The sequence below is a fragment of the Spirochaetota bacterium genome (genome assembly GCA_004297825.1).
Lineage (GTDB): Bacteria > Spirochaetota > UBA4802 > UBA4802 > UBA5368 > FW300-bin19.
This window is the reverse complement of record SCSX01000010.1, coordinates 1-57,671: the sequence shown is the minus strand read 5'-3', so window position 1 is coordinate 57,671 and position 57,671 is coordinate 1. Positions and strand designations below refer to the sequence as shown.

Sequence of the window (57,671 nt, the reverse complement as noted above, 5' to 3'; positions counted from 1 at the left end):
GAAATTTCCTCGGAGGCCAAACAGGCGGCCGAGCTGTCCAAATACACCCAGATCGTCAAGGAAACGCCCGACATACGCACCGAGAGGGTGAGGGAAATCAAGGCCCGTATCCAGGACGGCACCTACGACAAGTTCAACGACGACCAGGTGCTCAAAATGGTAGCGGACCGGATCGCCACCTACCTGTTGCGCAAGTAAAGGGAGCAGGTACATCATGATGAGGAAAAAGCGGAGGAAACCATCCGCTTTTTTTATCCCTGCAGAAAATGGCCACCGCGATTAAATCCATCACCGTCCCCGATTTCTATATCCCGACCGAGGTCTACCTCAAGCAGGACGTCGTATCCGAGCTCGGGGGCATCGTGAGCGCGATCGGGTCGCGCGCGCTCATAATCACCACCCCGCGCGATCTCCAGAAATTTTCGGAGGCGCTCGACCGCGTCTCCCACAGCCTTCACGGTTCCGAGGTCTCTCTCATCGTGTACGATGACCTTGTGGATTCCCCCAATACCGAGTACGTCGATTCCGCCACCTATTTCGCCAAGAAGTCCCATTGCGACGTGATCCTCGGGTTCGGGGGGATCGATTCAATAAATGTCGCAAAGGCGGTCTCCCTGCTCGCGACCAACTTCCTGTTCTGCGACGATCTCTTCGAGAACCCGCACGTGAATGCGCCGCTGCCGCTGGTGACCATACCCACGCAACCCGTGTTCGGGTTCGAGATTTTACCGCAGCTCTATATCAACGAAATCAAGAACCATTTCAAGCAGGTATACGCCCACAGGTATCTCTACCCGCGCGCCACGGTGATCGATCCCTCCTTCTCGACGGTGATCGACGACGAATCCACCGCGTACGCGAGCATTTCGGCGCTGTCCCTGGCCACGGAATCGGTCATTTCCAAAACCACCAACCAGATGGTGAATACCTACGCGCTCAAGGCGATCGACCTTACCTTCAAGTTCCTGCCCCTGGCATACCGGGAACCGGCGAACATCACGGCGCGCGCGAACCTGGCGATGGCGTCCGTGATGTCCGGCATCGCGTTTACCGTCTGCAACCTGTCGGTAAGCATGGCGATCGCGCTCGCCCTGTCATCAAGGACCGACGTCACGGTCCCCCAGGCGATGGCCCTCCTTCTCCCGCATGTCATGGAATACAATCTCACCTCCTCCCCCGGCAAGTACGTGCAGATGTCCAAGGTCATGGACGAGGACGTGCGGGAAATCACGGTCATCGAGGCCGCCATTAAGGCGGTCGAGGGCGTCCGGAAGCTCGAGATCGACACAGACATACCCCAACGCCTGTCCCACTTCGACCTGCCCAAGACCGAATTTTCGCGCATCGCGGAAATCGCGCTCTCCTATCCCTTCCTGGAAAACGCGCCCCGACCGCTCTCCCGGGACGAAATCGAAACTATATTAATCGCGGCATACTGACCCCCATGCGAGAATCGCAGCTCAAGGAAATGCTTGCCCGTTTCAAGCGGGGCGATATCGAGGAGCGGGAAGTCGTATCGGCGCTCGCGTCGCTCCAGTTTGAAGATCTCTCGTTCGCGAAAATCGATCATCACCGGGAGCTGCGCTGGGGATTCCCGGAGGTGATCTTCTGCGAGGGGAAGACCCCCGCACAGTCCGCGGCCATCGCCGGAAAGATCGTCGCCAGGGGCTCCAACCTGCTCGCGACCCGCGCCAACAGGGAGACCAGCGACGCGATCAAGGCCGCGATTCCCGCCGCGGTTTACCACGAAACCGCCCGAACCGTCACGGCGCTCGTCCACGAGCCCGAAAAAATCAGGGGAAAAGTGCTTATCGTCACCGCCGGCACCTCCGACCTTCCCGTCGCGGGCGAGGCGGAGGAAACCGCACGCATGCTCGGGCTGGATGCCGCCACGCAGGGCGACATCGGCGTCGCCGGCATACACCGCCTCATGCATTACCGGGAGCAGATCGAGTCGGCATCCGTCGTGATCGTGGTCGCGGGTATGGAGGGCGCCCTTGCCTCGGTCGTGGCCGGGCTCGTCCAGGCACCGGTGATCGCGGTTCCCACCTCGGTGGGATACGGGGCCTCGTTCCAGGGACTCGCGCCCCTCCTGGGGATGCTCAATTCGTGCGTCCCGGGCGTCGCCGTGATGAATATCGACAACGGTTTTGGCGCCGCCTTTCTCGCCTTCAAGATACTCCGCGCCGCAGCGAAGCTTGCGGAGCCGGCCCCGTGAAGGCGGTCATCTTCGACATCCAACTGGGCGCTTCGGGGGACATGCTGCTCGCCGCGCTGCTGGACCTGGGACTGGACCCGGACGCACTGCGTACGCGCCTCCAGGGCCTCGGGCTTTCAGGCTGGGAGCTGCGCCCGGACCGCATAATCAAGCACCACATCCGGGGAATGCGTGCCGGCGTATCGGCGCGCGAAGAGACCCGCGAACGGCACCTTTCGGATATCCGCGCGATCATGGAGGCCGCGAATCTGGAGCGCGGCGAAAAGGACGACATCATGAAGGTCTTCACCACCCTCGCCCGCGCCGAGGCAGCGGTTCATGGCTCCGAAATCGAACACGTGCATTTTCACGAGGTGGGAGCGCTGGACAGCATCGTCGACATCGCCGCTTTTTGCCTGGGCGTGCGGATGCTCGGTATCGGCACAATACTCTTCACCGATTTCTGTTTCGGCTCCGGCACGGTCGTCACCCGGCACGGCGAAATGCCCGAGCCCGTTCCCGCGGTGCTCGAGCTCAGCCGGGGCTTTCGCATCCGCATCACGCCCCGCACCGGGGAAATGATCACCCCCACCGCCGCTGCCATTCTCGTCGCGCTCGGGGCGCAGATACAAGGGACGGCCGGGTACGTTACGCTCGGGTCGGGCGTGGGATTCGGCACCAGGGATTACGGCGTCCCCTCGTACACGAGGGCGATCCTGGTCGAAGCCGGCGAACCCGCTCAAAGCCTCCTCCAGATCGAGTTCACCATCGACGACATGAATCCGCAGATATATCCCCACCTTATCGCCCGGGCGATCGAGCTTGGGGCACGTGACGCGTACATCGCCCCGGTTATCATGAAAAAGGGCCGGCCGGGAACGCTGGTGACCGTGCTTGCTCCGGAAGGACTGCGCGGCCGCCTGGGGGAGATGATCTTCAGGGAGACGACGACGCTGGGTATTCGATCGTTCCCCGTGGACCGGGAAATCCTCGAACGCAAGTTCGAGTCCGTCACGATCGCCGGCAGGGAGATTCGAATAAAGACGGGCTATTACAGGGGCGAGCTTGTCAACGTTCAGCCGGAATACGAGGATTGCCAGGCATGCGCGCGGGAATCGGGGATTGCGCTCAAGGAAATAATGGCCGATGCGACCAGGAAATTCCGGGAGGCGAAGGGCTTAGACCGCTAACTCTTCCATGGTGAAAATCTGTTCGATATCCAGCACTATTACGAACCCGTCTTCGAGTTTTGCGATGCCCACGATGTAGCGTCCCGATATGCCCTTGACCACGGGGGGCGGCGGCTCGATATCCTTCGACTCGACCTTAACCACGTGGCTCACGGAATCGATCGCGAGTCCTACCTTTTTCCCGCGGATGTCCACCACGATCGCGCGCTTGTCCGAACGGTCGCCGCTCTCCTCGATCCGGAAACGCCTGCTCAGGTTGATTATGGGAATCACCTTCCCGCGCAGATCGATGACGCCCAGTATATGATCCGCCGACTTGGGAAGCAGGGTGACTTTCGGGAGCTTCAATATCTCCTGGACCTTCAGGATGTCGATACCGTACTCTTCCTTGCCAATCTTGAAACAAACGATTTGCAGGGAGGTAGAGGTTTTATCTGTCTTTTCCATCGTGGCAAGTCCTCCGGCCGAATGTCGTCGCCTGGAAGTATCCTAGCGACGCCCGTTGCACATTTCAAGAACAAATTCCGGGGTAGGGAAAAAATGAGGCCGGCGGGATCAGAAGTAATAGTACCCGTAGACGTATGAGGTCAGGCCGGCCGCCAGGAAAAGGATTACCTTGATCACCGACGGCTCCCTGCCGCGGACAAGCATGTCGAAGGCTCCTATGCCCATCCCGAAAACACCGGCGGTTATACCCACGATTACGAAGTCGCGGTTATAAAAATACAAGCCCATACAGATCGCGAGCCCCAGGATCACGTCGATCAGTTCCTTGAAAAGTCTTGGGGCCTCCCGGCGAATAGACGGTTCGCCGGTTTCGAATCCCTGGGCGTCCTCTTCCTTAAAGTACCGGCGCCGGGTGCGCTCCAGGAGCTCCTGCCTGCCTTCTTTTTTATCGGTTACTTCGGCCGATTTCGCGCTGGGCTTCCGCTGCTGGTCCAGAACCGCGCGAACGGCATTGCGCACGTCGCGCGGGGGCAGGGTGTTGAAGTATTCCGCCCTCTCTACCAGCCTGTCCATCACCCCCGATTCCCTGCCGGTGGTGACGTTTTTTTCGGTCATGACCTTGCCGTTGGTTACAACCGCGTAATAGGGGTTCCCCCCTTCGTTCGCGTCCTCGATGAAGAGGCGTATCCGCTTTTCCTTGAGGTTGAAGTCCACACGGAGGTAATCCCCGGACGCCGTCGTCATAAAATACGCCATCTGGTAGCCGCGCATCTCGGAGGCACGCCTCTTCCATCCGGATTCCTTGGAATCTTTTTGCGAGGGGCTCTTTTTGATTTTCCGTGCCGTCATGTCCCTTCTACCGGTTCCGCGGTACACCTCGCGAGGCGCATACACAAAGGAGATTGGCCGGCGCATTGCACATCAACCAATCTCCCCTGGCGCTCGCGATTCCGTTATGCGTCTATTTTTTCTTATGACGATTCTGTCTTCTTCTCTTCTTCCGTTTATGGTTCGCGATCTTCTTTCTCTTTTTCTTTCTACCGCAAGGCATAGCCCTCTCCTTCTGGTCAAATAATAAAATATCCGTTCACCATGCGACTAGCGCAGGTTATCGACTTCGGTTTTCCTGGGTTCTTTCTCGGCCGGCTGTTCCAAGCCAAGTCCCAGCGGCATCCCGCTTTTTTCGGGTGCAATGATCACTTTCACATTGTCCCCCAGCCTGTCAATATAAATATATTTCAGGAGGTCCGGATTCGATTTGATGAGGCGGGCTATCTCGGAGAGCTTTTCTATGAACTCCTTCCTCGCCAGCTTCTCGCGTTCCAGTCCTGCATTGAGCGCGATCATCTCCTTGCGGTTGTTCTTTTCAAGAACCCGAAGCTCATCCAGGTAGCGGAGGCCCTCGTAATAGGTCCCATACCCCGGCACGATCAGCGCGCCCGACCTATCCAGCGCAATGATGCGCAGTCCCTGGCGCTCCGCATACACGGCGAGCTTCTCATGCGCCGATTTGAACATGGCGTCCATCGCCGCTATCAAGGCGTCCCTGTTGAAATCGGGCGCCAGGTAGGGCGAGAATTCCTTCATAAAGAAACCTTCGAGCGCCCTTTTGCACAGGGCGATCACCGCGTGTCTGTCCTTCACGAGACGAACCGGATCGACAAGAAGCCGGGCCGGATCGGCTTCGACTGCAAGGGTGATCGGCATGCGTATCGAGTAATACTCGCTGTTAAGCTCGTCAAGGGGCGGAATGGGAAGCCGGATCTCCACCAGCTCGGACACCCTGCACGGAAACCGGGTGAGGGAGACCCTCCCCGGAATGAGGGCGTGCGGCAGGAAATTGTAGCCCGGCGCCAGGAGCAGGCATTCGCCGTTCTGCTGGTTTTCCGAAACCGCATACTCGTCCGGCGCGATTTTGATCACCGCGGTAAAATACGCATACCCGATGAAAAGCAGCAGGATCAGCGCGACCCAGATTCCATATGGTCGTCTCATTTCACGCCCCGAACCGTTATATCTCCTCTTCGCGGTATTGCAGCGGCTTTATCGGAACGATCGTGGATACGGCATGCTTGTAAATCAGGTTCTGCCGCTTGTCAACCTCCACGAGGATGGTGAAATTATCAAAGCTCAGTACTTTCCCCTTGATCGGCACGCCGTTCATGAGATAGATGGTCATGTCCACCCTCTCCTTGCGGGCGAGATTGAGATAATTGTCCTGCAGATTCTTTGTTTGTTTTAACATCTGTACATCCCCGTAGTAAAATTTTTGACAGACGGCCGGAGAACGGTTCCTTTATATTTTAATTTCCAACCATGAGTATATCAGGGACTTTATTTTTGCAAGATCAAATTCCTCGAACCAGCGCACCTCCCGGTTCTTCCTGAACCACGTCATCTGGCGTTTCGCGTACCGCCTGGTTTCGAGCTTAATCTTCTCGACGGTCTCCGGAAACCCCGGCCCCCCGTCCAGGTGGGAATTCAGCTCCGCGTAGCCGATGGACTTCATGGACTTGAGCCCCGGGCCGTATCCCCTGCCCCTGAGCGCCTTTACCTCGTCCAGGAAGCCCCGCTCCATCATGCGGTCCACCCGCGCGTCGATGCGCCGATACAAAAGCCCCCGGTCGGGATTGAGCCCTATATACAGGACTTCCGGCGAATCGGCCCCCGCGGTTCCTTTGAACCATTCGCTGAGCGGGATGCCCGTTCCCCTGAACACCTCCAGTCCCCTTAGAACGCGCTGGCGATCATTGGGATGTATTCTCGCCGCGAAGGGGGCGTCGATATCCCCGAGCTCTTCGTACAGCGCCGGGAGACCCCGCACCTCCATCTCCATGGAAAGCCCCTCCTTGACGAGGCCGTCGATACGCGGTATCTCCGCCAGGCCCTTGAAGAAGGCGTCTATGTAAAGACCGGTGCCGCCCACGAAAAGCGGTATTTTGCCCCGCTCCTCGATGACCAGCATCGCTTCCCGCGCCGCGCGGCAGTAATCTCCCGCGGTAAAGGGGAAATCGGGGTCCACGATATCCACCAGATGATGAACGACGGATTCCCGCTGCGCGGGGGCCGGCTTTCCGCTTCCGATATCGAGAAGCCGGTAAACCTGGACGGAATCCGCCGATACTATCTCGAAATGCCCGCCGCCGATCATGAGGGAGAGGTCCGTTTTCCCGGATGCGGTCGGTCCAACGACTGCAACAGCTTTTATCTTGCTATTTTCCTTATAAACGGAGCGCGTACGCCCCGGATTTATTCTTCCACGCCCAGCTTAAACTTGATAGTCTCGTTCAACGCCAGAAGCAGGATATTGGGCACAACCTTCCAGTTCGTGTCTTCCTCGGGGTACTCCTTGATGTTCCCGATTTTATCCACCATCACCATCGTTGCGCGCGAGAAGATATATCTGTTCTGGTTATACGCTATCAGCTTTTCCAAAGGAATTATCACGTGCGACCTCCCACTCCCTGATAAATGGCTCCATCCGGCGCGTCCTGCATCGTTCGGCCTGGATGATAGCCCTGAAATCATTTACGGCACGCCCGACATCGTCATTGATCACAATATAGTCAAAATTTCCGTATTCCTGCAACTCGGTGACCATTGTGCGCATTCGGACCCTGAGCGTATCTTCCGTTTCCGTATTTCTGTCACGCAGGCGTTTTTGTAGAACCGACGGTGAAGGGGGTACGACAAACACGAATACCCCGTTCTCCAGCCGTGCTTTGAGGCCGCGGGCACCCTGTACATCCACGTCGAATATGGGGATTTTTCCCATGCGGTGTATCCTGTCAACCTCTTTTTTAGAGGTAGCATATTTGTTGTTGTGAACTATCGCCCATTCCAGGAACTCATCGTGCCTCTTCATATCCTCGAAATCCCCTTCCGATACGAAGTGGTAATCCACCCCTTCCTTCTCGTCCGGGCGCGGCGGGCGTGTCGTAGTCGAAATTGAGAATTCCAGCCCCGTCTCCAATTTAAGGAGGGCGCGGATTATGGTGCTCTTGCCGGCTCCCGAGGGGGCGGAGACGACGATCGATAGGCGGCTATTCGGCATCGCTCGATAGTCGGTTGGAAAGGGTCTCGGGCTGCATGGCGGACAGGACTATGTGACCGCTGTCCATGATTATTATGGCCCTGGTCTTCCGGCCATGGGTGGCGTCGATAAGCAGTTTGTTATCCTTGGCCTCTTCCCGAATGCGCTTCCCGGAAGCGGACTGCGGGGTGATCACGCCGATGACGCGCCCGGCTACAACGGCGTTGCCAAATCCGATATTAATGAGGGTTGTCTTCATCCTGCACACCCTATACGATATTTCTGCATTGCTCGCGTATCTTGTCGATATGATTCTTCATGTCGACCACGAGGTGCGCTATCTCGGAGCTGTTCGCCTTGGAGCCTATCGTGTTGATCTCGCGAAACATCTCCTGGGCAAGGAAGTCCAGCTTCTTGCCCACCTGCTCGTTCTCCTTCATCACCTGGCGAAACTTCACCATGTGGTCTTTCAGCCGCATGATCTCCTCGTTGACATCGTGCTTGTCGGCGAGTATCGCGACTTCCGTGTACAGCCTTGTGTCCTCGATCTTCGCGCCCGCTATTGCCTCGATGCTTTTCGTGAGCTTCTCGTAGAGGCCGCGCGCCATCTCGCCCGAGCGTTTTTCGATCGTCTTCACCCGGCCCGCGATCTCGTCCAGCGATTTCTTCAAATCGCGGGCTGTGGACGCCCCTTCCCTCCGGCGCATCCTGATTGCCATTTCCATGGCCGCCTCGACCGCCTTGAAGACCTCATTCCGGCTCTTCTCCTGGAGAACCGATTTCTCGCGGCTGATCACCCCTTCCATTCCCAGCAGCACGTCGACGCTCACCGGGTTTTTTATCTTGAGCTCATCGACTGCCCGGGTAACCTCCCGGTAGTACTTTTTTAAAAGCTCGCGATCCACCGATACCGCCCGCGTCTCGGCCCAGTCGTAAATCTCGATGGAAAGCTGCACCTTCCCGCGCCCAAAGCCTTTCTTTAATACGCTCTCGAGCTCGCTCTCGTCGTTCCGCATGATGCGGGGAAGGTTCACCTCGATCTCCAGGTACTTGGAGTTGAGCGATCGAATTTCCGTCGAGAAAGAGAACTGCGGGGCCGTCCGCTCCGCGAATCCGTAACCTGTCATGCTTTCCATGGGCGCCTCAAAGGATTTTTTCGGAACGACCGAGCGACCGTATCTTGAGCTGCCCGTTCTCGGCGTAAAAATCGATGGTCCTGCCGTAGTCGCCCCCCACGTCCTCGGCGACGATGCCGATCCCCTGGGCCTGGAGCACCTCCCGGACCTTCTTCACGTTGTTCCGGCCGATCTCGCTCATCATGCTGCTCTCGGAAATTTTGAACATCATGGCCCCGCCCACGATCTTCGCCTGGATATTCGACCTTTTCGCCCCCGATTCCTCCATCCTGGTGATGAGCAGGGGGATGGCCGTATCGGCGTATTTCTTCTCGTTGGAGTTCGAATCGGAATGCTCGGGCAGCATGATATGCGAAAGCCCGGCGACCCTTGACGACGGGTCGTGAAGGCATATCCCCACGCAGGAACCCAGAATGGTCCTCAGGATATCGGGCGTCATGGCGACGCCGATATCGGCGATGCCCACGTTGACGAGTTTAAAATTCATTCGCGCGCTCCTTGGGAACATACACCGGCGAGTCCAGGAGTTTCACATAGACGAAATCCTCGGAGATGGAATGAAGCGTCTCTGAATGGCCGATATAAAGGTATCCTGTTTTCGCGAGCACCTTCGCGAATCCCCCCACGAGCTGCCGCTGGTGCTCCCGGTCGAAATATATCATCACGTTGCGGCAGAAGATCACGTCCATGTCCTTGGGATACTGGTTCTTGAACAGGTTGAGGTAGTAGAATTTCACCAGCTTCTTCGCGCTTTCGCTTATCGCGAACACCTCGGGATACTGCTTATCCTGGATGAAATATTTTTTCATGATTTCGGGCGGCACCTTCTCTATCCTGCGGCCCGAGTACTCCCCCTTGCGCGCGAAATCGAGCACGGAGGGCGCTATGTCGGTGGCGATGATCTCGATCTGCCATCCCTGGAACAGGTTTAGGTTTTCAAGCACGCAGATCGCGAGGGTGTACGGTTCCTCCCCCGTGGAGCAGCCAGCGCTCCAGATGCGAAGCCGCTTATCGGTCTTCTTTTTCGATATGTCCGGAAACGAGTGCTTTATGAGGGCTTCGAATTGGCGCTCGTTCCGGAAAAAATAGGTCTCGTTCGTCGACACCACGTCGATAAGCTCTTCGATTTCCTTGGACTTGTCGGGGAGTTTCTGAATGTAGTCGAAATAGTCGGTGAATGAATCGAGCTTGAGCGCCTGGAGACGCTTGCGCAGCCTGTTGGAGAGCAGGGTGATCTTGGTGTCCTTCATGAAAATCCCGCTCTCATCATAGATGAGCCTCGCGAATTTCCTGAATTCCTCTTCGGTGAGACGCTTGATCATACTGAAGTCAATCAACTGGTTATACCTCTTCCATTCATACGAAGGCCTCGTCACCCCGGGGCGACGGGTCACACGCGACCAGTATATCACCTTTCCGGAAATCCGTACGATTTCACAACGATTTATTAAGATTGAGCACGAGCCTGATTTCACCCGGCGGAATGGATGAACTGCGGGAAAGCATTTCAAGCGAATAGCCCTGCCTGTACAACTCCGCCGCCAGCCCGTACTTGTCATCGGAATCCTGGAACATCTCGGCAAGCTCGTCCTCGCTCAGATCCGGCTCGCCCGCGTCGGCTTCCCTTTCCGCTGCCATCGGCTTTGCGTTCTGCAATTCGCGCTCGATCAGGCCCCCGCCTTCCCCAGTATGCACGAAAACGCCGCCTTGTAAAGCGCTTTTCCGGACGGGAGCGTCGGGTTTACCCGCGGCGGACTCGTCGCGGGTAAGCCGGGCATAGACGAATTCCAGGAGCGAGTTCCTCAGCTTGAGGGCCCTCTCGCCAAGCATCCGCATTGTCATGGATACGTGGAAGGCGAGACCGGGCTCCCCGGGTGCGGACATAGTGCCGTTCCCGGTCTCCCTTGTACGAAACGAAGGGGCGGGATCGGGCCTTTCGACCTCGGCGATCCAGTCGGGTTCGGGCGTTGTGCGGCGGGCGTTCCCGGCCGGTTCGCGCGGGGCGGAAACGTCGTCGTCCATGAGGCTGATATCGACGCTGCGGAGCGCTCCCGTGTTCGCGAGTATCTTTTTCATGATCGCGATCCTGTTCTCGAGTATCGAGATGTTGCGCTCCGCGGTTTCGTTGAACTCCCGGATCACTTCGTCCATTTCCCGCCTGAACCGCTTCTCGCGGAATTCCGTGGCCGACCGCTCCAGTTTCAGGCTGATCACCAGGTAAAACAGCGCCCAGAGAATAATATTAATAAATATCAAAACGGCGAATTGCATACGCTTCCATCCTTTGCCATGAAGCAGGATTATTTCTTAATATCGACAATGCGTCCGAGCTTTTCGTCCTCGAGGGGCGGGGCCTTTTCGTCGGGACTGCCATGCCCTTTCCCCTCGCCGCGATCGCCATGCCCTTCACCCCGCTTCTGGTTTCGCTCCTCCCGCATTATGATGCCCTTCTCCGCCTTCTTGTTCTCTTCCAGCCGGGAGTTCACCAGGTTGCCCTTGTCCACCGATTCCTTATCGAGAACATGCTGCTGCTCGACCAGTGCCTCCGCTCTCACGTGGGTGGTACGGGCGACCTCGTGCATCTGGCCTACGTTCGACTGCATGTCTATCGGCTTGATTGACATATACCGCTCCTGTACGGTACGAACTGCGCTTCGCGCCTTCCCGCGGCGTGCGGGTCAGCGCCTTTTGCGTATCCGCGCGATCCTGCTTACCTCCTCGCTGATCTCGGGCTTCTCGTATTCCGAAAGCTTGATTTCCCCGCCCTCGAGCGAAAACTTGATATGGTTGTACGGGTCCTTGGCTGCGAAACGCTTGTCCTTGATATAAATCTCCACCCCGGGGTAGACCACCTTTTCGGCGCACACCTTTCCCTTCTGCTCGAGCATGCCCAGGTATTCCTTGAGCTCTTCGAGCTCCATCTTGAGCTCTTCGACCCTGGTCTGTCCCTTTTCCTTCTGCTGGGTAAGCTTCTGCAGCATTTCCAGCTTGTCGGGGGGAAGCTTTCCGCCGGAAACGAGCTTCTGGGAATTCAGGGTGGTTATATCCTTGTTGAGCTTCTCGAGATCCTCCTCGACCTGCTTTTTCACGTTTTCCATGTCGGATATCTGCTGAAGCACCTTAGGATTGATCCCCACGCGCACCTCAGTCTTGGTGAAGGAGTCCGCCCCGATCACGCTCGCGTTCACCTCGTCCCCGGCGCGGATGACGCCGCCCACAACCCGGGCGCGCTTGCCATGGCAGAGCACGCGATTGACCGCGTCGACGTGCGAATGCAGGATGCCCTCGGACGCGATCACGTCCTTTTCCGCGTAGACATGGCACGACTGTATGAAATTCGCGTACACCGATCCGCCGGTAGATTCTATCTTCGCCTCTTCGCGTCCCATCATGCCCTGGCGAACGATGATGTCTCCCTCGGCCTCGAGGAACGCTTTCCCCACGGATCCCTTCACCTCGATGTTGCCGGCGGCCTTCACCACGAAATTGTCCTGCACGTTCCCGCCTATGACCACCGAACCCAGGAATACCACGTTTCCGGTTTCGAGCGAGACGTCGCCCTTGACTACGTACACAGGCTCCACGCTGATCTTCCCGTTGAGAAAAACCACCTGCCCGTTTATCTCGGCGCTCAGCTCGGTTCCGTCCTCGGAGAGTATGGTGCCCTTGCCGTACCTGAACGGGGTGTCCTTCCCGGAGCGCGCGGGAAGTATCCTGTTCGCGATGGACCTCCCCGGAATGCCCTGCTGCGCCGGGACCTTGACGGCGAGTATCTGCCCCACGACCACATTTTCGAGCAGGTCGAGGTTCTTGAAATCGACCTGTCCCTTTTCGTCCTCGGAGAAGCTCACGTTGTTTTTATTGACGCGAACCTTGTAATCGACAAAGGCATCCTTTCCGTGGCGGGGCGGCATTCCCTCCGCGGCAAGGAGCGGACGGCTGTAATCCATTTGATCGAGGTAATCGCGGATCCTCTGCTCCTGGATGCCGGACAGCACGCCTGCGCGCTTGAGGGCGGAGACGACATCGTCAACCTCGAGGTGGCTGCCCGAGAACCGGGGAGGCACGAAATGAACGAATACCTTCATTTCGTCTTCCGATACCTCCACGGTAAGGGAGCCGTCGTATTCGGGATTGGGGATCCAGTCGCCAACCTTCACCGGCTTGCTGGAGGGTGACCGGACTTCCTTTTCGATCTTGCGCAGATCGGCGTTGGTGACGCGCATCGCGAGCAGCCTGTTCTGTATATCGGCGGACTCCACCGCTTTTCTTCCCGGCGAGGCGGGGGTAACGGTGAGCCATATCCCGGTGCGCGTGACGCGGACCTTGAACTTGCCTTCCTGGGTCTTCTCGACGTGCTTGAATTCGATATCGGTTTCAACCGTCCGCGAGAGCTTCTGATCGAGCTCTTCCAGGTCGCCGTATTTGTCTTCGTGCTCAACCTTCAGCTGGCGGACAAGCACCCTGTAGGGCTGCCGTCCCATGCCCAGTACGCCCTTGGTGCCTTTTACCAGTATATCGTAGTCGAGGGAGGAAATTTCCACGCCCAGGTCCTTCGATGCGAGTTCCAGGGCCTGTTTTACCGAGTCGGCGAAGACCTCGATTTCATTTTCGGGGCTTTCATCTTCATCGTCGATAGCGGCCAGTAGATCCTTCAGCTTGCTCATCAAGCTATCCAATAATATTTGACTTAATGCGGCCGAGCCTCCCCCGCAGCCTCATGATCGCCTTCGTGTGCAACTGCGAGACACGGCTCTCGGTCACATCGAGCACGTCCCCGATCTCCTTGAGGGTGAGGTCCTCGTAATAGTAAAGGACTATCACCTTCTTTTCCTTGTCCGGGAGCTTCTTGATCGCATCAATAATATAATCGCGGATCTCTTCCTTTTCAATCAGGACGTCGGGGTTCATATTCTCGGGTGCTTCGAGCGTCTCGAGTATGGAAAGCTCGTCGCTGTCGTCACCCATGTACCAGATGTCGTTGAGCGAGAGCATGGATGTGCCCGAGAGCTTGTTCAGGAGCGTCTGGAACTCGTCCATGGAGATGCCCAGCTCCGACGCGATTTCGTCGTCTTCCACTGTGCGGCCCAGCTTGTTTTCGAGTTCCGATATTACCTGTTCGATCTGTTTCGCCTTCTGGCGGATCGACCGCGGGATCCAGTCGATGGACCTGAGCTCGTCGAAAATCGCGCCGCGTATGCGCGTCATCGCGTATGTCTTGAATTTGATTCCGCGGTTGGGGTCGAATTTGGAGATGGCATCGATCAGCCCGAAGATCCCATATGACACGAGGTCGTCGAATTCGATGCTCTGGGGCATTCCCATCGACACCTTACCCGCCACGTACTTGACGAGGGGGGCATACTTTATGACAAAGTAGTCCCTGAGTTCCTGCTCCCTGGATTTTGCGAATTTCTTCCAGAGATCATCCTCGTTGATGGCGTCAAGTTCCTTGATCCTCTTGTTGTTCATACACGATCCTTTTTCCGGATGTATTATTCCTTATCCCGGCTTATCATCGTTCGTATCGCCTCTGCTATGATCTTGGGCTCGTAACGTATTTTCTTCTCCTCGAGAATATGCTTGCCGAGCTTTCCCTCCTGTGCCTGCGCTCCCACGCGTGCGAAGTCTTTTTCCTTTAGAGGTACGAACGCGGCGGACGTGTCCGCCTTTTGCGCTTCCACAGGCTGCGGCCCGGGATAAGACTCTCCCGCGGCTTCCTCGGGGTCCGATTCGACGGCCGCGGATGAAACACGCTCTACCGCGGGTTCCGATGCTTCCGCGTTTTCCTTCCCCTCCAGGCTTACCGCTACCATCTCTTCCGGGGCGCCTTGCCTGGATAGTCCAAGGCCCGACAGCGCTTCGTAAAGCTCGGGGACGAACCGCCTGAGCACCTCGATTACCCCGAATCCAATCCCCGCAAAAACGGCCGCGAGTACCAGGGACATCACGGCCGCATGGGCGAACCTGTTACCCGCGAGGAGGCTTGTTATAAAGGAAAACACCAAGGCCAGCACGCCAAAGACCGCGCCCACCTTGTGCTCCGGCTTAATACCGCTCAGCTGCACCGATACCGTCCCAGACCGCGCAATATGACATAACAATTACCCCTATCATATGGGCGCTTTTAATCAAGCTATTTTTAACTATTCGGCTTCTTCCTCCTCCTCCGGCTTGAAGAACTGCTTGAAGAAATTCGCGAGACCCGAGCCCCTCCTTTCATCCACCTCCTTGTTCGATATCCGGTCGGCTATTATCTGAACGCATATTGAGGCCTTCGACTTGGGATACGAAACGATAAAGGGCTTCTGGTTACGAATGGACTTGGGAACATACATGTCGTCGAACACGAAACCGAGATTTTCGACCTTAATGTTCAGGAATTGCCCCGCAATGTTAATTACCCTCTGCGCCACGCGTTTGCCCTCGGAAACCGTCATTACGCGGTTCACGATGAGGCGTACGGGCTTATCCGGCGTCTGGGCCGCGATCGATTTTATTATCCCGTAGGCGTCCGTGATCGCGGTCGGCTCGGGGGTGGTCACGACGACCGCCTCGTCCGCGGCGCTTACGAAGGAAAGCACGTTCTGCGAGATGCCGGCACCCGTGTCGATGATCATATAATCGTCCTCGCCCAGGTCGGCCACAGCCTCGATGAACTCGGCGCGCTGCTTGACGTCCAGGTTCGCGAGCTGGTGAAAACCCGATGCGCCCGCGATGATCTTGATGCCTTCAGGCACCTCTATCACGATGTCTTTCAGCTTCTTTTTCCCTTTGATCACGTGATAGAGGTTGAACTTCGGGATGATCCCCAGGATCACGTTTACGTTCGCGAGCCCAAGGTCCGCGTCCAGGAGCGTCACGCTGGATCCGTCCTTTGCAAGCGCTATCGCGAGCGCCACCGCCAGGCTGGTCTTGCCGACGCCCCCCTTGCCGCTTGTAATCGCTATGGTTTTGGTCCTTTTTACCGCCCTGGTCTCGACTACCAGCCTCCTGAGATTCGCAGCCTGATCCACTTCCCTACCCCCTGGATTCAAATTACCGCGCCCATAATCATCCCCGCCACCTTGTCCGCATCGGCCACGTCGATGTCGTTGGGCACCTCCTGGCCGGTCGTGATGTACGAGATGGGCTTTTTATACTTATCGGCAATATCGATGACATTTCCGATATAAGAGGTCTCGTCCACCTTGGTAATTATCACGCTGTCGAAGCTTATCTTGTCGAACGACTTGAAGACGTTTGCCAGATCGGCCTTCTTGGTACAGGCGCTCACGCACAGCACCTTTTCGAAGTCGTATTCCACCATGTCCGCGTAGCTCTTGATTTCCGATATCTTGAGGTCGTTTCGATGGCTGCGCCCGGAGGTATCCACCATGATGATCTCGGCCTTTTCGTGGTCGATTATCTCCTTGAAGGTTTTCTGGTCGTTTACCACGTGAATCGGGATCTTCATGATCTCGGCGTATTTCTTGAGCTGCTCGGTCGCGGCGATGCGGTAGTTGTCGATGGTGATGAAGGCGACCTTGCATTCTTCCCGCAGCGCGAAAATGGCGCCCAGTTTCGCCATTGTGGTCGTTTTCCCGACGCCCGTGGGGCCGATAAACATGATGATTTTCTTCTTGTGCCCCCTCTTGATGGGGCCGCTGGTGATGATCCTGCTTTTCAAGAGCTCCTTCAGGGTTTTTTCTATCTTGAACTTGTCCCTGAGGTCCTCGCGGCTCACGGAGTTGCGAACCTCGTCTATCATCGATTCGCAATCCTTCCGGTCGAAATCGTTTGTCAGGAGCATATCCATGTAGGGTTTGATCGCCATGTCCTCTTCTGAGGTGCAATCCTTATCCCTGTCCAGGCGGCCGGACTGCGTTTCCAGTATCCGGTTGAGCGTGTCCTTCACCTCGCCGAACTCGCGCTCGAGTTTGCGGATCGATCCCGGATCGGCCGGACGCGCCGCGGTCTCCTGCGGTTCCGGGGCGGTGCGGGGCTCCGCTGCGGGGGGCGGCACTATGATCGTGGCCGGGCGCGTGGCGAATTCGGACTTTTTTTCCACGGGCTCGGGGGAGCGCGGCGGAATATACTCGGGCGTCACCGCCTTCTGGGGCGAGGGCCTCAAGGGCTCGCTGTCACCCACCGTGAAATCGATGGTGCTTTTCTTTTCGGGCTTCGCCTTGGGCGCGCCCTTGCGCTCGGGGATGGCCGCGGTGAGCTCGACCAGGTCCTTCGCGAAAAGGCCGGAATTGAAGAGGCCGCCCTCTTTTATGTATTTATGGCTGATCGGGATCGCATCGTCGCCGTGCTCCATCTTGAGCTTCATCATTGCCTCATTGTAGTTCTTGGCCTTGATCTTAACGTACCTCATAGCGACTCTCCTTCTCTAGTGTGTTCACGCGGCCGACGCCAGCACCGCGGATGATATTACATTAACCTTAACCGTAGGGGCAATTTCATTATAGGACAGCACGACGGGATCGTGCACCTCCCGCTGCAGCAGCGCGAAGGTGACGCTCCGTATCTGCGGCGAAACCAGGAATACGGGCGCGAACCCCTGCTGCTTCACCTTTACGTAGGCGTCCGTGAGCGAATTGATTATCGCGGAATGGGTGTCGGGATCGAGCCCGACCACGCGCCCCTCGATGGGATCCTCGTGGATGGAATTCCTGATGATGTTTTCAATCTCCGGGTCCACGGTGACGGCCGCGAGCGTGTTCTGCTTGTCCACGTAGTCCTTGCAGATCTGCCGGTTGAGCGCCACGCGCACGTACTCGGTAAGGAGGCCCACGTCCTTGGTGAAGTCCGAGTAGCTCGCGAGCGTCTCGAGGACGGTGACCATATTGCGGATGGACACGCGCTCGCGCAGCAGGTTCTGGAGCACCTTCTGCACCTCCCCCACGGTCATCTTCTTCTCGGTGATGAGCTCGTTCACCACCGCGGGGTAATCGGTTTTGATATTGTCGATGAGCTGCTGCACCTCCTGGCGGCCGAGTATCTCGTCCGCGGAGTGCCGGATGATTTCGGTCAGGTGCGTGGCGATGATCGTGGGGCAATCCACCACCGTGTAGCCCTTGCGCTCCGCGCCGTCGCGCAGCTCCGGGTCGATCCAGATCGCCTTGAGACCGAACGCCGGCTCGGTAAATTCCGTGCCCTCGATCTTCTCGGTCACCTCTCCCGAGTCCATGGCCATGAGCTTCCCCACGCGCAGGATCCCCCTCCCCACCTCGACCCCCTTGATAAGGATCGAGTACGAATCGGATTCGAGCTCCATGTTGTCACGAATGCGTATCGGAGGGACGATGAGCCCCATCTCGAGCGCCGAACGTCGCCGTATGTTGGTGATGCGCTCGAGCAGCGTCCCCCCCTGGTCGGGATCGACGAGCGGGATGAGGCTGTACCCTATCTCCACCTCGAGCGGGTCAACCTGGATGAGCGAGATCACGGACTCCGGCTTGTGTTCCTTGAGGGCGGCCTGCTTTTCCTCGACCTTGGACTTCTCGACCTCCTCCTCCTTCGCCTGGTTCAGTATGTAACCCAGGGCGCCCAGTCCCAAGGAGAGAATCAGGATCGATATTTTCGGAAACCCGGGGATGAGAATCGAAAGTCCCAGCGCCCCGGCGGTCATCATGAGCGCGCGCGGCTGCTGACCGATCTGGTTCGCGAGATCGTCGCCCAGGTTTTCGTCCGATACAGCCCTGGTGACGATGATACCGGTCGCCGTCGTAACCATGAGCGAGGGTATCTGCGCCACCAGGCCGTCGCCTATGGACAGCAGCGTGTAGGTCTTGAGCGCTACATCGAAGGTCTCGTTCCTCATCACCATCCCTATGATGAATCCGCCGATGATGTTGATGATGGTAATCACGATCCCCACCTTGACGTCGCCCTGTACGAATTTCGAGGCACCGTCCATGGCCCCGTAGAAATCGGCCTCGCGGCGTATTTCGGCGCGCCTGCGTCTCGCCTCCTCCTCGGTGATGACCCCGTTCGATAAATCCGAGTCAATGGACATCTGCTTCCCGGGCATCGCGTCCAGGGTGAACCGGGCCGCCACCTCGGCCGTGCGGGTCGCGCCCTTCGTGATCACGATGAACTGCACCGCGGTGAGGATGATGAAAATGAGGAAGCCCACCACGTAGTTTCCCCCCACCACGAACTCCCCGAACGTGCGAATGATCTTTCCGTCGAAGGCCGCGCCCTGCAGGAGGATGAGCCTGGTCGACGACACGTTGAGCGCGAGCCGGAAGACGGTCGACACGAGCAGGAGGGAGGGGAACACGGAAAAATCGTACGACCGGCGCACGAACATGACCACTAGCAGGATGAGCATTCCCACCATGATGCTCACCGCGAGAAGGAAGTCGAGCAGGAAGGTGGGGAGCGGAATGACGAGCATCGCCACGACCGCGACGACGCCTATCCCCATCAGGATGTCGGTCTTCTGCATCCAGGCGAGGTTGTCCGTGAAGAGAGATAACCGGTTCTTATCCGCCATGTCGTGTTCCATCCCCTGCCGTCATATCGCCCTTCGCTGGCCCTTCTTCTTATAGAGTTCCGCGTACACCAGCGAAACGGCGTAAAAAAGATCTTCCGGTATAATTTCCCCCACGTCCAGGCGCTTATACATCTCCTGGGCCAGCGGGCGGTTTTCGATGATGGGGATCGCGTTTTCCCTGGCGATCTGTCGGATGCGCAGGGCCATATTGTCCTCGCCCTTCGCGATCACGGTGGGCGCGGGCATGGTGTTGCGGTCATAGCGCAACGCTATCGAAAAGTGCGTGGGGTTGGTGACCACCACGTCCGCCTTGGGCACCTCCCGTATCATGTTCTTCATCACGATTTCCCGCTGCATCTCGCGCAGGCGCGCGCGTATGTGGGGGTCGCCCACCGTCTCCTTCAATTCTTCCTTGAGTTCCTCCTTGGTCATCTTGAGGGACTCGACAAACTCGCGCTTCTGGAAGAAATAGTCCGGGATGGCGAGAACAAGCAGGACCGCCGCGGACCAGAGTATGATCTTAAGCGCCATCTGGGTGATCGTCTTCACCGCGAGCGCGACGGAGATATCGGGCGTTTTCAGTATACTCTCGTAATCGTTCAGGATGATGAGGTACGCGATAAACCCTATGATGACGACCTTGAATACCGATTTCGCCAGGTTCATGAATATCTGCTTGGAGAAGAACACCTTGCGGAACATCGTTGCAGGGTCGAACTTGATCTTCGAAAGATCGAACTTGAGCGGGTGCGTTGAAAACTGGAACCCCACCTGCACCGCGTCGCCCAGGAAGGCGGCTATCATCGCCGCGAGAAAAATGGGCCCCAGTATCTTGGCCGATTCGATGGAGACGCGGAAGAATTCCTGCATCACGCTTTTCTCTGTAAGCGTGAAGCGCGAGAAGGAGGTCATATAATGCTTTGTCATGGAGGCCATCGAGCTGTATATCCACGATCCAAGGAAAAAGATCGCCATGAAGCCGAAAATCATCACGATGGCCTGGGCAAGCTCCTGGGTCTTCGCGACCTGTCCCTTCTCGCGCGCGTCGCGAAGCTTTTTCTCGGTCGGGTCCTCGGTGCGCCCCTCGTCCTCGGCGGCGAAGAGCTGCAGGTCGAAGCGAAACCCCGGCATGTCGTTCGCGCATGCCGGAACCGGGAAAAGTGTTTTTATATCATCGAGCATATTCATTGCAATTCGTTCTATCGGCGCGGGATCGTAATGATAAATCCCAGCGACCGGGTCCTCACATGGGCCAGTAGATAAGCGCCTTTGAAATAAACCTGAACGTCCTGTCCAGGGAGACCGACATCACCCGCACGATAAGCGGGCTCACCAGGAGTATCACCCCGAACGCGACCATGATCTTCAGCGGGAAACCCAGCATCATGATGTTCATCTGCGGCGCCGCCTTCGAGAGTATCCCCATGCTCACCGAGATAAGGAACACCGTGGCGACTATGGGCAGGGCGATCTTGAGCGCGATCACGAACATCCCGCTGAACGCGTACTGCATGTACTTGAGCAGGCCGCCGGTCGCGTTCTGGCTCAGGCTCATAAGCGGCGCAAGTTCATATGACCGATACACCGCCATGATGAGGAAGTGGTGCCCGTTAATGGCCATGAACACCAGCAGCCCGATCAGGTTCTTTAACTGCCCCACCAGCGGGATGGAGACCTGCGCCAGGGGGTCTATGACCTCGTTGATACCGAAGCCTATCTGCACCGAGAAAAATTCGCCCGCGAGCTGGAACGAGGCGAAGATCACCGAAACCAGGAAACCGATAAACACGCCTATGGACACTTCCTGGATCACGAGTACCGCGTATTGCCCCATATCCCCGGTGAGCCTGTAGGTCTTTTCCGCGACCACCGGGAAGATAATCATCGAAATAAAGAAAGAAAGTATCGCCTTGATCCTAAAAGGGATCACCCCACTCGAATAAAATGGGGCAATTACCATCATTGAGCTCATCCGAATCATGATGAGCAGGAATACCTGGAAGTGATATACGAAGTATTCCATGCGTTAGCCGGCCCCGATCTTTCCGATGAGCATGAAAATATTCTTGGTATAATTAACCAGCGTATGGATGATCCACGCCGCGAAAATGACGAACGTGAGAAAGATCGCCACGATCTTCGGGACGAAGGTGAGCGTCTGCTCCTGGATGGAGGTCGTGGTCTGGAAGATGGAGATGATAAGACCCACGAACATCCCCACGCCCAGCAGCGGGGCCGATACGATGAGGATCGTCATCATCGCTTCCCGCAGGAGTTTTATTATCACCGCATCGTTCATGGCTTCACCTGAATGACTTCACTAATTCGTAGACGAGGAGATTCCACCCGTCCACGAGGATAAACAGCACGAGCTTGAAAGGCAGCGAGATCATGACCGGCGGCAGCATGATCATACCCATGGCCATGAGCGCGCTGGCCACGATCATATCTATCACGATGAACGGGATGAAGAGATACACCCCTATCTCGAAGGCCTTCTTGAGTTCGCTGATCATGAAGGCCGGTATAAGGCAGTACGTGGGCACCTCGTTTTCCGTTTTCGGCTTCTCGATTTTCGCAAGTTCGATGAAAAGGGCGATATCGCGCGTGCGGGTATTCCTGAGCATGAATTTCCGGAGTGGCTCCATGCCCTGGTCGTAAAACTGCTCGTTGTTGATCTTTCCCTTCAGGTAGGGCTGCAGCGCCTTGTCGTTTATCTCGGTGAAGGTGGGCGCCATGATGAATATGGTCAGGAATATCGCCAGTCCCACGATCACCTGGGTAGGCGGCATCTGCTGCAGGCTGAGCGCGCGCTTCACGAAATCGAGCACGATCACGACGCGCGTGAACGCGGTCATCATCATGATGATCGCGGGGGCGAGCGTGAGTATGGTGAGGAGGAAGAGCACCTGCATGGAGAGCGCGACGTCCTTGGGCGTCGCCGCTTCCTTGATGTCGAAGGTGATCTTGGGGATGGGCATGCGCACCCCTTCCTGCGCGAGAAGCGTCCCGGCCGGAATGAGTATCGCGATCGCGACAGCCAGAAGTATGATAGTGCGCCTATTCATGATCGGACCCGTTCAGTTTTTTCAACCGCTCCTTCTGCACCGACAGGTAGTTGAGCCGGTCGACCTCGCTTTCCTGCCCCTCGAAATGGAATTTCGCTCCCCCCTTCGGGCCGCCCCCGCCGCCCGGAGTCTTTTTGAGAATTTTAGCGATCTGCCCGGTAAGGAATTCCTGGAAGGAGAAGGTGGTCGCGGCAATCGCCCGGGACCCCGCGATACGTATGCGGTCTATCTCGTCCTTTTCCTTGATCTCCATGATGAGGTTGATGCTGCCGTCGGTGACGCCCAGCACCAGGACCTTGCCCGCAAGGTCCACGACCTGGAGAAACTTGTTCTGCCCCAGCGGGACCACCGACAATGTCTGCGCCACGTCGCCGCCGGGCATGGAAATGCCCGCCTTCTTCGTCACAAAGCGGAAGAAGTAATAAAACCCGCCGACCAGTATCCCCAGGATGAAAAGGGTCTTGATGATCACCCAGGCGTAGGACTCCTCGTCGACCTCGGGCTTGTCGAAACGGTAAAGCTCCTCGCCGGCCGCCTCCCGTTTCTCGTCCCTGGTGCGCTCGTCGCGGCCGTTCTCGCGGGACTCTTTTGAATCCGTATCGGCCTTCGCCGCCACGGGTTTCTTGTCGGCCGCGGCCGCCGTACGCGTCTTCTCCTTCTCGGGGGCGGCATAGATGGGACATAATCCCAAACCGAGCGAAAAAAAGAGGGCCACGGCTCCCGTCGCCGCGCGTTGTATCAGACTGAATGTATTCGAATGTTTCATGATGCCTTATTATGTCTCGTTATCGGGCGGACCACCGCCCCGGTTCCGCATTACGATTACGTCATTTTGCTCAGCCGCTCGTCCTTGCTTACGATGTCGGTCACGCGGACGCCAAAATTTTCATCGATGACCACCACCTCGCCCCGTGCAATCAGCTTGCCGTTTACGAGCAGGTCGACCGGTTCGCCCGCGAGCTTGTCGAGCTCTATGATGGAACCCTCGCCCAGCCCCAGGATATCCTTGACGAGCTGGCGCGTGCGGCCCAGCTCCACGGTGAGCGTCATGGGCACGTCGAGCAGCAGGCTTATGTTCCCGCTCACGCCCGAGGGAATGCCTTCCCCCAGCGGCGGAAACTTGACCGGCGCGATGCCCACCTGCTGCATCCCCTGCTGCATCATCTGCTGCTGGGGCTGGTAGGACGGCTGCATGGACGGCCCCATCTGGGGCTGAAGACCCTTCACGATGCTGGAAGACAGCGGCATTTCCATGATCTGGTAAAACCGCGAATTTACAATCCCCTCGATGCTCACGTTGAACGTGATCTTCGCCATCTCGCCCGCGCCCGGAAATTTGAGCTCACCGGGGCCGTTCACGACGGAAAGTATGGGGGCCGATGTATTCACCGGCTTTCCAAGACGCTCGGCGAACTGCGTCGCCGCCGACGAAAGCATCTGTCCTACGAACTCCTGGATGGTGCTCTGGTGCGCCTCGGTGAGTTCGGCGGGTGGGGCGCCGGTCTCGTCGCCCATCATGAGCGACGATATCACCTCCGCGTCGTTCATGCTGAAAAGGATGAGGCTCTTCCCGTTTATCCCCCCCTGGAAGCCCATGCCCACCTGGATGTATTGCTTGTTGAACTCGGCGCGAAGCGCCTCGGCGGTCTTTATCTCTACCATCGCGTTCGCGATCTTGACGTTCTTGCCAAGGTACGCGGAGAGCGAGGGGGCCGCGACGCCCATCGCGCGGTCCATGGACTCGGCGAGCGTATCCCTTTCGACGGGCGAGAGAGCGCCCCCGGACTGCGACGACTCCATGGTCGCCGAGAGCCCGGGTGACGATATCATGTCATCGGCGCCTTGTAACAGGGCATCTATTTCGTCTTGTGATAATGAGCCGTCACCCATCGTCCCCTCCTCGTACCAGGATCGCTTCCGGCGACCTAGTTGACGATAAACTCCTTGAAATACACTTCCTTGATCTTGCCCGCGATGAGTATCGTGTTCACGTGAGCCTTGATCTCCTCAGCGAGGCTCAGTATGTCCTCCACCGAATCAAACTCCTCGTACCCCTTGCTCCGAAGGATGATATTGATCATGTGCTGCATCTGCACGAGCCGCTTGCCGAGTTCTATCGAAAGCGCCTGGTTGTCGTCGTATCCAAGGGACAGCGAGACCTTCGCGAAATGCGGATCGGCGTCCCTGGTCGTGACCGAGAATGTCGGGATATCGTAGTAATTGAGCGGCGCGGGCGGCGGCGCGGTCACGATATCGACCGTCTTCTCGTAACGTCTCTCCTCGAGGTACCGATTCACCAGGTAGGAAATACCGACCATGAGAAATACGGCGAGCACGGCCCCGGCGACGTAAAGCAGGATCTTGACTATTCTGGAGGCGTCGGCCCGCACACCGGCCGCGGCCTCCGGCTTGGCGGCCTCCTGGTCTTCGCCGGCCACCTCGTCGACATTTACCCTTTCTTCATCGCCCATGCGCGTCCCCTCTGCAGAGCCGGGCCCGATATCCCGGCCGCCTGTGATTGTAATATACTTAATTCCACCGCGGAAGCGTTCACGAATATATGCCCATGAATGGACGGTTTGCTGACACTCTAATAAATTAATTGAAAAATGTCAATTAATTTCTAATTATGTCGCCAAAGCCTCCCAAACATTTATCACCAAAAGTTCACTTTTTTCCGGCCCCGAACACCGATCGCTGGTACCCGGCGATTATGCCCGCGATCTCGGCGACCGATTCCTTCACGAGATACTTGCGCTCGTTAAGGAGCGTAACCACGGTGTCCGGCCTGGCCTCGAGGGTCTCGATAAGATTCTCGTTCAGCATGAATTCCTCTCCGCTCAATTTATGCAGCGTCACCATCACCGCCCCCCAATAACCCCGATCAACTCGAGGTACTCCCCGCATTTCAACTTCCGCGCCGCCGAGGGGCTCACCCCCGGTACGCTACTATCATATATCGGCACACTGGCCGACTTGAATAACTCTTCAAACCAGTACCGAGCGGAAAGGAACTGGTTATTGGTATGATACACGGCCCCCTGGCGCGTGATCGCGAAGGCCCGGTTCGCGCGTATGACGCCGAATTCGGCGCTTTCCGGGGGGAGAATCCTGGTAGACGTCCTCACGAACCTTTCGGCGGCCCGCGTCCCATGCGCGTAATATGATTTCCCGTAGGCCAGGTCGTTTCCCACCAGGAGGAGCGATTTCACCGCGCACCCGAGCACTATCGAAACCGCCTGGCTCAGGACGACGCTGCCCGTGGCCACGAATCCCAGGTCTTCCCCTGCCGTGCGCCAGAGCTCTTCATACATGTCGCCCTTGATCATCCAGTTATAGAAGGAAATATCCCCCTCCCACTGTGCCAGGTTATGGGGTGATATGCAACTGAACGCGAGCAGGTGAAGGTCGCCCGTCAATATCCCTCGAAAATAGGGGGTGGGCGTCGATTCGCAGGATATCACGAAATCGGGCCTCACCCCCGCGGCACGCAGGGGAAGGAGGGCCATGTCCGCGGCGATCAGGCATATTTCCGGATTTCCGGCACAGGCTTGCAGACCGGAAAGGGACGCGTCCAGGGAAGGACCGGCGCCGATAACTACCGCATGCCTGCCCGCGATCGTGGTAACCACACGCCCCAGGCCCCCGAATTTCCGGATCGCTGAAAGGTTCCGCGCACAATTTCGCTTGAACGCGCGCGCCCGTTCATTCACTACTGCATTATTTATTCCTGAATATATCCCGGCTTTATTCATAACGAAGCGTATCGGCGCCCGTCCCCCTGGCGGCTGTCACGGGGAGTATGCGCGCCCGGGGCTGTCCGCCCCTGAGCAGTCCCGTCACCGTGGTTAATACGTACCCCCTTGCGCGAAGCCCGTCGACTATCGCGGGGAGGGCCTCGATCGTTCCGGTGCTGTCCCCCCTCATATGCATCAGTACGATGGAGCCGTTTGTCGCCCCGTCGAGCACCACGCGGGCTATCTGCCCCCCGGGCAGATTCTGATAGTCCTGGGGAGAGACATCCCACATGACCAGAATCATCCCCAGGGAGCGCGCGATCCCGACTACCGTATCGTTGAACTCGCCATAGGGGGGACGGAACAGGACCGCGTGATATCCCGTAAGCCGCAGGAGCGAATCCTGCACCCGGCCTATTTCAGCTTTCACTGAATCGGCCTTTTGCTTCGAGAGGTTCGGGTGGCTGTGGGAGTGGTTGCCTATCTCGAAAAGGGGCGTTGCGGCAATTTTCGCCGATATATCCGGATGCATTTCAATGAATTCACCCGTCAGGAAGAACGTCGCCGGAACACGCATATCGGACAGGTAATCGACCAGGCGGTTATAGTACGCGCTGTTTCCGCCCGTGTTCCCCGCGTCGAAGGTCAGGGCGATCTTCATATAATCGCGAGACCCGTGATACACGATATCCCCGGGCCTGGATGCAGGGAGCGTTTCATCTTCTCCCGCCAGGGTGAGCTTGAGATTGCGGTAGCGATCCCCGATCGAACGGATTATCGGCTTCTCGGATTCCACCGGCGCCCTGGACGTCTTCTCCCGTGCGATCGTGGATCGGGTTGTATCGGTCCCCGGCCGGTCAATCTGGCCCTGCCCTCCCTCTTCCTTCTCCGCGGAGGGGGCTTTTTTGATCCGTCCCGCGACATTATCCCTCTGTAATAGAATCGCCTCCCGGTACAGGGAAAATATCCGCGTTACGAAGGGCTCGAGCCGTTCGCGCATGGTCCTGCCCATGTTTTCCGTAAGCATTCCACGCTGGTACGCGAGGACCGCGACCGCGATTACGGCCAGGAGTATCGCCAGGCCGGCGTGTTTTTTTATAAGGGATATAAGCCTGTCTGCCATATGGCAAGGATACCTCGAACCTTGCGCCCCTTCAACGGGTGCGTCCTTCTTCCATATAATCGGTCAATTCCACGCCGCGCACAAGATCATCATCGATTTTTCGTGATTTGCTTGACCATCCCCGCGTGCTATACTATATGCGGCCATCGGTTGGAAGGAGGGACTTTATGCAGGCTTTGGAAGCGATTTTATCAAGGCGGAGCATTCGCAAATTTTCAAGCGAGCCGGTGGACGAAGGCACGATCGAGGAGATACTCAAGGCAGCCATGAGCGCCCCTTCCGCGGGAAACCAGCAGCCCTGGCACTTCGTGGTGATACGGGACAGGGCCCTTCTTGACCGGGTGCCGCAGATACATCCCCATTCCCTCATGATCCGCGAGGTACCCGTCGCGATCCTCGTCTGTGCCGATCCCACGCTCGAGACCCACAAGGGCTATTGGGTTCAGGATTGCGCCGCCGCGACCGAAAACATACTCATCGCGGTGCAATCGCTGGGGCTCGGGGCCGTCTGGCTCGGGGTATTCCCCCGCGAGGAAAGGGTTACGGGGCTCAGGGATCTGCTCGGCATCCCGCCTCATGTAATACCGTTTTCGCTCGTTCCCATCGGACACCCGGCCGAACAAAAACCGCCCTCACAGCGTTTCACCCGTGAAAAGATACACCTTAATGGATGGATATAGGAGGGGGGCCGATACGCTTCAGGCGCCGTCATCCTCGATCTCTTCGGTGAACACTTTTATCCTGCGCTTCACCATGGTTACGATGACCAGTACGATGACGATGACCAGCATTATCGCAAGGAACGCAAGCTGGCTTCTGGACATCCATTCCATGAGCCATTCCTTCCTGCTCGCCCCGAAGTAGCCCAGGTATACCCAGACGGGAACGCTGATCACGGCCGCCGAACCATCGATCAGGATGAAAACGGGATACGAAACGAACCGCGTGATCCCCGCCGTCAGGAAAACGCCCGCCCTGAGTCCCGGCATAAAGCGGGCCGCGAAGAGGAGCCAGCGTCCGTATTTGAAAAGCCAGTTGCGTATGCCCTCGAAGCGTTCCGGGGTGAGAACGCGCCTCACCCATCCGACCGCAAGGAACCGTTCGCCAAAATGCCTGCCCAGGTTAAACATGACCGAATCGCCTATGAGTACGCCCGCCAGGCCCACCGCCACCATGAAATGCACATTGGCGAATCCAAGGCCCGCGATGATACCGCCGGAAACCAGGGAAATATCCTCGGGGACGGGCAGTCCAAACCCGCACAGGAGGAGAATGCCGAAGACCGCCGCGTAGCCATAGGTCTCGAAAAAGGGAACAAACGTCTGCAGATCAATCACCTGTGCACCTCGCGTGCGGCATATGGACGGCTTTGCATCAAAGCTGTAGGAGAATCCCGGCTTTACGGCTTGTCAAGACCAATAATGGACCACTGCCCCGGGAAAAAATAGAAATCGCTCCGTTCGGGGTTAAATCCATTCGGTTCGAAAAATCGTCTTTACATATCGAATCATTCGACCGATCATTCCCCGAAATTAAATCGGACGCGCTAATAGAAATCAGGGATATCAATGAATAGATCGGCCATCGCGATATGCGCACTTTTGCTCGTACTCTCAATTATCCCCTCCATTGCCGCCGCGCAAGGGACCGGGACGTCCCTCACCACAACCGGCATCGACGGCGCGCGGGCGGCCGGCGCGGAGATTCGGTCGCACGACGGGAACCGGGATCTCGGATCGATGCTCCCGCTCTGGTCCGTGATTCCTTTCATAGGGATTCTGCTCTCGATCGCGCTGTTCCCGCTGCTCGCTCCCCATTTCTGGGAGCGCCACTTCGCGAAGGTTTCCGCCTTCTGGGCTCTCATTTTCGCCGCGCCGTTCCTGGCGGCCTACGGGCTCCCGGCTCTCGATAAAATCATTCACATCTACGTGATCGATTACATACCTTTCATCGTCCTGCTTTGGTCGCTGTACACGATCGCGGGCGGTATTCACGTGAAGGGAAGCCTGAAGGGGAGTCCCGCGGTCAACTCTGTAATATTGCTCGCGGGCGCGCTGCTCGCCTCGTGGATCGGCACGACCGGCGCTTCGATGCTCCTCATTCGACCTTTATTAAGATCGAACGCGTGGCGAAAACACAGGGCCCACACCGTCGTTTTCTTCATCTTCCTTGTAGGCAATATCGGCGGCTCGCTGACACCCCTCGGAGACCCGCCCCTGTTCCTGGGCTTCCTGCACGGGGTGCCCTTCTTCTGGACCCTCAAGCTGCTCCCCCACGCAGCCCTTGCAACCGGGCTGGTGCTCGCCGTCTATTATGCCCTCGATACCTTCTACTATCGAAAGGAAGATACTCTGCGATCGGCGGAAAAGGAGCGGGAGCCGCTTGCCGTTGAAGGTGCCCATAATTTCATTTTCCTGGGAGGGGTCGTGGGCGCGGTGTTATTCAGCGGCATGTTCCAGGAACAGATGGGAAGCGTATCGGTCTTCCCCGGCGCGGTCAGCCAGTCCTGGGCGAATCTCGTCAGGGACGCCGCCCTGGTGCTCTTCGGATGCTTGTCGATCCTGACCACGAACAGGGAGATCAGGCGGCGGAACGAGTTCAGCTGGGGCCCCATGACGGAGGTCGCCTGGCTCTTCGCGGGCATTTTCATGACCATTATTCCGGCCATCGCGATCCTCCTGGCAGGCGAGCATGGTGCGCTTGCGTTTCTCATCAAGTCGGTCGACACGCCGGCGCACTATTTCTGGGCCGCGGGAGGGCTCTCGAGCTTCCTGGACAATGCCCCCACCTACCTGACCTTTTACAATACCGCCCTGGGCAAATTCTACGCGGGGATGCCCGAGCCCCAGGCCGTCACGCTCCTCATTGCGGAAAAGGCACAGTACCTGGCCGCAATCTCCGCGGGTGCGGTATTCATGGGGGCGAATACGTATATCGGCAACGCCCCGAATTTCATGGTTAAATCGATCGCCGAGAGCGCCGGAGTCAGGATGCCGAGCTTTTTCGGCTACATGTTCAAGTATTCAATCCCCGTACTCGTGGTTGTATTTATCATAATTACCATTATCTTCTTTTAGAAGGCGCGCAAGCGCTTGCGCGCCTTCGATTATCGATTCCCGCCCCCTCTCAGGGTAATAATTGACCCGGGCCCAGAAAATCACTTGCAAAAAAGGTATCGCTTTATTGTAGTGGGCGAAAGAAGGCATTTTGAACAGCCTTATGCGAACAAAGAAACCAGCATCGATATCGTCCGGACTCGCGATTTTTCCCAGCGGGACCATAGATATTGTCCGATACGACCGTTCTGATATGGTACGCACGATTATATATAGAATTTCACCGAATACCAGGAGCACGGTTACAATTCCAATGAGCCATCGCGCCAGTCAAGTTCCGCACTCGAAGCAATGCGCTTGAAGCACGGGGGCCCCATGGCATCGTTTTCACGCATTACAAACGTCAGGCCCCGGAGGGTTTTACAATGCACCTCATGGTACCGATGAAGAATTTGTTTATCTGCCCCCTTACGAAGGCGGAGAAAACCGGTAAGACGCCCCCGGTCAAACAAGAAGTCTCCAACACAAAACCAGGATAATCAGAACTCAAGCGATAGTATCGGCATACGCCGCACCGGCTTTTTTATTATAAAAGTTTAGAGGTAAAGGTTACTATGAAGAGTTTAAAACGGATCGTGTTGACGTTGGGCATGGTCCTGCTTCCCGCTGCCGCAGTACTGGCCAGCGAGGCAGACCTTGCCATACCCGACTTGCACAAGGGCGCTCCCTATAACTTGTTGGGTGGCATCAAACCCTGGGACCTGCTTTTCTGGGGCGCCATGGTGATTGCCGGTACGCTCGGCATCAGCTTATTCTTACGGCATCAGATTAAAAAGGTTAGATCCCATGAATCCATGCTGAAGGTCGCGGAGATCATTTTCCAGACCTGCAAGACGTACCTCATCCAGCAGGGAAAGTTCCTCCTCATGCTGTTCGCCTTTATCGCCGCCGCAATGACCTTCTATTTCATCGTGTTGAAGGGAGAATCCGTTCCCACATTGCTGCTGGTCCTCCTGTTCTCGGTCGTCGGTATGGGCGGTTCGTACGCGGTTGCGTGGTACGGCATCCGCATCAACACCTTTGCCAACGCCCGCACGGCATTCGCCTCTCTCGCCGGCAAGCCTTGGGACGTGGTGAACATTCCGCTCCGCGCCGGTATGAGCGTGGGCCTGTTCCTCATCTCTCTCGAGCTTATCATGATGGTCATCATTCTCCTGTTCGTACCCCGTGACGTGGTCGGATACTGCTTCCTCGGCTTCGCCATAGGCGAGTCCCTGGGCGCGTCCGCCCTTCGTATCGCAGGGGGTATCTTCACGAAGATCGCCGACATCGGATCCGACCTCATGAAGATCGTCTTCAAGGTCAAGGAAGACGATCCGCGCAACCCCGGTGTTATCGCCGACTGTACCGGTGACAACGCGGGCGACAGCGTAGGACCCACGGCCGACGGTTTCGAAACCTACGGCGTGACCGGCGTTGCCCTCATCTCCTTCATCACCCTCGCCGTTGTAGGTGATGTCGAGGCGAAGGAAGCCATCCAGGGCAAGCTCATCGTCTGGATTTTCGCCATGCGCTTTATCATGGACTTCTGCTCCGGCCTGGCATACTTCATCAACCAGGGGATTTCGGCAGCCAAGTACAAAGGAAAGAAGGAATTCGATTTCGAAGAGCCGCTCATGCGCCTCATCTGGATCGCAGCCATCCTTTGCATCAGCATATCGTTTTTGGGCAGCTACCTGCTTATCAGCGACCTCACCATCAAGGGCATTGACGCATCCCATGTGTGGTGGCAGCTCGCCCTCATCATAAGCTGCGGTACGCTCGCCGCGGTGCTCATACCCGAGTTCACCAAGGTGTTCACCAGCGCGAAATCGAAGCACGTCAATGAAATCGTGACGGCTTCCCGCGAAGGCGGCGCCTCGCTGACCATCCTTTCCGGTATCGTCGCAGGTAACTTCAGCGCCTTCTACATGGGCATGTTGATAGTGGGCCTCATGGCCGGCGCTTATTCGGTCAGCCTTTACATTCCCTGGGAAGTCATCAACTACCCGTCCATCTTCGCCTTCGGCCTTGTGGCCTTCGGATTCCTGTGCATGGGTCCGGTTAACATCGCGGTCGACAGCTACGGCCCCGTAACCGACAACGCGCAGTCGATCTTCGAGCTTTCGCAGATCGAGTCGATCCCCGGCATCAAGGAAGACATCAAGAAGAATTTCGGTTTCGAGCCCGACTTCGAGCTCGGCAAGTTCTACCTCGAGTCCAATGACGGCGCGGGCAACACCTTTAAAGCGACCGCGAAGCCGGTTCTTATCGGAACGGCAGTCGTGGGAGCCACGACCATGATTTTCTCGATCATCCTGCTCCTCAAGAGCAAGGGCATGCTCCAGGTCAGCCTTACCGACGCCCCCGTTCTTCTCGGCCTCATCTGCGGCGGCGCGGTGGTATACTGGTTCTGTGGCGCATCCATGCAGGCGGTCACCACCGGCGCCTACAGCGCGGTCGAGTTCATCAAGAAAAATTTCGACCTGAACAAGAAGGAAGCGGACATCGAGGACTCCAAGATGGTCGTCAAGATCTGCACCCAGTACGCTCAGAAGGGCATGTGGAACATCTTCATAGCCCTCATGTCGTTCACCCTTGCCTTCGCGTTCCTGGATCCCAATTTCTTCGTATCCTATCTCATTTCCATAGCATGCTTCGGCCTCTTCCAGGCCATCTATATGGCGAATGCCGGCGGCTCATGGGACAACGCGAAGAAGGTCGTCGAGGTTGACCTGAAAGCCAAGAACACCTCGCTTCACGAAGCCGCGGTTATCGGCGACACGGTGGGCGATCCCTTCAAGGACACTTCATCGGTTTCCCTTAACCCGATCATCAAGTTCTCGACCCTGTTTGGCCTTTTAGCCACGGAGATCGCGATCGAGATGGCGGTGCATGCGAAGGAAGCAGGTACCACCAATTATGGTCCCTATATCTCGATACCCATGTTCATCCTTGCCGTAGTCTTCGTATGGCGTTCGTTCTACATGATGAGGATCCCCGAGAAATAGGATCGCTCAGTAAAGGCGGCCGGATTACAGTGCCGATCATTTTATTGCAGACGTTATAAATCCGGCTTCCGAAAGAACTGCAAAAAACCCGCTTCACCAAGGTGAAGCGGGTTTTTTGTGCCGCTAAAAACGATTTGACGCTTATGGTGTGCTAAATTACCTTCTCCACTATCTGCCGCCGGGATACAATGTCGTCGTAATCGAGTGCGGTCTTATAGCCGTACCCGAATTTCTTGCACGTAAGGGGACTTACATGAATTCATCCGAGATATTCTCACGTGCAAGGAAACTCCTCATGGGAGCTTCCCGAAACGTTTCCGATCCTTCAATTTTTCACAAGTTGTCGCTGATAGCGTTTTTCGCCTGGGTAGGCCTGGGGGCCGATGGTCTTACCTCGTCCTGCTACGGCCCGGAGGAGGCATTTCTCGCGCTGGGGAAACACACACACCTGGCCGTTTTTGTCGCGCTGGGAACGGTTATTACCATCTTCATCATCAGCGCGAGCTATCACCAGATCATCGAGCTTTTCCCGACGGGGGGCGGCGGCTACCTGGTCGCGAGCAAGCTTCTCACGCCCACCGTGGGCATGGTTTCGGGAAGCGCGCTGCTGATCGACTACCTGCTCACTATCACCCTGTCGGTCGCAAGCGGCGCCGATGCGCTCTTCAGCTTTCTTCCCCCCGAATGGCTCTCCTACAAACTCACCATCGCGGTAGCGGGCGTTATAATTCTCATCTGGCTCAACCTGCGGGGCGTCAAGGAATCGGTAGTGCCGCTGGTGCCTATATTTATCATGTTTCTCTTCACGCATGCATTCGCCATTATCTACTCCATCGTCTCTCATGCCGGCACGATACCCGAGGTCGCACGCGCCACCGTCGCCGAAGTCCAGAGCACGAGCTCCGAACTGGGCACGATCGGAATGATCTTTCTCATCCTGCGTGCCTACAGCATGGGGGCGGGCACCTTTACCGGCATCGAGGCGGTCTCCAACGGCATCCCCATCCTGAGGGATCCCAAGGTAAAAACCGCCACCCGCACCATGCACTACATGGCGGTATCCCTCGCCGTTACCGTCGCCGGCCTCATGGTGGCTTACCTTCTTTTTCACGTCGAACACACCCCCGGAAAAACCCTCAACGCCATTCTCTTTGAACGAATGGCCGCGGATTGGCCCGCGTCATGGGGATACGCCTTCGTGCTCCTGACGCTTCTGTCCGAGGCAACCCTTCTTTTCGTCGCAGCACAGACCGGATTTCTCGACGGTCCACGGGTCCTTTCGAATATGGCCCTCGACCGGTGGGCACCCACCCGTTTTGCTTCGCTCAACGACCGCCTTGTCACCCAGAACGGGATCCTTATCATGGGCGTCGCGGCGATCATACTCATGCTTTATTCCGGCGGTTCGGTGAGACTGCTTGTCATATTCTACAGCATCAATGTATTCATCACCTTTTCGCTTTCCCAACTGGGCATGGTGCGGCACTGGTGGCAGGTGAGGGGAAAGGAAAGCGGGTGGAAGAAAAAGCTTACAATCAACGGGATCGGTCTGATACTTACCTCGTTCATATTAACGTCGGTGGTGATATTAAAATTCAACGAGGGCGGATGGCTCACCATTTTCATCACGGGCACCGTGGTGGGGATCGCCGTATTCATCAAAAAGCATTATAATCGAACCTTCAAGCTGCTGGGACGCCTGAGCGGCCTCGTCGAGGTCGCGGAAGCCGACGAGGCGCGCTTCGCCGAAACCGGTGAATCCCCCGTATGCAATCCCAAGGAAAAAACGGCGGTTCTTTTCGTGAACGGGTTCTCGGGCACGGGCCTTCACACGCTTTTCACCATCATCAGGCTGTTCGGCAAGATGTACCGGAATTTCGTGTTCGTCCAGATCGGCGTAATCGATTCTGGAGTCTTCAAGGGTAACGAGGAAATAGAGCAGCTCAAGGGCCATATCCAGGAACAGGGCGAGCGCTATGTCCGGTACATGAAAAAACACGGCTATTACGCCGAGGCCTTCACGTCCATCGCGGTGGACGTAGTCGAGGAAGCCTGCACCGTCGCGCCGGGGATACTCGAAAAATTTCCACAGGCGATCTTCTTCGCCGGACAGCTGGTATTTCCCGAGGACTCCTTCTTTACGCGCTGGCTCCACAACTATTCCGCCTTCGCGATTCAGCGGCGCTTTTATCACCGGGGGCTTCCCATTGTAATACTGCCCATTCGCGTGTGATCCGGATCGCCGGTCCTCCAAATATTGTCTTGACATGACCATGTCCTCTTTCATCATCGGGGGACCACGAGGCGCATAGCGGGCACCCATGAAAAAAAGATTGAGAGAGCATCTCGCCAGGAAACCGATCGAGGAACTGATCAGCGATTCGCACCTTGACCAGGCGCACAGCCTGAAGCGTGTGCTCGGGCCCGTTCACCTGGTTCTGCTGGGAATCGGCGTAATCGTCGGGGCGGGCATTTTCGTGGTTACCGGCCAGGCGGCGGCCCAGTACTCCGGACCGGCGATCATACTCTCCTTCGTTATATCGGCCCTCGCGTGCGCCTTTGCAGGCCTGTGCTACGCCGAGTTCGCGTCCATGATACCGGTCGCCGGCAGCGCCTACACCTATGCGTACGCGACGCTCGGCAAGCTCTTCGCATGGATCATCGGCTGGGACCTCATACTCGAATACCTGTTCGGCGCCTCCTCCGTGGCGGTGGGATGGTCGGGCTACATGACAAGCTTTTTTGGGGACTTCGGCATAATCATACCATCGTATTTATCAAGCGCGCCCCTGGTGCACGACCCCGCGCTGGGATGGCAGACAACGGGCGCGATCATGAACCTCCCCGCCATGCTGATCATTGGTGCCTGCACGCTGCTCCTGGTGATAGGCATCAGGGAATCGGCGCGCTTCAACAACGCCATCGTTATCATTAAGATCGCGGTAATCCTGCTTTTCATAGGCTTCGGATTCTCGTTCATCAACATGGATAACTACGTCCCGTTCATTCCACAAAACACGGGCGAATTCGGCCACTTCGGCTGGAGCGGCATCTTGCGCGGCGCCGGGTTTATCTTCTTCGCCTATATCGGCTTCGATACAATCTCGACGGCCGCGCAGGAAGTCAAGAACCCACAGCGCGACATGCCCATCGGGATCCTCGGCTCGCTCGCCGTCGCCACGATCCTCTACATATTGGTCGCCTTCGTCCTTACCGGCATGGTCAACTACTCGCAGCTCGCAGTCCCGAACCCCATCGCCATAGGCATCGACAGCGCCGGGGAATCGCTTTTCTGGCTGAGGCCCTTCATCAAGGTGGGTGCAATCGCGGGACTGAGCTCGGTGGTGCTCGTTCTCCTTTACGGTCAATCCAGGATATTTTTTACTATGTCCCGGGATAAATTGCTCCCCAGGATATTCTCGCGCGTGCACACGCGGTTCCGCACCCCCTATATCATCACTATTATCATCGGGCTTGCTGCGATGTTCTTCGCCGGGCTTTTTCCTATAGGTATTCTCGCGGAAATGGTCAACATCGGAACGCTCCTCGCCTTCGTTATTGTGTGCGTGAGCGTGCCCGTACTCAGGAAAACGCACCCGAGAATGAAACGTCCTTTTAGAACACCGTTCGTCCCGCTCGTCCCGGTGCTCGGCGCGCTGCTTTCGCTTGCCCAAATGGCCTCGCTCCCTTACGACACCTGGCTCCGTCTCATCGTGTGGATGCTTATCGGGTTCGTTATCTATTACGTCTACGGCAAGTCGCATGCGAAGAAACATCCCAGGCCGACCAGCGATGAACCGATAACCGGCATCATCAAGAACGATTGATCGATCGTACGCATACTATATATTTTTCTTCCAGCCGCTATCAGAGAAAAAGCCGGAGGTCGTTATGATACTGAGGCACGTCGCCCCGAAAACGCTGCCTACCGCGCTCCTGGCCGCCTGGATCCTATTGCTTTCGACCGGATGTTCCCTCACCGGGGAGCGTGACGAGGCGCTCAAGGAATCGGCGCGCTGGTTCGAGCTCGTCGGCCAGGGAAAATACGATGAATCCTCCCATCTGCTGCATCCCGGGTTCCTCGAATCCACCTCCAAGGATAATTATACTTCCATGCTGAAGAATTTCGGCAAGGCGTATGGCAATCCCGTATCGCATTCGCTCACATCGTGGAGCGCGCAGACCGGCGGCGCGCGGGCGCTCGTGGTGCTCGTCTTCGATGTCAAGTCCGCGAAAGGCGTATCCGTGATCAAGCTGACCTTTACGCGAACGGGCGACGATGAACGCCCGCGCATCCTGCTCATGAGCATCGAGGGGGCGATCGAGGGCACGCCGGTACCGGAGCGCGCGCCTGCCCAGAGGCCGGAAGGGATAATGATCTGATGCGCGTACGGGACGATCGCGCTGAAGGGCGATTGTCCACGCTTAAACGGGAGCGCGTATTATTACCCGGCGTATCCCGTGGGGCCTGCGGCGTATCGGCGGCTTAAACCGGCGCTATTTGAGGTCGCCGCAGCGAATATCGTCCCCCGTGAGGTCCGATACCGAGACCGAGAGGCATAGAAAACCGAGCTTCTTTATCGGCACGAAGAAAACCAGCTTATCCTCGCTGCCAAGCTTCTGCCTGGCGCATCCGCGCCCGCGTTCATGAATCGCCTTATAGAGCGAATTTTCCCGGAAACCGAAACCCAGGAGGGCCTTTTGCGGATGACTGATAATACGCCCATTTTCGTCCAGCACGTAGTAATATCCGCTTGCTCCCACCTTCTCGCCCTGGATGACGCTGAAATCCCCCGGGGCGGAGGCCAAACGCCCGGCGAGCCGGTCCATTTCGCGTAACACGGAGCCCGGTGTCAGGATGCTCATGCGTGCGCATCCCGCGGCAAGCGCAAGCACGAATAGAAGCGCTCCCTGACGGGCAAGAAATCTCTTTCGGCCGGTCCCGTTCAACATTTTTAAACTAAATAATGCCAAATATCTATTGACAACAAAAAAATCGTTAGTAACATCACCCCTATTAAGTCCGGGACACGAATTTTATCGTATCACACCGCCCGTCCGGGGCTGATATACAAGTACATGAATGTACTATAAATTATGCGAATAAACATCAATGAGGGAGGTTTTCCTATGCTTAAAAGGTTTTTGAGCGTATGCGTGTGTTTTTCTTTCGCTATTTTCATTACTTCCATAACCGTCGCCCAGGACAAGGTTGAACCGGCGAAAGATGCCGCCAAACCGGCCGAAGAAAAAAAGGCCGACGCAAAAGAAGAAAAGAAGGCCGATGTCAAGGAAGAGAAAAAGGCCGAGGACATGGCCGGTGACGAGAAGATCGAAACGGTCGAAGTCCCCAAGGACGAGAACGTGAAGGCGGGCACCGTCACCCTTCAGGCGAAAGCCTTCTATGACGGGCTTAACACCTATGCCAACTCCAAGGTCAGCTTCAAGCTGAACACGAGCGACAACATCCTCCTCGACAAGACCGAGTACAAGGTAAACGGCGGCGAGGCCGTGACGTACGACAAGCCGTTCGCCCTCGACCAGGAAGGCAAGTACACGATTACCTATTTCGCGACCGACAAGCTGGGCAACCGCGAGGACGAAAAGATGTTCCGCGTCATCATTGACAACACGGCCCCGGACGTCGTCATCACGTCGAACAGGCCGATCATGAAGATTGGGGACAAGTATTTCGGAGCCAGGACCATGGCGTTTACGGTAACGGCGAAGGATGCGGGCGCCGGCGTCAGCCGGACCGATTATTCGGTCAACGGCAAGGAGTATTCCGAGTACGTGACCAGCTTCAGCATATTGACCGACGGCGATATCGAGCTCAAGGCAAAGTCGATGGACAACGTCACCAACCTTACGGAAAACTTTACGCTCAAGCTTGTTGACGATGCCGGGAAGGATATCGAGATAAAGAACGGCGCGATCAAGATCTTCATGGACAACGTAGCGCCTTCGATCGAGCTCAAGGCCGACAAGGAATTCGTGAACAAGGACGGGAAAAATATAGCGTCCACCGAATACAAGTACAGCGTTGCCGGGACGGACAACGAATCCGGCATCGCCGCGATTCTCGTTCGCGTAGACGGCAAGGGCGATTTCGAAGCCTACAAGGGCGAGATAGCCTTCGCGAACAACGGTGAGCACCTGATTGAAGCAAAGGCGCTGGATAAGATGGGCAACGTTTCAAATACCGCCATCCTGTCCGTGTTCGTAGACGTTCTGCCGCCGCAGACCACCATCGAGACTGTAACCGAGTAATCTAATAAAAAAAGGGCGCGGATGAAATCCGCGCCCTTTTTTTATTCCGCGCTCTCCTGCAGGAACTTGGCGTAAAATATCTTTACCTGGTAACCAAGCCCCAGGTAGTCGTAGATCGACGCGATGTTGTAGAGCGCCTCGACCATCCCCGGATCGTAATCGTATGCGCGCTGGAAGGAATGTACGGACTTCTCGTAATTCCTCTGGAACATGAATGCAAGCCCCAGGTAAAAATGCGCAGAGGCCATTCTCGCATCGAGCTCCACGGAGCGCCGGAGATGGCGCACCGCATCCCCGAGCCGCCCTTCCCTGGTCAGGTATGCCTTTCCCAGGCCGTAATGGGCCTTCGAGTAATACGGATTGAGCTCAAGGGACCGTTTAAAGCTGGCGATGGCATCGTCGATTTTACCCTGCAACGCGAGGTTTGCTCCCTGCTCGTAAAGGCCGGTGGAATTTTCCCGGGAAAAAGCCGCGCTTCCCTGGAATACAAGGCATGGTAACAAGATAAGCACCGCACAAAGCCTTGAAGCGAATCGGACCCCCGAATACTTATGAAGGGCGGGCATTCACATCCCCGTATTCTTCCCGGATCACGCTTTCAGCGCGCATCGGGAATGAATTCTTTCAGCTTTTCATAGAAGAAACTGTCGATGCCCTTTTCATAGTATACGTAGGCCACGAAAAGTATCCACAGTGCCAGGGTGAGGATGCACATGAACCGGAGGAGCCGCTCCGCGCCGATATCGTCCGACTTGTAGAAAAGTATTATCAGCGAGAGGGGCCAGAAGAGGAAGAGGTTGACGAACACGAGCGCGATCGTTTCCTTGATGAAATCGACAATCACCGTGTACCAGTTCTGCAAAAACAGCGCGTATCCGCTGTTGAGGTTTTCCCAGAAAAACCACAGGTAAAACAGGAAGATGAGCGTGGCGATCACCTTCCAGAAAGCCTCGATCCGGGGTCGGAACCACATGAATGCAATGGTAAATCCCCAGAGGGACATGAACAGGAAAACCGATTTTATGAGAAGCGTTTTGTCCATCGCCGGTATAGAACCTGACCACATGGTGTATATGAATACATTGAGACCCCGGCCCGAAGCGGGCAAGAGAAAAAATCTTTACATAGTTATATATCGGCCCCCAAAATACCGCACTGAACTATTAAATCAATGCGGCCCCTGCAGACACCCTGTTGTTCCGGCGCCATGCGCCGTAGTCTCGTGAACCGGCGCATACGGGCGGCGCTTATGGCTTTCTCAATCGTGGCGGCGCTTGCCTGTACGCGGCATGGTCCCGCCGTGCTTGAAGGTCCACGCATCTCCGTAAGGTTTGCGCATGAAACGGCGTCGGTGCCCGGGCTCGGGGAGGCCCTCACGGGATGCCTGGAGGGAAAGATCACCCTGGGGGAGCATTCCCGGCTCGATCTGGTCATTATCGATATCGCGCCCCCCGGGGAGGTGTTCGCCTATTCAGATGAATCCCACCAGGAGATTCGCCGGTACCCGTCACACGCGCGCCTGAAACTGCTCGTGAAGGTCCGCGGTGTCGGCACCGCGCTGCACACGGTACACACCGTGGCCGCCGAAGGTGATTCCATCGATGCAGCCGCCGCCGATGCATGCGCGCGAATCGTCGCGCTCATCTCGCGATGAACCGGGCGACGATCAGCTTCCCGACCCCCTTCTGCCGGTCTCCAGTTTAAAACCCAGCCGGATTGCGCTCACCATGCTCGTATAGCTCGCACGTCCCTTCCCCGCGATATCGAAGGCCGTGCCGTGATCGACGGAGGTCCTGGTCATGGAGAGCCCCAGGGTGACGTTTACCCCGGTCTCGAACGCAAGCATCTTAAAGGGGATAAGGCCTTGGTCGTGGTAGTGCGCGATCGCGAGGTTGTAACGCTTCCACCGTGCGGGGACAAACAGCGCATCTGCCGATATCGGACCTTCGATATCCACCCCCTCCTCGCGCGCGGCGGCGACCGCCGCCGCCGTCACCCGCGTGTCAAAATCGCCTATAGCGCCGTCATCCCCGCAATGGGGATCAAGACCCGCGATCGCGAGCTTTCCCTTCCGGCCGTCTATAGCCAGGATCGCCTTGTGGCCGGTGCGAATCGTCTGCAGGATGGATTGGACGGTTATCATCCCCGTAACGCGATCCAGCGGGGCGTGCGTGGTGACCAGGAGCACACGGAAATCCTCCGAGTGCATCATCATGTACGGGGCGCGCTCCCCGAGCGCGTCCGCGAGGTATTCGGTGTGCCCGGTGAACGGGAAACCGGCTTTCCCGATCAATCCCTTGCTGACGGGGCCGGTGACAATATAATCGATTTTTTTCTTTTTCCACAAATCGAGTGCGGCATCGATATAGCGCATGGATTCCAGTCCGGTAAGCACGCTTCCCTGTCCAGGCGCCGGCACCGGATCGCCCGAGGGCACGTCGTAGAGGTAGTTTTTGCCGGGAAGAACCGATGCGAACTCTTGCTCATTTGAAAGTACGCGGTAGTTCGAGAAAAGCCCGGGATGGTTCCCGGCGAGCACGTCTTGCCGGCCGATAAGAACGCAATTTATAGAATCATCGTTAAGCGAATTTACGGCAGCGAGGGCCACCTCGGGGCCGATTCCAGCGGGATCACCGAGCGTGATCCCCGCGACCAGTCTACTGCCGTGCAAGAAACTCCTCGGGAATAAGCTTGTTCTTGTCGTATTCCAGTTCGATAAGATCCTTCGCGGATGATTTTAAATCGTTCGCAATGGTGCAGCGCCCCTCGAGGATCACACCGTTCTGTATGATGAGTTCCGGCGTCTTGATGTCGCCGTATATCTTCGCCGTGGGCATGAGCAGGACGCGGCTTGATGCGTTGATATTGCCGATCACCAATCCTTCAACGATGACGGAGACCGCGTTGATGTTCGTCTTTATTTTGCCCGTGGTCCCGATATAAAGCTGGTCCGCCTGCAGGTACTTGCCCTCGAACCTGCCGTCTATTTTAAGCGACCCGTTTATCAGGAATCTGCCCGTAAAATAAGAATTTTCGCCGATTATATTGCTCGCGACATCTCCGCCTATCTTGGTAAGGGCCATCACAACCTCTGGAACTGTTATTTTAAACGCTATGCTGAGCCGGTTTTAAAATATGTCAATATGAAAACACGCCGCCTGCCGATTTTGGAAAAGTCAGCGATCGGCCTTTTTAATATCGGGAACGTTAATGACCTGAAGGGCCTCACCCAGGAAATCCTTCATGTATTTGAGGGCCTCCAGCACGGTCTTGCCCTCGAAGAAGTGGTTTTCCTCGTACTGCGCGTATTCTATCGTATCATCGGGATTGAGCACCATGGTCCCGCCGAATTCGGCGTCCGAAATCAAGCTGGTTATGAGCGTCTTCGCCGCTTTAAAAAACTCGCTCAATTCGAAAAGGAAAATACGCGCCTGCTTGATCCGCATTTGGGTGAGCTGGCCGCTGTATTCCGTTGACTTCGTCTTCTCGATATCCGAGATGGTGAGCTGGAACTGGTTGAGTCCCCTCCCGCATTGATCGAGTTTTCGGTAGAGTCCGTCCCGAACCCCGGAATTCGAATAATCGAGCTTCGTGTGCTGCTCGGTGATAATTCCCCATATATTCTGTTCGAAGTGAGTCTTGATGCTCGCCGCGATGTTGAAATCCTCATCGCTCTTGTACGGCGAGAACTGCTTCATTTCAACGGCGACAAGGCTGGGGAAGCGCGTGAAATCGATTTTTGCCTGGGCCGGCGGAGCCATGAACTCTGCGCCCAGCATCTGCTCCAGGTCCTGCAGGTCCGTGTTCGGGTATATCTCACCCAGTTTTTCACGCAGCGCTTCTATATCCTTCTTGACCCGCGCTTTCTGTTCCGGGCTTCGGCTTGTCTTGATCACGCCTTCAAGGGCCTTGATGGATTTGACGACTTTCAGAGCCTTTTCTTTATTTTCATCCATAAATTCAACACTTATTCGCTGCGAGGTTTCGGAAAATCCCGTCCGGTTTTCATAAGCTACCATCGTCCGCCCGAATATGCAATTAAAATATTTATTCCTCAATTAATAGTGGCATCGGGCCGATAGTAAAACCAAAGGTCCAGATTATGTCATATGGGAAAAACAGGGGTCCGATACTACATGTCCTCGCGACGTTATCGGCGTGCATTCTTCTTGTAACCTTCACGCCCAAGACCGCCCATGCCGGAAAAATCGCCGACATCGAGTCGCTTGCCCTCACCTCGGAGCAGATCAAGGCGCTGCGCGCCGATATCGCATCCGCCGTGTCCGTCATCAAGGGGAGCAGGGATGCCGCCGAGCTCCCGTCTCTGCGTTTTTTAAGATACAAGGTGCGCACCGGGGAATCGATCTGGACCATTTGCGCGGCGACCTCCCAGAACCTCGACACCATTATATCGATCAATGCCCTCTCTTCACCCCTTGACGTGGCACAGGGAAGGGATTTGTACATTCCAAACATGCGGGGAATCGCTTATCGCGTATCCACGGGAGAAACCTTTCCCGCCATCGCGCGCGCTACCGGCATCGAAGCGAAATACATTTCCCGTTGTAACGCGTCCAGGCTTCCCGAATCGGGGTATGTCTTTATTCCTGGTGCAGGAATCACCTCTACCGAGCGCGCCCTATTCCTGGGTACGGCATTTTCAAATCCTCTGCGGAGCGGCCAGAAAACCTCCGGATTCGGGATGAGACGGGACCCGCTGAACAATGCCCTCGATTTTCACCGCGGCATCGACATTGCCTGTCCCGTCAATACCACGGTATACTCTTCCCGTGCGGGCAAGGTGGTGTATTCCGGCTTTTACGGTGGCTACGGAATGCTCGTGATAATCCAGCATCCCTATGATTATTATTCCTACTATGGGCACCTGAACAGGGCGCTTGCGCCGCTTGGCGCGGAGGTTGGGGCCGGTGAGCCTATAGCGCTTTCAGGGAATTCGGGGCGCACCACGGGACCGCACCTTCATTTCGAGGTACGCAAGGGGTGCCGGCCTGTGAACCCCGGCATGCTCCTTAGTCCCCATTAATGCATCCCGTGCGGCGGATTTCGACTGTCGATTTATTCTATGGCGTCAAGAAGGGCGAATACGTCTTCTCCATCTTCCGGGTATTCCGCGGTCAGGTACATCAGCATCAGCTGCATTTCCTTCCTGTGAAATAGCTGGCCAATTTCGTTGCGGATGGTGTTGGCGAGGGTGATCGCGAACTTTTTGTTTTTCCCGGGAAGCACTATGAGTATCTTGTTGCGTTCTACCCTGACCGCATAATCGGAATCGGAGAGCCTTGAAGAAATCGTTTTTTCGCAACGCTCGATGAGGGCGTTCGCGTCTTCGTTTCCGTAAAGGCTGTGATAACGCTTGAAATTCTTGATCGACAGCATCACGAGTGTGAAAGGTATACCCAGATCCTTCGTCCCGTTAAACGACTTTTGCAGTCTCCTGATGACCGGGTCGATTGTATCGACAAATCCGGCATCCCCGGTTCCCAGGGAGCGCATATTGATGGTATACGAAATGAGCAGCTTCGATAACCTGTCGAGATGAAGGTGAAGGCCCTGCGGATATTCTTTTTCCTCCATATGGAATACGGTCATGAACCCGAGGAGATTTCCGCCCGACTTGTAGGGGAACACCCAAAACTGCGACATCTTCCTGAGCATGGGCTCCGTGAACGAATTCCTGATGACGGTAATATCCTGAAAGGCGGATATCCTGGAACCTTCTTTCATCTCCAGCAGGTACGGCACCAGGGGATGATCAAGGGGGATCGTATGCCCCTCCCCGACGAGTCCCAGGCGATCCTCCTTCTCGGTGAGTACGGGTACGAAAGCGTCGTTCTTTCCGGCCCGAATAAAGAGGGCGTAGCTCGACAAGCCGAGCTTTGCGAGTTCCTCCCTGGCAAGGGCGTTTGCCGAATCAACGCTCACGCACCGTGTAATGCCGTTCATGAGCTCACCGATTGCGCTGTTGAGCCCGATGTCCTCCTTGAATGATATCGAGAACTTCTGGAGCTCCTCAATCGTCGCGATTTTTCTGAATACCATTGCGGCAATTTCCGCAATCGAGACCATGAAATCCTTTTCCGCATCGGTATAGTCGCCAATGGTGATTTTTTCTCCCACAACGATCACGCCGGGCGTCCTTCCGTCGGTCGTGAGGGGGCACAAGAGCCGCGCATCTATCGAGATAAGCCGAAAGTATTCTTCTTCGAATTCGGGGAGGTTCTTATATTCATCCAGGTCGATAATCTCCCGCCTGCCGATGATGGCCGAGAGAATCCCGCCTTTGTCCCTTAACGGCATCTGCTTATTTTTCAAGACGATGCCCCGGGACTCGACGATCGTCCAGACGCCGGGGTCTTTCTCTTCGGGAATGATAATCGACGCGGAAGACGTGCCGATCTGACCCATGACCGAAAATAGTATCACGTCGTACAATTCGCTCCTGGTCTCCGCGCGCACGATTTCCTTGCCGATCTCATATAACACCATAAAGTCATGAAATTTCTTATTATGCCGCGTCGTCTGTCCGATACGCTCAGGAAGCTCCGATCGAAATTTATCCCGGTCGAATTTCTCCTGCCCCGGGATCGCCGTATTTTCAGGGCCCTGTTTTTCGTCAGGCGTAAAATCATGACGTGCGGCATTGTCACCGATTTCCGGGAATTCAACGGCTGTGTCGCGCATGATATTTTGTTCCCGCAGTTTCGCGCCGCCGGGCTGGGTCTCATCCAGTCCCTGGAGGTCAAGTTTGTTGATCAAAACCGGCGGCTCATCTTCGGCCGTCAGGGGATCGATTTCGCCGGGTACCTCGGGACGGGGACGACTGATTTCCCCGGCAGACTTGTTTTCCTGCACGGGTTCATCATCTGCCTCGGGCTGTGCATCCGGCTTAACCGGGGAGCTCTCACCGGGCAGTTTGAATAGCTCATCATCGGTTACCATGGATACGTCACCTCCCGGCAGGTTTGTGACCGCGGCATCAGCACGCACCTTGTCGCTCTTCCGGCGGATTCCATCATCCGTTGTTCGCATAATTTCTGTTTCCGCGGGCCCCTGGATTTTATCGATGAGCGTTTTGCCCCCACGGCTGTTTATTTCTTTTTTATACTGGAGCGCCTTTTCGAGCAGACCCATTTTATTTACCCAGATCAGTCAGTACTTTCGAATATAAATCAAAATATTCCGAATCGGCGAATTTCCTGATAATGTCTTCAGGGAGCTTTTCAAATAACCCGTCGAGATACCAGAGGAGGTTTTTCAATACTTCCTTTTTATCGGGCGGGATAGTCTCGATAAACCGCATGATATCGGTACCGTTTTCTATAATGATCACCTCGCTGCTGATATCGGAAATCTTGTCCTCGCCCTTCCTCTTTTTCAGCACCTGGCCGAGTTTAAACCTGATTTCCTCTACGTCTTCCTCGTATATGAAGGCGCTTGATCCCGTGACATCCTCTTCGATGCTCCGCTGCTCCTCCGCCGAAAGGCTTTCCGGCCTGGGAACGAGATATGAACACTTTTTGAGCAATCTCAAGTCTTCCACGGGCTGGTCAAGACCGACCCTTATGGTCCTGAGTCTCTCCTCGATATCGATCCCCTCGTATTCCCGGGCGAACAGATTTTCATCCATCGTGCCGATCTCGTCTGAATCAAGACCGAGAAGCTCGACCGCCGTCGAAATACGCGTTTCATGTTTCCCCGCCGTCTTCACGTCGATATCATGGATGTACTGCTGGTAATCCTCGGCGACAAAAACGCTGTCGATCAGTTCGATCTCATCGTCACGGAAAGAATATTCGCTTTCAAGATCGGCGAGTAGATCCTCGAAGGCGGGGGTCGCTCCCTTCAATATGGGCGCAATATTCTGGACATCCTCGGAAGGACTCGCCTCAAATATGAATTGTACGGCGCCCTCCATTACGGTCGCTATCTCCGAAGTAATCCTGTCAAGTTCGTCGACATCGAGCATGGCAGACGCGGGTTGTTCTTTCCGCTCCACAAGCGAGTCATCGATAATATGCACATTCATCGCCTCGGTCCCGATACTTTCCAGGAATGAGGGTATAAGCTCCTTAGTGACCGTACGCTTTTTTTCAGGACGGGGCGCCGGGGATACAATACCCGTCTCCGCAAGCTTCTCTAAGGCCTCCAGGCTCCCCGATTCCGGCGGCGACACATGCGCCCCGTCTTCAATAATCACGATCCCCTGTTCCACGATCGGCGCATCGGATTTAACCTTCCCGGCGGACCTTTCGATTTGTTCAATCTCGATCGGCTCGAGATCCATAAAATCGGTTTCAGGGAAAGACTTGCTGACTTCCGCCAGGTCAGCCGAAACTCGCGTTTCTTCCGCATTTACCGCAAGATCGGGTTTTTGACGGATTTCATCCGTTGTTTCGTGTTCCGGTATAAAAAGTTCTTCCTCAAGTTCTAAATATTGTTCCTCAACCGCCGGCTTCGCCTTCCCTGCCGGTGATTCGGAATCGGTTTCAATAATTTCGGGTTCGATTTCGAGTACTATCAGAGAAGAGTCAATTTTATGTACCGGATCCTGCGCGACAACGAACGGCACTTCCTCTCCCATAGGGCGCTTTTCTTTTTCTGACTTTCCGGCCGCCTCTTTTGCTGATGTATCAACAGCTTTTTTCTTCGATACTTCTTTTGCCGGTTCCAGGGGAACCAGGTCAAATACCTCCAATTCCTCGATAAGATCATCCTCTGAAAGCAGGATCATATCCTCATTGGCAATTTTTTCGGCTTCCTTCAAGTCAATGCTTGTCAATTCCGAGATATCGAAATCCTCGGGCAGCCGTTCGCGGAGGTCTCTGGGGACTTCCAGGGTTATTCGGTCGTCACCCGGCGTCCTGAATTCGCCTGGAGCGGGCTTATCATGATCCGCGGTTAATTTTTCCCTGGTGCTTCTATCCGCGGCCTTAGCCGAATCCGGGGCAGTATCCTGACCTGATGATGTCGCACGCAATTCTGCGGAATCCTGGTCACGCACACCGCCCTTGTCTCTCTTCCCGGGAGCGGGACGATCCGATTCGGTATCCGCAGACTGGAGGGCTTCCATCTTGCCCTCGAGTTCTTCCAGCGAGTAGTAATCCAGATCGACGTCGTCTTCCTCGTTGATGATGACAATCCCTTCAGCAGCAGGGTGTGCCGTCGGCTTTAGACCATCGTCCCCAACCGCAGGGGACAGATTTTCCGGTTTTACCTCGGGGACGGGTTTCCGGGCCGGTTGCTTTTTTTCCAGCCGCGTGATTCCGTCTATTTCTGCTGCAAGCGAGCTTAAATCAAAATCATTCTTTTCTACGTTAGTATTCACCGTTACGGTATGCTGGTAATCATCCTCTATTTCATTTTCGGGGGAAACCTCGCCTGCCGAAGCCCTTATCTCTTCCATACGGCCGGCATCCCGAAAATCGTCATCGTCCCCATGACCGGTTTTCCCGACACTTTCTTCCACGGAGCGAACAGTGGATATTCTTTCGGGAAAATCCGCGATTTCTTCAAATTGAGTTTGTTCAAGCTCGGTAGCCATCACCCGGTTTTCCCCGTGGCTTTTATAGTATACATTTCTTATTTTACGTCTATAATAAAACAATCAACCGGCCCGATTAATAATATAATACGGGTCTACATTTTAAGTATCGGTATTCGGGAAAACTTGAGCCATAAAATATTTTGCCAAAACAAAAAAGGATGCCCACCGGGCATCCTTTTTTTGAATATAGCACTAAACCTATCTTGATGCTACCCGTAATCTCGCTTTGAGCTTCTTGAGTTCCAGGTCCATCACCATCCTTTCCCGGAACGCGGCCGGCTTTTCAGCTGTCTCGATATCCTTGATTTGCCTGTCAAGCGCATCCTTGGCGAGCTCTTCTTTCTTGAAAGCGCTTTCCGCAAGAACGATGAGCTCGTTTTCCCTGATTTCGACGAATCCGCCTTCTACGATAAGATAATTCGCCTGGTCAGCCGATCTGAGTCTGACTTCCCCGATTCCCAGTTCCGCGACCAGCGGAGCATGGTTGAAGAGGAAACCGATCTCACCGTCATGGGCCTGAACGACTGCGAAATCAATGTGCCCCTCGAAAAGCACCCTGTCAGGCGTTAAAACGCTGCACTGGATCTTTCTGCTCATAAATTACTTCCCTGATTGCAGTTTCTTCGCCTTTTCCAAAGCTTCTTCTATTGTTCCAACCATGTAAAACGCCTGCTCGGGAAGCGCATCATAGTCCCCGCTGATGAGCCCGCGGAAACTTTTAATCGTCTCTTCAAGCTTCACATACTTGCCCTGAAAGCCGGTAAATTGCTCGGCGACAAAGAAGGGCTGCGAAAGGAATCTTTCGATCTTGCGGGCGCGCTGTACGAGAAGCTTGTCTTCCTCGGAAAGCTCGTCCATGCCGAGAATGGCGATGATATCCTGAAGGTCCTTATAACGCTGGAGGATACGCTTTACTTCCATGGCTACGTCATAGTGTTCCTGGCCAACGAGTTCCGGGGCGAGAAGCCTGGACGAAGATTCGATGGGGTCAACCGCCGGGTAAATACCTTTTTCCGCGATCTGGCGGGAAAGAACCGTCGACGCATCAAGGTGAATGAACGCGGTCGCAGGCGCGGGGTCTGTAAGGTCGTCAGCAGGAACGTAAATTGCCTGCACCGACGTGATCGAACCGTGCTTCGTCGAGGTGATGCGCTCCTGGAGGGCGCCCATCTCGGTTGCGAGTGTGGGCTGGTATCCCACCGCGGACGGCATGCGTCCCAGAAGGGCGGACACCTCCGAACCGGCCTGGGAGAAACGGAATATATTGTCGATAAAAAGGAGCACGTCGCGCCCGGAAAGATCACGGAAATATTCGCATACCGTCAGCGCGGTAAGGGCGACGCGGAGACGCGCTCCGGGTGGTTCGTTCATCTGACCGTATACAAGACAGGCCTTGTTAATAACACCGGATTCCTTCATCTCGAGCCAGAGGTCATTTCCTTCACGGGTGCGCTCACCCACGCCCGCGAACACTGAAAAACCGCCATGCTGCTGGGCTACGTTGTTGATAAGTTCCATGATGACAACCGTCTTACCGACACCCGCGCCGCCGAACAGCCCCGTTTTCCCCCCTTTGATGTAGGGAGCGAGAAGGTCGATAACCTTGATTCCGGTTTCGAATATCTCCGATTTAGGCTCCAACTGGTCGAATTTAGGAGGTTCCTGGTGAATCGCGCGTTTCTGCTTGGCATGTATTTCGCCCTTTTTATCGACGGGCTGGCCCAACAGGTTCATAACTCGCCCGAGGGTCTCTTCGCCAACCGGAACGCTGATGGCCGCTCCCGTGTCGATGATGTCCGTTCCGCGCTTGATGCCATCGGTAGATTTAAGCGCAACCGCCCGCACCCTGTTCCCGCCCAGGTGCTGCTGAACTTCGCACACTATCTTGATTTTCTCACCCATCACTTCGATTTCAAGATCCAGGGCGTTGTAAATTTCCGGCAAATGCCCTTCAGGAAATTCGGCGTCCAGCGTGGAACCGATAACCTGAACTATTTTTCCTACATTCTGGCTCATGGCTTACTCCTTGCAAATGATGATATCACTCACTGGCTTCGTCTGTTCTTTCTATAGGGCAGATGCGCCGCCCACTATTTCAGCGATCTCGTTGGTGATCTTCGCCTGACGGACCCTGTTGTACCTGATGGTAAGTTCGCGAACCATTTCAGTTGCCGCATCAGTCGCGTTCTTCATCGCAACCCGGCGCGCAACCTGCTCCGAAAAACCGGATTCGATCAGACAGCTGTAAATCTTTACTTTAATGTAGAATGGCAGCAGCGACTGAAAAATCTTGTACGGGTTCGGCTCAAAAATATATTGTAAATGAAACTCAGCTGAAGCGTCCTCCACATCCTGCTTGTCCGGCGTAATGGGCAGGAGTCGTATTATTTCAGGCTTCTGCGTGGCCGAGGTGAGTACCTTCGTATACGATATATAAACCTCGTCTACTTCGTCTACGAATAGATTTATCAGCTCATTCCCCAGTTTAAGTGCATCGTCGAAGGTAAGCTTGTCCTCGAAATTCGGGATATGCTTAAATACCGGCTCCTTGACGAACCTGAGAAAATTGAAACCCTTTTTCCCGATATTGTACAGGAGTACTTCCTTGCCTTCCTCTATCGAGAGCTTTTCCTTGAACGCAAGGGTCTTGTCGATCACGTTCGTATTGTAACCGCCGCAAAGTCCCCGGTTGCCGGTAATCATGAGTATGAGCGCTTTGTTGGGATTCGGCCTTTCTTGAAGAAGAATATCGAACACATCCTCGACCCCCGATTTCCTGAGGTTCGCGATTATGTGGTCGAGCTTCTTCGAAAATGGCTGCGACATCGCCATCTTGTTCTGCATCTTCTTCATCTTGGCGGTGGAAACCATTTCCATCGTCTTGGTGATTTTCTTGGTGCTTGCCACCGACCGTATGCGCTTGAGTATTTCTCGTTGGGTTGCCACAGCTCTTCTTCCTTATCTCGTCGTATTGATGATTCGCTGTCTACCGTGCGTCTGCCTTCTTGCCGGCAAGGTAACTCTCGCTGAAATCCGCGCACACCTTCTGCAGCTTATCAAGGCTCTTGATTTCACCGGTCTGAAATATCTCATCGATAAGCTCGGGATGAGCATCGTTCATGAACTTGGTAAACTCCTTTTCGAACTTTTTTACTTCGTTTACCGGAACCTTATCAAGATATCCCTGAGTACCGGCAAAAATTATCGACACCTGTTCGGCAACCGATGCGGGCTCATACTGCCCCTGTTTCAGGATTTCCACAAGGCGCTGACCGCGGTCAAGCTGCTTCTGCGTTGAGGCGTCAAGTTCTGTACCGAGCTGGGCGAACGCTTCGAGCTCGCGGAACTGGGCGAGGTCGAGGCGCAGTGAGCCCGCGTACTTTTTCATGGCCTTGATCTGCGCATTGCCGCCCACGCGGGACACCGATATACCGACATCCACCGCCGGGCGGATACCGGAGGCGAATAGACCCGGCTGAAGGTATATCTGACCGTCCGTAATCGAAATTACGTTGGTCGGGATGTATGCAGAAACCTCACCTTCCTGGGTTTCAATGATCGGCAGCGCGGTAAGAGAGCCGCCGCCCATATCATCCGATAACTTCGCCGAGCGCTCAAGCAGACGCGAGTGGCAGTAGAAAATGTCTCCGGGATACGCTTCACGTCCCGGCGGCCTCCGGAGAAGCAGTGAAAGCTGCCTGTACGCGTTTGCCTGCTTTGAAAGGTCGTCGTACACGCACAGTGTATCCTGACCCTTATCGTACATGAAATATTCAGCCATCGCGCAACCCGCGTACGGGGCGATATATTGCAGCGGCGCAGGATCCGACGCCGTGGCGATAACGATGATGGTATAATCCATCGCCCCATGCGCCTCCAGCTTTTCGACAACCGCGGCTACGGTCGAAGCCTTCTGACCTATGGCCACGTATACGCAGATGACGTTTTTACCTTTCTGGTTTATTATCGTATCGATCGCTATGGCGGTTTTACCCGTTTTGCGGTCACCGATAATAAGTTCGCGCTGGCCGCGCCCGATGGGGGTCATCGCATCGATGGCCTTGACGCCGGTCTGGAGCGGAACCTTTACGGGCTGCCTGTCCGCTATGCCAGGGGCGAGGAATTCGACGGGACGCATTTTTTCGGAAGGAATAGGTCCCTTATTATCAAGGGGTATTCCCAGGGGATTAACGACGCGCCCGAGCACCGCGTCTCCAACCGGAACAGCCAGGATCCGGTTAAGTCTTTTTACTGAATGTCCTTCTTCAATTGTAAGATAGTCGCCAAGCACAACGGCGCCGATCGTATCTTCTTCCAGGTTAAATACCAGACCGTATGCCCCGTTCTGGAATTCAAGCATTTCACCGGCCATCGCGTTATCGAGACCGTATACCTTTGCAATACCGTCACCAACCTGGATGACCGTCCCCACCTCGCTTACATCGAGAGCGGACTTATATCCTTCGATCTCCTTCTTGATGATGGATTTGATTTCTTCGGTTTTAATCTTCATACACCATCTCGCTCCTGATCTTGCTGAGTAATAATTTCTCGCGTATATTTTTAAGATCCTTTGCCAGGGATCCATCGATTATTAAATCGCCTACCTTGATCACAACACCGCCGATAATTTTCTGATCTATAACTTCGTCTAAAATAATGACTTTTTTGAACTTCTCCGTCAGCGTATCCTTGATCTTTTGCAGCATGTCCGCACCGAGCTTCGCGCTCGTGGTAATCTTCACCCGCTGCCTGTTATTGATGATATCTATCTCATCCGCGAGCGACTGATTGATTTCCTTTATCAGGGATTGCCGGTTATTATCGATCAGCACCTTTATGAAGTTGACCATAACGTCCGACAGCTTCCCATTGAAGATTTTATCAATCAAATCCTTCTTCGAGTCCCTGGAAATACCCGGGGCATTCAAGTAGAGCATCAGTTCGCGATCCTCTTTAACGAGGCCCGCAAGAAAAACCATCTCTTCCTCGATGGCGGGAAGCATGTTTTTTTGCTGCGCAATTTCCAGCAGCGCGCTTGCATATGTCCGAGAAACGTCATTCCCTGCCACAGTCGTCACCCTCTAATTCCCTGGATAGTTGAATGGATAAGGACAGTTCAGGGTTACTGAACTGTCCTTATTTTCATAAGGGCTTCCTCAATGAAAGCCTTCTGGTCGTCAGGATTCAGATTTTTCAAAATCACTTTTGCGGCTATCTCGGTTGACAGTGTTACCACATCGGCCGTTAACTCGCTGAGAGCCTTGTCTTTTGCCATGAAAATCTCTTTCTTGGCCCTTTCCACGAGTTCCTTGGATTCGGCCCCGGCCTTTTCAATAATGCTGTTTTTGAGCTTTTCAGCATCGGCCTTGCCTTCGGCGATGACTTTAAACGCATCGTCCTTCGCCTTGTCCATGGTATCCTTGTACTGGGCAAGAAGCTTTTCCGACTCGAGACGGTTTTTCTCGGCGGTTTCGATATCACCGCGCACTTTTTCCGCACGGGCATCCAGTGCATCGATGATGGGCCTCCAGGCGGCCTTCCAGAGGATGAGCAATAACACGAGAAATGTTATTACCGTCCACAGCAGCAGACCCGGATCAACCTTCAGCAAACCTTCTTTTAACACATCCATAAGATTACCCGTTCAGGTGTGACTTTTTTAATGCTTTGCTTCCACAGCCGGTTTTTCGGGAGTCGGATAGGGAGCGGGCATCCTGACCGGTTCCTTGGTCGCGAGCATGAAGGTAACCACCAGCGCGAAGAAGGTAAAACCTTCGATAAGAGCGGCCGCGATGATCATCGCCGTACGGAGGTCGCCTGACAGTTCGGGCTGACGCGCCATACCTTCAAGAGCACCAGTTGCAAGTTTGCCGATACCGAGCGCGGCACCAAACACGATGAGACCAGCGCCAAAACCAGCACCAAGATAAGAGAAACCTAAGTATTCCATGAACTCCTCCTAAGATTTGTTTAGTTACTCGCAGTATCCTGCGTTAACTGTAATTTTAAACTCTTTTAAGATAAACTGAAAGCATAATTTTACACACACACACGTATCACTGCTATATCACCTGCATGCCACTGCGCTCAGTGGGCATGCATGGATGATCCGATGAACATCGCCGAGAGAGCGGCAAAGATATACGCCTGGATGAACGCCACCAGGAGCTCGAGCATGTAAATCATGAGGGACCCCGTAACGGAGCCTATTCCGACAAAATAATTCTGAAACATCATGACCAGATATATGAAGATGATTATAACGACATGGCCCGCAGTCATGTTCGCAAAAAGTCGTATTGTCAATGCGAATGGGCGGATGAAGAGTCCTATAATTTCAATAGGAAACATAAGAGGCAGCACGAAGGCCGGAACGCCGTGCGGCACCAAGCCTATCCAGTATCTAAAGACACCCTGTTTCACCATCCCTACCCCTACCATCCCGATAAGGGTAAGAATCGCCATCCCCGCGGTCACGGCAAGATTACCCGTCGCGGTGGACATCCCGGGGATAAGCCCCAGAAGATTGCAGAAAAGAATGAAGAAGAATACGCTGCAGAAATACGGCATGGCCTTCTTCACATAATGGTGATCGAAATTAGGCTCTACCACTTCGTCATGTACGAAGGAAATAAGCACTTCCCATAAATTGACCCATTTTGACTTTGACCCGTACTTAGCCTTCCTGACCCGCCTGGCGACAGGTATGAACACAAGGAGGCAGAGAAGCGCAGCGATCCACATCATGATCACCCAGCGCGTGATCCTCATATCGAAGATATCGAAAAGTTTGGTCCCTAAAAACTGTTCGTTGATTTTTCCAATAAAACCGGTGGTGATGGTATGGTCGGTAAGGTGGTGCATTACAATCTGATACATTGATTCCTCTTCGCCGTGCCCGCCACCGGAGGAAACAAACATATTAACGTATTGCAGTAAGTGAATCATAGCCCAACCCGCCTCGAAGCGTTGATGTTATATCATGCTGACGTATATTCTATATTCTACTCTACAGCCATTTTCTCCGTTTTTCGTCGCCCTTTTCCGAACCTTCTTTATTTTTTTCCAATGCCCCTAGTTCTTTGAACAAATTATAGAACCCGGCTATCATCCCTACTACCGCTCCTGCCAGCAGGAACCAGGGGGATGTCATATAACGGCTATCGACCCAGTACCCGGCGTATACGCAAATGAGCAAAGTTCCCGCCAGCTGCAGACCGACTGAAGAATACGCTAGTATGTCTTTTGTTGTCTTTCTGCCTGGCAACACTTTATGCGATGCGCTTTCCAAAACCGTGTGATCGCGTCTTGAGCAATACAAACATGCTAGTGTTTTTTGTCAACAAAATAAGCCGGGTCCTTTTTAAAAAAGTGCCCCCAATATACTATATTTTATATCCAACCCCAGGGAATACGTGCTGTATAGAATTTGACCATCATTTCATGCCGGATAAATTTTCTCCCTTCCGGAAAGCGTCATGCACCAGGCGAATTTCATCAAGCCCGGGAATGGGGGTGACGATATTAATACAGACAGAGCGCGTTACCGACACTATAAACCAGGATGCACACTATGAAGCTTTCGATCAAACTGCTCGAGGCCGAGAACGAATTTATCGCCAATTGCCCCGAGCTGGACGTAAATTGTTACGGTGTCGACCGCAGCGAAGCGGTGCGTCGCCTGCGTAACGTGTTGCGCTTCTACATGGACTCTGCCCAGGAATTCGGTCTCGCCATAGAGCAGTTTGACGACGTTTCAATCGAGGGCGAACATGTCCCCCTCGCACTTTCGGATGCGCTCAATCTCCCGGCGACACGAACCGTCAACTAGCCGGGAGCATTCGCATTATTCACCCTCGAGCTTCTTCATATCGATGGCGAATTCATTGCTTCCCAGAATGTCATCCTTCCAGTTTTTCAAAGCCTCGGAGCGCTTCTTGTTTTCAAGCATCTCCTTGATCTTGTCCCGCACCTTCGCAAGCGGTTCGATGACCTTTTCCCGATCGTTCCCCTTTTTCACATAGCTGTAATAGCGCTTATCCTTGTTTTCATTATACTCGTCGGTAATTTCTTTTTCTGTTACGGTGAGGTTGCCCGCGCCGATCTTTTTCATGTATTCGCCCGCCAGAATGGCATCCGCGCCGATGCTCGCTTTTTTCAGGTATTCTTCGTCTTTATCGAATCCCTTCGCTACCGCCACGCGCCTGAGCAGCTCCATCTTTAGAAAGTTTTCGGCCGCGGCCTTTTTCTTTTCATCAGTGAGGGGTTCCGCGGGTTTTTTACCGGTTTGCGATACGAGACGTTTGTTCA

General features: G+C 55.4%; 61 protein-coding genes (1 of these 61 running past the window's edge). 14 read left to right on the top strand and 47 right to left on the bottom strand.

The features are described from left to right. The 4 genes from flgM to larC all read left to right on the top strand — a co-directional run. Positions 1–198, top strand: the 3' portion of a protein-coding gene (flgM, locus tag EPN93_01570) for a flagellar biosynthesis anti-sigma factor FlgM (GenBank protein ID TAL39478.1). Its footprint begins 105 nt before the window's first position; the window shows 198 of its 303 coding nt (coding positions 106–303); the start codon falls outside the window, past its left edge; its stop codon occupies positions 196–198. Between the two features lie 68 nt (positions 199–266). Then, positions 267–1,439 (top strand): iron-containing alcohol dehydrogenase, encoded by a 1,173-nt coding sequence (locus EPN93_01565; GenBank protein TAL39477.1) that lies wholly within the window; start codon positions 267–269, stop codon positions 1,437–1,439. A gap of 5 nt (positions 1,440–1,444) precedes the next feature. Next, a complete protein-coding gene (gene larB / locus EPN93_01560) occupies positions 1,445–2,218 on the top strand; it encodes a nickel pincer cofactor biosynthesis protein LarB (protein TAL39476.1) in 774 nt (257 codons plus the stop codon). Beyond that, positions 2,215–3,387 carry a nickel pincer cofactor biosynthesis protein LarC gene (gene larC / locus EPN93_01555; protein TAL39475.1) on the top strand — a complete coding sequence of 391 codons (1,173 nt, stop codon included), beginning with the start codon at positions 2,215–2,217 and terminating at the stop codon, positions 3,385–3,387. The genes larB and larC overlap by 4 nt, the downstream gene beginning before the upstream one ends. Here larC and EPN93_01550 read toward each other — a convergent pair. From EPN93_01550 to EPN93_01415, 28 genes are all read right to left on the bottom strand, one after another. Beyond that, entirely contained in the window at positions 3,376–3,834 is a 459-nt protein-coding gene (locus EPN93_01550) for a purine-binding chemotaxis protein CheW (protein ID TAL39474.1), read from the bottom strand. The genes larC and EPN93_01550 overlap by 12 nt on opposite strands. A gap of 108 nt (positions 3,835–3,942) precedes the next feature. Next, a complete protein-coding gene (locus EPN93_01545) occupies positions 3,943–4,683 on the bottom strand; it encodes a hypothetical protein (protein ID TAL39473.1) in 741 nt (246 codons plus the stop codon). A gap of 249 nt (positions 4,684–4,932) precedes the next feature. After that, the gene (locus tag EPN93_01540) at positions 4,933–5,829 is read right to left on the bottom strand and encodes a hypothetical protein (protein ID TAL39472.1); all 897 of its coding nucleotides are present in this window, start codon (positions 5,827–5,829) and stop codon (positions 4,933–4,935) included. A 16-nt stretch (positions 5,830–5,845) separates the two neighbouring features. Next, a complete protein-coding gene (hfq, locus tag EPN93_01535) occupies positions 5,846–6,079 on the bottom strand; it encodes an RNA chaperone Hfq (GenBank protein TAL39471.1) in 234 nt (77 codons plus the stop codon). A 51-nt stretch (positions 6,080–6,130) separates the two neighbouring features. Then, positions 6,131–7,087 (bottom strand): tRNA (adenosine(37)-N6)-dimethylallyltransferase MiaA, encoded by a 957-nt coding sequence (miaA, locus tag EPN93_01530; GenBank protein TAL39470.1) that lies wholly within the window; start codon positions 7,085–7,087, stop codon positions 6,131–6,133. Next, entirely contained in the window at positions 7,084–7,281 is a 198-nt protein-coding gene (locus tag EPN93_01525) for a hypothetical protein (protein TAL39469.1), read from the bottom strand. The genes miaA and EPN93_01525 overlap by 4 nt, the downstream gene beginning before the upstream one ends. Further along, positions 7,247–7,888 (bottom strand): guanylate kinase, encoded by a 642-nt coding sequence (locus EPN93_01520; GenBank protein TAL39468.1) that lies wholly within the window; start codon positions 7,886–7,888, stop codon positions 7,247–7,249. Before EPN93_01520 ends, EPN93_01525 begins: the two co-directional genes overlap by 35 nt. After that, positions 7,878–8,126: a DUF370 domain-containing protein gene (locus EPN93_01515; GenBank protein ID TAL39467.1), complete on the bottom strand. Its 249-nt coding sequence runs from the start codon at positions 8,124–8,126 to the stop codon at positions 7,878–7,880. Before EPN93_01515 ends, EPN93_01520 begins: the two co-directional genes overlap by 11 nt. 10 nt (positions 8,127–8,136) lie before the next feature. Beyond that, positions 8,137–9,003, bottom strand: a complete 867-nt coding sequence (locus EPN93_01510) for a YicC family protein (protein ID TAL39466.1) — start codon at positions 9,001–9,003, stop codon at positions 8,137–8,139. 7 nt (positions 9,004–9,010) lie between these two features. After that, positions 9,011–9,490, bottom strand: coding sequence for a chemotaxis protein CheD (locus tag EPN93_01505; GenBank protein TAL39465.1), 480 nt, complete (start codon positions 9,488–9,490; stop codon positions 9,011–9,013). Further along, entirely contained in the window at positions 9,480–10,562 is a 1,083-nt protein-coding gene (locus EPN93_01500; GenBank protein TAL39464.1) for a protein-glutamate O-methyltransferase CheR, read from the bottom strand. Before EPN93_01500 ends, EPN93_01505 begins: the two co-directional genes overlap by 11 nt. Before the next feature lie 741 nt (positions 10,563–11,303). Beyond that, positions 11,304–11,627, bottom strand: a complete 324-nt coding sequence (locus tag EPN93_01495) for a hypothetical protein (GenBank protein ID TAL39463.1) — start codon at positions 11,625–11,627, stop codon at positions 11,304–11,306. 54 nt (positions 11,628–11,681) lie between these two features. Beyond that, entirely contained in the window at positions 11,682–13,670 is a 1,989-nt protein-coding gene (locus EPN93_01490; protein TAL39462.1) for a DUF342 domain-containing protein, read from the bottom strand. A 4-nt stretch (positions 13,671–13,674) separates the two neighbouring features. Continuing rightward, on the bottom strand, positions 13,675–14,475 hold the full coding sequence (whiG, locus tag EPN93_01485; protein ID TAL39461.1) for an RNA polymerase sigma factor WhiG: 801 nt from the start codon (positions 14,473–14,475) through the stop codon (positions 13,675–13,677). Between the two features lie 23 nt (positions 14,476–14,498). Beyond that, on the bottom strand, positions 14,499–15,071 hold the full coding sequence (locus EPN93_01480; protein TAL39460.1) for a hypothetical protein: 573 nt from the start codon (positions 15,069–15,071) through the stop codon (positions 14,499–14,501). 78 nt (positions 15,072–15,149) lie between these two features. Continuing rightward, entirely contained in the window at positions 15,150–16,019 is an 870-nt protein-coding gene (locus EPN93_01475) for a MinD/ParA family protein (protein TAL39459.1), read from the bottom strand. A 17-nt stretch (positions 16,020–16,036) separates the two neighbouring features. Continuing rightward, positions 16,037–17,362 carry a flagellar biosynthesis protein FlhF gene (gene flhF / locus EPN93_01470; GenBank protein ID TAL39458.1) on the bottom strand — a complete coding sequence of 442 codons (1,326 nt, stop codon included), beginning with the start codon at positions 17,360–17,362 and terminating at the stop codon, positions 16,037–16,039. A 24-nt stretch (positions 17,363–17,386) separates the two neighbouring features. Beyond that, complete coding sequence (gene flhA, locus EPN93_01465; GenBank protein ID TAL39487.1) at positions 17,387–19,489, bottom strand: flagellar biosynthesis protein FlhA; 2,103 nt, start codon at positions 19,487–19,489, stop codon at positions 17,387–17,389. Positions 19,490–19,510: 21 nt separating this feature from the next. Then, entirely contained in the window at positions 19,511–20,677 is a 1,167-nt protein-coding gene (gene flhB, locus EPN93_01460; GenBank protein TAL39457.1) for a flagellar biosynthesis protein FlhB, read from the bottom strand. Between the two features lie 55 nt (positions 20,678–20,732). After that, positions 20,733–21,512 carry a flagellar type III secretion system protein FliR gene (gene fliR, locus EPN93_01455; protein TAL39456.1) on the bottom strand — a complete coding sequence of 260 codons (780 nt, stop codon included), beginning with the start codon at positions 21,510–21,512 and terminating at the stop codon, positions 20,733–20,735. Between the two features lie 3 nt (positions 21,513–21,515). Further along, on the bottom strand, positions 21,516–21,788 hold the full coding sequence (gene fliQ, locus EPN93_01450; GenBank protein TAL39455.1) for a flagellar biosynthesis protein FliQ: 273 nt from the start codon (positions 21,786–21,788) through the stop codon (positions 21,516–21,518). Between the two features lie 4 nt (positions 21,789–21,792). After that, positions 21,793–22,557 carry a flagellar biosynthesis protein FliP gene (fliP, locus tag EPN93_01445; protein TAL39454.1) on the bottom strand — a complete coding sequence of 255 codons (765 nt, stop codon included), beginning with the start codon at positions 22,555–22,557 and terminating at the stop codon, positions 21,793–21,795. Further along, on the bottom strand, positions 22,550–23,323 hold the full coding sequence (locus EPN93_01440) for a hypothetical protein (protein ID TAL39453.1): 774 nt from the start codon (positions 23,321–23,323) through the stop codon (positions 22,550–22,552). The genes fliP and EPN93_01440 overlap by 8 nt, the downstream gene beginning before the upstream one ends. A 56-nt stretch (positions 23,324–23,379) precedes the next feature. Beyond that, entirely contained in the window at positions 23,380–24,447 is a 1,068-nt protein-coding gene (gene fliN, locus EPN93_01435) for a flagellar motor switch protein FliN (protein ID TAL39452.1), read from the bottom strand. A gap of 35 nt (positions 24,448–24,482) precedes the next feature. Beyond that, complete coding sequence (locus EPN93_01430) at positions 24,483–25,028, bottom strand: endoflagellar basal body-associated protein (protein TAL39451.1); 546 nt, start codon at positions 25,026–25,028, stop codon at positions 24,483–24,485. A gap of 196 nt (positions 25,029–25,224) precedes the next feature. Further along, positions 25,225–25,419, bottom strand: coding sequence for a flagellar protein (locus EPN93_01425; protein TAL39450.1), 195 nt, complete (start codon positions 25,417–25,419; stop codon positions 25,225–25,227). After that, positions 25,419–26,312 carry a DUF115 domain-containing protein gene (locus tag EPN93_01420; GenBank protein ID TAL39449.1) on the bottom strand — a complete coding sequence of 298 codons (894 nt, stop codon included), beginning with the start codon at positions 26,310–26,312 and terminating at the stop codon, positions 25,419–25,421. Before EPN93_01420 ends, EPN93_01425 begins: the two co-directional genes overlap by 1 nt. Further along, complete coding sequence (locus EPN93_01415) at positions 26,305–27,417, bottom strand: polysaccharide deacetylase family protein (GenBank protein TAL39448.1); 1,113 nt, start codon at positions 27,415–27,417, stop codon at positions 26,305–26,307. Before EPN93_01415 ends, EPN93_01420 begins: the two co-directional genes overlap by 8 nt. 167 nt (positions 27,418–27,584) lie before the next feature. Between EPN93_01415 and EPN93_01410 the strand changes: the two genes are divergently transcribed. Continuing rightward, positions 27,585–28,097 carry a nitroreductase family protein gene (locus tag EPN93_01410; GenBank protein TAL39447.1) on the top strand — a complete coding sequence of 171 codons (513 nt, stop codon included), beginning with the start codon at positions 27,585–27,587 and terminating at the stop codon, positions 28,095–28,097. Between the two features lie 18 nt (positions 28,098–28,115). Here EPN93_01410 and EPN93_01405 read toward each other — a convergent pair whose 3' ends face one another. Next, a complete protein-coding gene (locus EPN93_01405) occupies positions 28,116–28,751 on the bottom strand; it encodes a DedA family protein (GenBank protein ID TAL39486.1) in 636 nt (211 codons plus the stop codon). A gap of 234 nt (positions 28,752–28,985) precedes the next feature. Here EPN93_01405 and EPN93_01400 point away from each other — a divergent pair, with 234 nt between their 5' ends. The 5 genes from EPN93_01400 (at position 28,986) to EPN93_01380 (ending at position 37,906) form a co-directional block, all read left to right on the top strand. Next, positions 28,986–30,494: a sodium:proton antiporter gene (locus tag EPN93_01400; GenBank protein TAL39446.1), complete on the top strand. Its 1,509-nt coding sequence runs from the start codon at positions 28,986–28,988 to the stop codon at positions 30,492–30,494. A 593-nt stretch (positions 30,495–31,087) separates the two neighbouring features. Then, a complete protein-coding gene (locus tag EPN93_01395) occupies positions 31,088–33,523 on the top strand; it encodes a sodium-translocating pyrophosphatase (GenBank protein ID TAL39445.1) in 2,436 nt (811 codons plus the stop codon). Positions 33,524–33,776: 253 nt separating this feature from the next. Beyond that, positions 33,777–35,756, top strand: coding sequence for an APC family permease (locus EPN93_01390; GenBank protein TAL39444.1), 1,980 nt, complete (start codon positions 33,777–33,779; stop codon positions 35,754–35,756). Positions 35,757–35,844: 88 nt separating this feature from the next. Then, positions 35,845–37,350: an amino acid permease gene (locus EPN93_01385; GenBank protein ID TAL39443.1), complete on the top strand. Its 1,506-nt coding sequence runs from the start codon at positions 35,845–35,847 to the stop codon at positions 37,348–37,350. A 64-nt stretch (positions 37,351–37,414) separates the two neighbouring features. Next, positions 37,415–37,906 (top strand): hypothetical protein, encoded by a 492-nt coding sequence (locus EPN93_01380; GenBank protein TAL39442.1) that lies wholly within the window; start codon positions 37,415–37,417, stop codon positions 37,904–37,906. Positions 37,907–38,020: 114 nt separating this feature from the next. On the opposite strand, the gene EPN93_01375 is transcribed toward EPN93_01380, so the two are convergent. Beyond that, a complete protein-coding gene (locus tag EPN93_01375) occupies positions 38,021–38,389 on the bottom strand; it encodes a hypothetical protein (GenBank protein ID TAL39441.1) in 369 nt (122 codons plus the stop codon). Between the two features lie 264 nt (positions 38,390–38,653). Here EPN93_01375 and EPN93_01370 point away from each other — a divergent pair, with 264 nt between their 5' ends. Continuing rightward, entirely contained in the window at positions 38,654–39,793 is a 1,140-nt protein-coding gene (locus EPN93_01370; GenBank protein TAL39440.1) for a hypothetical protein, read from the top strand. Between the two features lie 41 nt (positions 39,794–39,834). Here the strand turns inward: EPN93_01370 and EPN93_01365 are convergent, their stop codons facing one another. Both EPN93_01365 and EPN93_01360 read right to left on the bottom strand, forming a co-directional pair. Continuing rightward, positions 39,835–40,359, bottom strand: a complete 525-nt coding sequence (locus EPN93_01365; protein ID TAL39439.1) for a tetratricopeptide repeat protein — start codon at positions 40,357–40,359, stop codon at positions 39,835–39,837. A gap of 32 nt (positions 40,360–40,391) precedes the next feature. Further along, a complete protein-coding gene (locus EPN93_01360) occupies positions 40,392–40,835 on the bottom strand; it encodes a hypothetical protein (GenBank protein ID TAL39438.1) in 444 nt (147 codons plus the stop codon). Between the two features lie 207 nt (positions 40,836–41,042). On the opposite strand from EPN93_01360, the gene EPN93_01355 reads away from it, so the two are divergent. Beyond that, complete coding sequence (locus EPN93_01355) at positions 41,043–41,447, top strand: hypothetical protein (protein TAL39437.1); 405 nt, start codon at positions 41,043–41,045, stop codon at positions 41,445–41,447. A 12-nt stretch (positions 41,448–41,459) separates the two neighbouring features. Here the strand turns inward: EPN93_01355 and pdxA are convergent, their stop codons facing one another. From pdxA to EPN93_01340, 3 genes are all read right to left on the bottom strand, one after another. After that, positions 41,460–42,515, bottom strand: coding sequence for a 4-hydroxythreonine-4-phosphate dehydrogenase PdxA (gene pdxA, locus EPN93_01350; protein TAL39436.1), 1,056 nt, complete (start codon positions 42,513–42,515; stop codon positions 41,460–41,462). Continuing rightward, positions 42,451–42,876, bottom strand: a complete 426-nt coding sequence (locus tag EPN93_01345) for a polymer-forming cytoskeletal protein (protein TAL39435.1) — start codon at positions 42,874–42,876, stop codon at positions 42,451–42,453. The genes pdxA and EPN93_01345 overlap by 65 nt, the downstream gene beginning before the upstream one ends. Positions 42,877–42,969: 93 nt before the next feature. Beyond that, positions 42,970–43,749, bottom strand: coding sequence for a hypothetical protein (locus EPN93_01340; GenBank protein ID TAL39434.1), 780 nt, complete (start codon positions 43,747–43,749; stop codon positions 42,970–42,972). Between the two features lie 146 nt (positions 43,750–43,895). Between EPN93_01340 and EPN93_01335 the strand changes: the two genes are divergently transcribed. Next, positions 43,896–44,837, top strand: coding sequence for a M23 family metallopeptidase (locus tag EPN93_01335; GenBank protein ID TAL39433.1), 942 nt, complete (start codon positions 43,896–43,898; stop codon positions 44,835–44,837). A 32-nt stretch (positions 44,838–44,869) separates the two neighbouring features. Here EPN93_01335 and EPN93_01330 read toward each other — a convergent pair whose 3' ends face one another. The 11 genes from EPN93_01330 to EPN93_01280 form a co-directional block, all read right to left on the bottom strand. Beyond that, on the bottom strand, positions 44,870–46,945 hold the full coding sequence (locus EPN93_01330) for a diguanylate cyclase (GenBank protein ID TAL39432.1): 2,076 nt from the start codon (positions 46,943–46,945) through the stop codon (positions 44,870–44,872). A 1-nt stretch (position 46,946) separates the two neighbouring features. After that, positions 46,947–49,355 (bottom strand): hypothetical protein, encoded by a 2,409-nt coding sequence (locus EPN93_01325; GenBank protein ID TAL39431.1) that lies wholly within the window; start codon positions 49,353–49,355, stop codon positions 46,947–46,949. A gap of 201 nt (positions 49,356–49,556) precedes the next feature. Next, on the bottom strand, positions 49,557–49,955 hold the full coding sequence (gene atpC / locus EPN93_01320) for an ATP synthase F1 subunit epsilon (protein ID TAL39430.1): 399 nt from the start codon (positions 49,953–49,955) through the stop codon (positions 49,557–49,559). A 3-nt stretch (positions 49,956–49,958) separates the two neighbouring features. Continuing rightward, positions 49,959–51,374 (bottom strand): F0F1 ATP synthase subunit beta, encoded by a 1,416-nt coding sequence (gene atpD, locus EPN93_01315; protein ID TAL39429.1) that lies wholly within the window; start codon positions 51,372–51,374, stop codon positions 49,959–49,961. Between the two features lie 51 nt (positions 51,375–51,425). Next, entirely contained in the window at positions 51,426–52,304 is an 879-nt protein-coding gene (gene atpG / locus EPN93_01310; protein ID TAL39428.1) for an ATP synthase F1 subunit gamma, read from the bottom strand. A 40-nt stretch (positions 52,305–52,344) separates the two neighbouring features. Continuing rightward, positions 52,345–53,871, bottom strand: a complete 1,527-nt coding sequence (locus tag EPN93_01305; protein TAL39427.1) for a F0F1 ATP synthase subunit alpha — start codon at positions 53,869–53,871, stop codon at positions 52,345–52,347. Next, positions 53,861–54,439, bottom strand: a complete 579-nt coding sequence (gene atpH / locus EPN93_01300) for an ATP synthase F1 subunit delta (GenBank protein TAL39426.1) — start codon at positions 54,437–54,439, stop codon at positions 53,861–53,863. The genes EPN93_01305 and atpH overlap by 11 nt, the downstream gene beginning before the upstream one ends. A gap of 44 nt (positions 54,440–54,483) precedes the next feature. After that, positions 54,484–54,993, bottom strand: a complete 510-nt coding sequence (gene atpF, locus EPN93_01295; protein ID TAL39425.1) for an ATP synthase F0 subunit B — start codon at positions 54,991–54,993, stop codon at positions 54,484–54,486. A gap of 27 nt (positions 54,994–55,020) precedes the next feature. Continuing rightward, positions 55,021–55,311 (bottom strand): ATP synthase F0 subunit C, encoded by a 291-nt coding sequence (atpE, locus tag EPN93_01290; protein ID TAL39424.1) that lies wholly within the window; start codon positions 55,309–55,311, stop codon positions 55,021–55,023. A 137-nt stretch (positions 55,312–55,448) separates the two neighbouring features. Continuing rightward, complete coding sequence (gene atpB / locus EPN93_01285; protein ID TAL39423.1) at positions 55,449–56,309, bottom strand: ATP synthase F0 subunit A; 861 nt, start codon at positions 56,307–56,309, stop codon at positions 55,449–55,451. A gap of 61 nt (positions 56,310–56,370) precedes the next feature. Further along, positions 56,371–56,682: an AtpZ/AtpI family protein gene (locus EPN93_01280; GenBank protein ID TAL39422.1), complete on the bottom strand. Its 312-nt coding sequence runs from the start codon at positions 56,680–56,682 to the stop codon at positions 56,371–56,373. Between the two features lie 252 nt (positions 56,683–56,934). Between EPN93_01280 and EPN93_01275 the strand changes: the two genes are divergently transcribed. Then, positions 56,935–57,192, top strand: a complete 258-nt coding sequence (locus EPN93_01275) for a hypothetical protein (protein ID TAL39421.1) — start codon at positions 56,935–56,937, stop codon at positions 57,190–57,192. A gap of 15 nt (positions 57,193–57,207) precedes the next feature. Here the strand turns inward: EPN93_01275 and EPN93_01270 are convergent, their stop codons facing one another. Further along, complete coding sequence (locus tag EPN93_01270; GenBank protein ID TAL39420.1) at positions 57,208–57,579, bottom strand: hypothetical protein; 372 nt, start codon at positions 57,577–57,579, stop codon at positions 57,208–57,210. Positions 57,580–57,671: the final 92 nt, after the last annotated feature.

Coding starts and splice junctions, on each gene's coding strand:
- EPN93_01565 (TAL39477.1), top strand. CDS start 267: ATGGCCACCGCGATTAAATCCATCACCGTCCCCGATTTCTATATCCCG.
- flhA (TAL39487.1), bottom strand. CDS start 19,489: ATGGCGGATAAGAACCGGTTATCTCTCTTCACGGACAACCTCGCCTGG.
- EPN93_01420 (TAL39449.1), bottom strand. CDS start 26,312: ATGAATAAAGCCGGGATATATTCAGGAATAAATAATGCAGTAGTGAAT.
- EPN93_01410 (TAL39447.1), top strand. CDS start 27,585: ATGCAGGCTTTGGAAGCGATTTTATCAAGGCGGAGCATTCGCAAATTT.
- whiG (TAL39461.1), bottom strand. CDS start 14,475: ATGAACAACAAGAGGATCAAGGAACTTGACGCCATCAACGAGGATGAT.
- EPN93_01425 (TAL39450.1), bottom strand. CDS start 25,419: ATGGTGACGCTGCATAAATTGAGCGGAGAGGAATTCATGCTGAACGAG.
- EPN93_01490 (TAL39462.1), bottom strand. CDS start 13,670: ATGAGCAAGCTGAAGGATCTACTGGCCGCTATCGACGATGAAGATGAA.
- EPN93_01275 (TAL39421.1), top strand. CDS start 56,935: ATGAAGCTTTCGATCAAACTGCTCGAGGCCGAGAACGAATTTATCGCC.
- EPN93_01365 (TAL39439.1), bottom strand. CDS start 40,359: ATGCCCGCCCTTCATAAGTATTCGGGGGTCCGATTCGCTTCAAGGCTT.
- fliN (TAL39452.1), bottom strand. CDS start 24,447: ATGGGTGACGGCTCATTATCACAAGACGAAATAGATGCCCTGTTACAA.
- EPN93_01415 (TAL39448.1), bottom strand. CDS start 27,417: ATGGCAGACAGGCTTATATCCCTTATAAAAAAACACGCCGGCCTGGCG.
- EPN93_01540 (TAL39472.1), bottom strand. CDS start 5,829: ATGAGACGACCATATGGAATCTGGGTCGCGCTGATCCTGCTGCTTTTC.
- EPN93_01515 (TAL39467.1), bottom strand. CDS start 8,126: ATGAAGACAACCCTCATTAATATCGGATTTGGCAACGCCGTTGTAGCC.
- EPN93_01305 (TAL39427.1), bottom strand. CDS start 53,871: ATGAAGATTAAAACCGAAGAAATCAAATCCATCATCAAGAAGGAGATC.
- EPN93_01430 (TAL39451.1), bottom strand. CDS start 25,028: ATGGGCGATGAAGAAAGGGTAAATGTCGACGAGGTGGCCGGCGAAGAC.
- EPN93_01375 (TAL39441.1), bottom strand. CDS start 38,389: ATGAGCATCCTGACACCGGGCTCCGTGTTACGCGAAATGGACCGGCTC.
- EPN93_01360 (TAL39438.1), bottom strand. CDS start 40,835: ATGGACAAAACGCTTCTCATAAAATCGGTTTTCCTGTTCATGTCCCTC.
- atpC (TAL39430.1), bottom strand. CDS start 49,955: ATGAGCAGAAAGATCCAGTGCAGCGTTTTAACGCCTGACAGGGTGCTT.
- EPN93_01370 (TAL39440.1), top strand. CDS start 38,654: ATGCTTAAAAGGTTTTTGAGCGTATGCGTGTGTTTTTCTTTCGCTATT.
- EPN93_01325 (TAL39431.1), bottom strand. CDS start 49,355: ATGGCTACCGAGCTTGAACAAACTCAATTTGAAGAAATCGCGGATTTT.
- EPN93_01505 (TAL39465.1), bottom strand. CDS start 9,490: ATGAATTTTAAACTCGTCAACGTGGGCATCGCCGATATCGGCGTCGCC.
- EPN93_01400 (TAL39446.1), top strand. CDS start 28,986: ATGAATAGATCGGCCATCGCGATATGCGCACTTTTGCTCGTACTCTCA.
- EPN93_01380 (TAL39442.1), top strand. CDS start 37,415: ATGATACTGAGGCACGTCGCCCCGAAAACGCTGCCTACCGCGCTCCTG.
- atpE (TAL39424.1), bottom strand. CDS start 55,311: ATGGAATACTTAGGTTTCTCTTATCTTGGTGCTGGTTTTGGCGCTGGT.
- fliR (TAL39456.1), bottom strand. CDS start 21,512: ATGGAATACTTCGTATATCACTTCCAGGTATTCCTGCTCATCATGATT.
- EPN93_01440 (TAL39453.1), bottom strand. CDS start 23,323: ATGAAACATTCGAATACATTCAGTCTGATACAACGCGCGGCGACGGGA.
- EPN93_01385 (TAL39443.1), top strand. CDS start 35,845: ATGAAAAAAAGATTGAGAGAGCATCTCGCCAGGAAACCGATCGAGGAA.
- EPN93_01345 (TAL39435.1), bottom strand. CDS start 42,876: ATGGCCCTTACCAAGATAGGCGGAGATGTCGCGAGCAATATAATCGGC.
- fliQ (TAL39455.1), bottom strand. CDS start 21,788: ATGAACGATGCGGTGATAATAAAACTCCTGCGGGAAGCGATGATGACG.
- EPN93_01335 (TAL39433.1), top strand. CDS start 43,896: ATGTCATATGGGAAAAACAGGGGTCCGATACTACATGTCCTCGCGACG.
- EPN93_01340 (TAL39434.1), bottom strand. CDS start 43,749: ATGGATGAAAATAAAGAAAAGGCTCTGAAAGTCGTCAAATCCATCAAG.
- EPN93_01390 (TAL39444.1), top strand. CDS start 33,777: ATGAATTCATCCGAGATATTCTCACGTGCAAGGAAACTCCTCATGGGA.
- EPN93_01270 (TAL39420.1), bottom strand. CDS start 57,579: ATGGAGCTGCTCAGGCGCGTGGCGGTAGCGAAGGGATTCGATAAAGAC.
- atpD (TAL39429.1), bottom strand. CDS start 51,374: ATGAGCCAGAATGTAGGAAAAATAGTTCAGGTTATCGGTTCCACGCTG.
- EPN93_01510 (TAL39466.1), bottom strand. CDS start 9,003: ATGGAAAGCATGACAGGTTACGGATTCGCGGAGCGGACGGCCCCGCAG.
- larB (TAL39476.1), top strand. CDS start 1,445: ATGCGAGAATCGCAGCTCAAGGAAATGCTTGCCCGTTTCAAGCGGGGC.
- atpB (TAL39423.1), bottom strand. CDS start 56,309: ATGATTCACTTACTGCAATACGTTAATATGTTTGTTTCCTCCGGTGGC.
- flhB (TAL39457.1), bottom strand. CDS start 20,677: ATGAATATGCTCGATGATATAAAAACACTTTTCCCGGTTCCGGCATGC.
- flhF (TAL39458.1), bottom strand. CDS start 17,362: ATGAGGTACGTTAAGATCAAGGCCAAGAACTACAATGAGGCAATGATG.
- EPN93_01500 (TAL39464.1), bottom strand. CDS start 10,562: ATGACAAGTACGGGCTGGCGGCGGAGTTGTACAGGCAGGGCTATTCGC.
- EPN93_01495 (TAL39463.1), bottom strand. CDS start 11,627: ATGTCAATCAAGCCGATAGACATGCAGTCGAACGTAGGCCAGATGCAC.
- EPN93_01550 (TAL39474.1), bottom strand. CDS start 3,834: ATGGAAAAGACAGATAAAACCTCTACCTCCCTGCAAATCGTTTGTTTC.
- fliP (TAL39454.1), bottom strand. CDS start 22,557: ATGAATAGGCGCACTATCATACTTCTGGCTGTCGCGATCGCGATACTC.
- EPN93_01330 (TAL39432.1), bottom strand. CDS start 46,945: ATGGGTCTGCTCGAAAAGGCGCTCCAGTATAAAAAAGAAATAAACAGC.
- EPN93_01545 (TAL39473.1), bottom strand. CDS start 4,683: ATGACGGCACGGAAAATCAAAAAGAGCCCCTCGCAAAAAGATTCCAAG.
- EPN93_01355 (TAL39437.1), top strand. CDS start 41,043: ATGGCTTTCTCAATCGTGGCGGCGCTTGCCTGTACGCGGCATGGTCCC.
- EPN93_01520 (TAL39468.1), bottom strand. CDS start 7,888: ATGCCGAATAGCCGCCTATCGATCGTCGTCTCCGCCCCCTCGGGAGCC.
- EPN93_01395 (TAL39445.1), top strand. CDS start 31,088: ATGAAGAGTTTAAAACGGATCGTGTTGACGTTGGGCATGGTCCTGCTT.
- atpF (TAL39425.1), bottom strand. CDS start 54,993: ATGGATGTGTTAAAAGAAGGTTTGCTGAAGGTTGATCCGGGTCTGCTG.
- hfq (TAL39471.1), bottom strand. CDS start 6,079: ATGTTAAAACAAACAAAGAATCTGCAGGACAATTATCTCAATCTCGCC.